Genomic DNA, 52,661 nt, shown 5'->3' with positions numbered 1-52,661 from the left:
GGTGGTAAGAGCCCATCTGTTTATGATGTAAGAGAAGCAACAGAACATGCAAGTGATTGGAAATTTGCGAATGATAATTACCATCAGTTTGAACAAGATCTAGATCACATCAAGGACTTAGGCATGAATATGTATCGGTTCCAGATTTCTTGGTCACGAGTGATTGAAAACGGTAACGGTGAAGTGAATGAAGAAGGCATTGCTTATTATGATCGATTCATTGATGGACTAATTGAAAGAGGCATCGAACCGATGATCTGTCTGTATCATTTTGACATGCCTTTGTATTTAGCAGAAGAGTATAATGGGTTAGTTTCAAAAGAAGTACTGAATGCCTTCGTCAGATACGGAAAAGAAATGGTCGATCGTTATGCGGATAAAGTGAAGTACTGGATCGTATTCAATGAGCAGAATCTCTATCATGTACCAGAAGCATTTAGAATCAGTGGATATTTACAGGGAGAAAAGACGGCAAACGAATTATATCAAATTTTACACAATGTCATGGTGGCTCATGCTGAAATTGCCAATTATCTTCACGAAACAACGGACGCTCAGATTGGTGGAATGTTAGCTTACAGTGAAGTTTATCCAGCTACTTGCAAACCTGGAGATATTCTAGCAGCTAGAAAATGGGATGAATTTGTAAACTATACGTTACTTGACGCTTATACAAAAGGAACGTATTCAAAAGAAATGATGCAGTTTGTGAAGAACAATGAAATTGATATGAACATATTATCTGGAGAATTAGAAACAATTCAAAATCAGAAGAATGATTTTATAAGTTTTAGTTATTATGCTTCGTCAACCATCAGTGCTGAAAAGATTCCAGCGGGAACCATTCCAAATGAGTATATGGATTACGGTAGATTAGACAATCCGCATTTAGATACTACGGAATGGAACTGGCAGATTGATCCACTTGGATTCCGAGATGTGTTAAACAAATTGTACCAGCGCTATCAGTTACCCGTCTTTCCAATTGAAAATGGTATTGGAGTGAAAGAAGAGTGGGATGGAACGAATCTAATAGAAGATGACTATCGCATCGATTATCATAAGAAACATTTATTAGCCATGTATGACGCTATGTACATCGACGGAGTAGAAGTAATGGGCTATCTTGGATGGGGCTTGATTGATATTTTGAGTTCACAAGGAGACATGCGTAAACGTTATGGAGTAGTGTATGTGAACCGTGATAACCATGATCTGAAAGACATGAAGAGAGTTCCGAAGAAAAGTTATGAATGGTTCAAAGAAGTCATTAAAACAGATGGGAAGTGTTTGACTGAAGGAGTTGACAGAACCTGACAGAAGAAGCATCAGAGTCAGGAAAACATGTTGTAAGCTGATTTATTATGTCAGCCTGCTTGTCTGTCGATCAGGAATACGAATAAAAGGAGACTGACACAATAAAAAGTATCAGTTCTAACTTTAATAAAGAATGGCCCAATTTTCTTCAAGAAAATTGGGCCATTCTTCTTTTTATGTCATCGATTCAGTGTTTTTTAAGATCTTTGTCATGAAAAGCAGACGAATTTCTTTAGTTGCCTTAGCGTTGCTTCTGACATACAGATCTGCTTTTAAAATTTTAGACTTAAGGTTCAATTAAGGTTCAAGTTTTATATTGTATCCATCGAGTAAGGAGGTAATAAATATGGCTAACTATCAAAGTGTTTTTGAACGAAAGGAAACAAAGTATTTAATTACGTATGATCAATGGAATAAATTGCTTATAGAGCTTAGACCGTATATGGAACTGGATCAATACGGCAAGCATTTGATTACAAATATTTACTATGATACCCCAAGTTGGTACTTGATACGCCACTCAATGAGTAAACCGCTCTACAAAGAAAAAGTTCGATTGCGTAGTTATGGTATTCCAACTAAAAAAGATTCAGTCTATGTGGAAATCAAGAAAAAATTTGATGGAATCGTCTATAAAAGAAGAACAAAGATGCAATTGAAAAATGCTGAAAGATTTTTAGCTCATCAAAATGAGCTGGAATCGATCAGCAATGATCAAAAGGTACATGAATTTGAGTCAGTTCTTTCTTTTTATCCAGACTTAAAACCAGCCATGTATTTGTCTTATAAAAGACTAGCTTATATTGGGAAATTGGATAACGATGTTCGGATTACATTTGATCAAGAAATTTTATACCGCACTCATGATCTTTCTTTGTCATCTGGATCTTATGGAGAGCCGATTTTACCGGAAAATCACTTATTGATGGAAATAAAAATTTGTGGGGCAATGCCTGTATGGCTTGCTCGTATCTTATCCGAGCAACAAATTTACCCAGCAAAATTTTCGAAATATGCAAATGGGTATAAAGATTATTTGAAAAAACAAGAAGAACCAATAATGGAAGCAAGAGAAAGAGAGGTTTATAGTGCATGAGTGAGTTGTTTAATAGTTTATATATGGAAAGTACATCTGCGTTTTCAATCACGAGTTTTCTACTTTGTACGGTGTCAAGTTTGGTTTTAGGAGGATTTATAGCATGGACCTATATGTATAGAAATCAATTTTCTAAAGGTTTCGTCATGACTCTATTTCTATTACCAGCTATGGTACAAATGGTGATCATGCTGGTCAATGGAAATGTTGGAGCCGGTGTTGCAGTAATGGGGGCATTTAGTTTAGTTCGTTTCCGTTCTGTACCAGGTTCAGCTAAGGAAATCAGCAGCATCTTTCTGGCAATGGCCGTTGGGCTGGCAACCGGAATGGGGTATATTGGATTTGCTGTAGTATTTGCTGTGATTATTTGTGGCGCAATGGTTGGATTAAATCTTTCCAGCTTTGGCGAAATGGGTGAACGGGTTCGGTTATTAAAAATAACAATTCCAGAAAATCTAGATTATAGTGCTGTTTTTGATGATATCTTCGAACAATTCTTGTCTAATTATCAGATGATAAGAGTGAAGACGACCAATATGGGAAGTTTGTTTCGGATTGAATATACGATTGAATTGAAAGATCAAAATCAGGAAAAACAATTTATCGACGCATTGCGTTGCAGAAATGGAAATTTAGAAATTATCTGTGGACGCTCGTTAACTGGAAAGGAAGAACTCTAATGAAAAAAAAGACGAAGATCACACCATTTTTATCACTAGCTGTTTTGGTGATGTTAGCCGGGTGCCAATCAACTGCTTCTGGCACTAGCCAAAGTGCAGATTCTGCTACAGCAACTGAGTCTGGCACTGTAAAAAGTACAGTAGATTATGATTTAGAATTTAGTTCCGATGATCTTGAAGTCGGATATGACGAGGCTGATTCCACGACTATCCAATTAGCCGATGACCAGAGTACTAGCAGCGGAGAAGGAGCAACGGTTGAGGGTAATGTTGTTACAATTACAACCGGTGGAACATATTTGATCAGCGGAACTCTTTCAGATGGGCAAATCAAAGTAACGGCCCCGGATACTGAAGAAGTTCATTTAATCTTTGACGGAGTAGATATTACCTCTTCAACAACGGCTCCTTTACTGATTGAAGAAGCTGATAAAGTCTTTGTGACATTGGCAGAAGGTTCAGAAAATACATTGACTGATAAAGCTGGAAGTACAGCAACAATTGGTACGGATGCTGATGCGACTAGTATTGACGGAACAATTTTTAGTAAAGCTGATTTGGCATTTAACGGTTCTGGTAGTTTAACGATACATGCAAATATGAATCACGGAATCGTATCGAAAGATGAATTAATTATCGTAAGTGGTACGTATAATATCACTGCAGCAGGCCAAGGACTTTCAGGGAAAGATGCAGTGAAAATCAAAGACGGAACGTTTACTCTTGAAACCGGAACGGATAGTATTCAGTCCGATAATGCAGATGAAGAAGGCAAAGGTTTTGTCTATATAGCTGGAGGTAACTTTACGATTGACACAGAGCAAGACGGTATTCAAGCTGAAACGCTGCTTCAAATTGATGGCGGAACATTTGATATTACAGCAGGTGGCGGGAGTGCCAATGCAGTAGCAAAAACACAAGAAGGGATGGATTTCTTTGCTCAAGCAGCAGAGGAAGAAGAAAATGCGGATAGCGATGAAATCAGTTCAACCAGCACCAAAGGATTGAAAGCAGCAGGCGAGTTGATTATTAATGATGGTACGGTTGCAATTGATGCGGCTGATGATACAGTGCACACTGATGGAAATCTGACACTTGCAGGAGGATCGCTCACATTAATTGCCGGAGACGATGGCTTACATGCTGATAATGATTTGCAATTAAGTGGTTCAAATGTTGCTATTACAGAAAGTTATGAAGGAATCGAAGGTAAGACAATCACAATCAGTAATGGAGAAATAAGCGTTGTAGCTAGTGATGACGGAGTTAATGTATCTGGTGGGACTTCAACAACAACTAAACAAACCGCCGAACCGGGTGAATCTGGCAGCAACAGTGAAAATACATTGGTCATTTCTGGTGGAACATTGATGGTAAATAGCAGTGGTGACGGGTTAGATTCAAATGGTACAATTGAAATTTCTGGTGGTGTGACGACTGTTAGCGGACCAGAAAATGATGGGAATGGAACAATCGATTCAAATGGAGAAGCTGTTATAACTGGTGGAACGTTAATGGCAGCTGGAAGTTCTGGAATGGCAGTAACTTTTGCAGACAGTTCTAGTCAAGCAAGTGTTTTTTATGGATTTGAAACGACTTATGAAGCAGGTAGCAAAATAGAATTAAACGATGCAGACGGTACAGTTCTCTTATCCTGGACAGCAGATAAAAGTTTTTCTTCTGTCCAATTCAGTTCAGCTGATTTGGCAATAGATGAAACATACACTTTATCTATTAAGGATGAAACGTTTGAAGTTCCAATTGAATCAGTATCAACGACAGTGGGAACAACGCCTGGGAAAATGGGAGGCGGTATGCAGCAACCTGGTGGCAAGAACATGCAACCAGATGGTGACATGCAAAAACCCAGTGAAGGAGATACAGGCAGTATACCAATCATACCTTAAACTAGTTAGTTAAGAAGCAAAATAAAATAGACAAGTCGGTAGGGAAATTCCTAAGGCTTGTCTATTTTTTTGTCTATAGGGTGTTTTGAATGCGCAACCACAATATATGGTGTTTCTTTTTTTTTGCTTAGCACATATGGTGTAAATTCAGGTTGATATAATTTTAATATCATAGTATTATAGCTAAGGAGCTAATCGATGGTTAAGCAATAAATAGTTACATAAAAGCTGCAATAAAAAATTAAGCAATACGTTTTCTAGAAACTACTAAGATAACAACTAGTAATGACATGGAAAAAGAGTAGCTGAATTACGCTACTCTTTTTCCATGCAATGAGGAGAGGGGCAGATGGCAATTTTAGTAATTGGTGGAATGATTGGAGCAGGAAAAACAAGTGTAGCTGAACTGTTAGGAAAATCTTTAAACAGTGAGGTATTCTATGAGAATGTAGATGACAATGAAATATTGCCTTTATTTTACACAGCAAGTGAAGAGGAACAGCATTTAAAACGATACCCGTTTTTATTGCAATTAGATTTTTTAAGTAGTCGTTTTAAAAGTATTAAAGAAGCTTTACACAACAAGAATAATGTGTTGGATCGCTCAATTTATGAAGATTGGTATTTTGCCAAAGTAAATACAGAGTTAGGACGTATCTCAGCTTCAGAGTTTAGTATTTATGAAAAATTATTAAACAACATGATGGAAGAATTACAAGAACTACCAAAAAAAGCACCTGATCTAATGGTTTATTTACAAGGGTCCTTCGAAACGATACTTTATCGAATCGGCTTGCGAGGAAGAGACTTTGAACAAGATCAAGGGTTAATGGACTATTACAAAGCTCTTTGGCAAGGTTATGATAACTGGGTCACTGATCACTATAAAGCATCTGATGTTTTAGTGATTAATATTGATAGAATTGACGTGGTCAATAATAGTGAAGATGCAGACTTTGTGGTGAAATTAGTAAAAGAAAAGTTAGCTGAAATGGAGAGTAGAATTAATGAATAAAGTAGTAACTGTTTTAGGTATTATAGTCATATTAGGAATATTATTTTTATTATCAGACAATAAAAAAGCAATCAATAAACGAACGGTTGGAGTTGCACTAGCCGCTCAGTTAGTGTTGGCGTTATTCTTAATTAAAGTTCCTGTAGGCAGCTGGATCATTGAACAACTTGCTGCAGGAGTAACAAAACTATTCAGTTTTGCGAATGAAGGACTAGCCTTTGTATTTGGCGATTTATTTGGAAAAGGCTATTTCTTTATTGATGTATTAGGTGTCATTATCTTTCTATCCGCTTTGACAGGGATTCTTGGCTACTTAGGTATAGTCGGTTGGGTCGTTAAAATCATTGGTGGAGCAGTTGGGAAATTATTAGGCACTGAAAAAGCAGAATCTTTTGTTGCTGTAGCGAATATGTTGTTGGGGCAGACAGAAGCACCTTTCTTAGTAGCCAAATATTTGCCTGATATGACAAAATCAGAATTAATGACAGTCTTAGTTGCAGGAATGGGATCTATGTCGGCTTCTATCTTAGTTGGATATAATTTATTAGGTATTCCAATGAAATGGTTATTGATTACAACGGCTTTAGTACCGTTTGGATCATTGCTAGTAGCTAAAATTTTAACACCTGAGACGGAAATCAGCAGAGTAACAGATGTAACGTTAGATCGTAAAGGCTCAAATACCTCTGTTTTTTCTGCCATGGCTGAAGGAATCAATAATGGGTTACAAATGGTATTAGGAATCGGAGCGAGTTTGATTGCAGGTATTTCTATTGTGGCCTTATTGAATAGTATTTTAGGACTAGTAGGAACCAGTTTTACAGGAGTTTTAGGCTACATTTTCATGCCAATTGGTTGGTTGATGGGGTTAAGCGGTACTGAGGCTAGGTTAGCTGGACAGCTGTTAGGGACCAAATTATCAATTAATGAATTTGTCGCTTATGCTGATTTTGCTCCTATGATGTCTGAATTATCAGAAAGAGCTGTAGCAATGATATCTGTGGCCATTGGTAGTTTTGGAGCATTCTCTAGTATTGCAATCTGTGTAACAGGATTATCCGTGTTCGCACCAACTAGAAAAAATGATTTATCTAAACTAGCCTTAAGAGGAATGTTTGGTGGATTTGTTGTTCCTATATTGTCTGCTATGTTTATCGGATTGTATTTATAAAAAAACAATTAACTATAAAATCATTAATGACTAAAAAAGATGTGCCCTATAACTTCCTGGGGCACATCTTTTTTTCTATTGATCTGTTTGAGAAGTTAAAATACGTGGACCATCTTTTGTAATGACCAATGTATGTTCGAACTGGCAACTTAAACCACCGTCTTTTGTTCGAGCAGTCCATCCATTAGCATCCATTTTTGATTTCCATGATCCAGTGTTTACCATGGGCTCAACAGTGATAACCATGCCTTCTTTTAAGCGTAGTCCTTTACCTGGTTGTCCATAGGCAGGAACGTCAGGAGATTCATGTAATGTTGGTCCAACGCCATGGCCTAAAAAGTCTCGAACGACTGATAAATTTTCGCTTTCAACGTAACTTTGAATCGCGTGACCAATATCGCCTATCCGGTTTCCAACTTTTGCCTGTTCAATACCTTTATACATAGCTTTTAGAGTAACTTCCATTAAATGATCTTTCTCAGGATTTGATTCTCCAACTACGTAACTCCAACAAGAATCTGATAAAGCACCTTTCAAATTAATGACAGTATCAACTTTGATCAAATCTCCATTTTTGAGGACTTCTTTTCTTGGAAAACCATGGCAAATCTCATCATTTATACTAATACATGTTGCATATTCGTATCCTTCAAATCCAATTTGTTCAGGTGTTGCATCATTATCCAAGATGAATTTATGAGCGAATTCTTCAATATCCCAGCTCGTTATGCCAGGTTTGATAAAATCGCGTAAAGCGATATGCATGTTCGCTAATACTGTTCCAGATTCATCCATAGCATCAATTTCGCGTTGTGATTTTAATGTAATCAAGTAAGTTCCTCTTTTCTGTATAATTAAATCGATACTTAATAATATAGTTTTTCTAGTGAAATATAAAGATAGAACTAATAACACTTTTAGTAGCTTAGATAGATGGATTACAGTCATTGCCATAGTGATTGTATTTTATTCAAAGTAATGACTAATTTTCATCCATTTTGTCATAAATTTCATAAGCAAAGTATCCAAATAACAAGCCTACTGCAGATCCCAAACTTATCGTAGATAGTAAGGGAATTGAGAAAATTATGCTAATAAGTATAGCAACAATACAACCAAGTATCATTCCAAACGGTATTAAACTATCTAATAAACTTTGAGCACTTTTTGATTTTTTCTTACCTAGCGTACCTCTAGTATGTTTGGATTTCATTCTCATAACTACAAAGACTGCGATTCCACCCACTATTAAAATAGGCAGCAAGATGCGTGCAATTTCTAAAGCCGAGTCCATATTGGGAATCTCCTCTCTGTTTCTTTCTTTTTAGTGTAACACATACATAAAATTAGATGAAATCATGTATTATAAAATAAAAAAATTGGATATAAGTCTTAACCTTGTAAAATAATGTGTATCTGATACATTAGAAATAAGGTTAAAAGAGTGCTTTGAAAAAGGAGTTTTTTTGTAATGAGTGTTACGCTTATTTTACTGGTAATAGGTATTGTTTTTCTAGGTTCATTAATGCGTGCAGTATTTGGTTTTGGGGACTCCATTATTGGTATGCCCTTATTAGCTTTGCTACCAATTAGTTTGTCTACCTCTATTTCGTTAATTGGTTTAGTCGGTTTCACTGTGGCGGTGTTAACGGTTCTCTCAGGTTGGAAAAATATTGATCGACCTGTCTTAAAAGTACTTTCTATCTCAACGTTGTTGGGAATTCCTGTTGGTTTAGCATTGGTTAAGTTTGCGCCTAACGCAGTAATTACTTATGGATTAGGAATTTTTCTAGTAGTTTATGGCATTTATTCATTAATTAAACCAAAATTATTTCAATCAAAATCACGTCTGTGGTTGAATAAACCTATTTGGTCTATCCCGTTTGGTTTTGCTGCTGGGATGGTTGGAAGTGCTTATAATATGAACGGTGTACCAATTGTTGTTTATGGTACATTGCGTGATTGGAAACCAGAAATATTTAGAAAGACACTACAAGCTCATTTTTTGGTGTCTAGTTCATTAATTATTATTGGCCAGTTTATGGGAGGGTTTTGGTCTAAAGAACTATTTGTATTATATGGATTTTCTCTTCCGGCAATTGGAATAGCCATGTTAGTAGGAACATTTATCCATGGGCGAATCCCAAGTTATAAATTTGAACGCTATGTCTTTGTCGTTGTTATACTCTTAGGTATTATGTTATTGGTCAACCCTAATTAAACATTAGCTATCGAAATCAACTTATTTTATTAACAAAAAAAGCTAGCGTATATTTAGTAGACATTAAGTTTTGTAAAATGAATAACTAAAAGCAACCGTATAATTTAATTATTAAGCAAAATCATAAGTTCGACCTTCAAACTGCATATAATCTAAATTTTTCAGCTCAAAGGTACGATTACCTATTGTTATAGGTTCATTTGAATCGTCCTCAAATAAGCTATCTAATAAGTGAAATGCCTGTATTATCTCTGATTTTGAGGCAGAAAATTCAATATCTGGTTTTCCATAATACTTTACGATAACTGGCCACAAATAATCTTGAGTATCTTCGTTATATTCTGGAAAGTCATTAATTGGTGGAGCAGGTAATTTTTCATTATCCATATAGATTTACCTCCTTTGCTAGTATGGTTGATTAAGTAATATTTTAGCATGTACTTCAATAAAAAATTTGATAATCGTTAATCAGATGAAAAGTGTATGATACGAGTTATCGTGTGTAAGTTTATAAACTGAAAAGAATAGACAATTTTTGGAAGTATTATCAAAAAAAAGCTTTATTTGAGATTATAGGTTCAAAATACTAGCTTAATTCGAGTTTAATGACTGCTGAAAAAGATCTCCCCAATCACAAATAGCCGTTACAACTGGTTCTAGGCTTAAACCAATATCGGTTAATACATAATCAACTTTTGGAGGGACTACCGGATAAATGGTTCGGTGAATGATGTTATCTTCTTCCAGTTCTCTTAATTGCCGAATCAATGTTCTTTGGTTGATATCTGGAAACTGTCTCTGAAACTCACTCAGACGTAAGGGAGATTTATGCAGTAATGCCCAGATAATCGCAATTTTCCAGCGCCCACCAATAACGGAGAGAGCTAAATCTTTACTTGTATAAAATTCTTTATCTTTATACGTGATCAACATAATCAACTTCTTTCTCAATAATTAGTTTGAAAATTCATAGTGACAAAAATATCAGTATTAACTTCTTGATCATTGTACAATACAATGGGTATACTAGAAAGAATAGTTTTAAAAGAAAGAAGGAAAAGTATGAAAAGTAAAGCAGCAGTCGCATTTGGCCCGAATGAGCCACTTAAAATCGTTGAAATTGATGTAGAAGAACCCAAAGAAAATGAAGTATTAGTAAAAATATTATACACTTCTGTCTGTCATACAGATGCATTTACGTTATCAGGAGAAGATCCAGAAGGAATTTTCCCAGCTGTTTTAGGACATGAAGGAGCGGGCGTAGTTGTATCCGTGGGTAAAGGAGTAACTTCTGTAAAATCAGGGGATCATGTCATTCCTTTATATACACCAGAATGTGGGAAATGTGAGTTCTGTCTTTCTGGTAAAACCAATTTATGTAGTGCGGTTCGTGAGACTCAAGGAAAAGGTTTAATGCCTGACGGAACGACTAGATTTTCATATAATGGAGAACCTATCTACCATTACATGGGAACGAGCACCTTTAGTGAATATACGGTAGTCAATGAAATCAATTTAGTAAAAGTGGATGAAGATGCACCTTTAGACAAAGTTTGTTTGTTTGGTTGTGGGGTCACTACTGGTCTTGGAGCTGTTAAGCATACGGCAAAAGTCGAAGAAGATGCTGTCACAGCAGTATTTGGATTAGGAGCAATTGGCTTAGCAGTTATTCAAGGACTAAAAAAAGCAAATGCAAAACGTATTATTGCTGTCGATTTAAATCCTGATAAATGGGAATTAGCTAAAAAAATGGGAGCAACTGATTTTGTTAATCCCGCTGATTATGATCGACCAATCCAAGAAGTTATTGTAGAAATGACAAATGGTGGCGTAGATTACAGTTTTGAATGTATTGGTAACGTAGAAGTAATGAAATCAGCACTTGAAGCCTGTCACAAAGGATGGGGTGAAAGTATTATTATTGGTGTTGCTGGTGCTGGTAAAGAAATTCACACACGTCCGTTCCAATTAGTAACGGGTCGTGTATGGCGCGGATCAGCATTTGGCGGAGTAAAAGGACGCACGGAGTTGCCAGGAATGGTTCAAGATTTTATGGATGGTGAAATTGATTTAGATTCGTTTATTACGCATCACTTAGCATTCAAAGATATTAACGAAGCGTTTGATTTATTGCACAAAGGTGAATCAATTCGCACTATTTTAACGTATGAGGAGTGATTAAATGGTTGTCGAACAACTTGAAATGCATCTCTCTTTTCAAGGAGAGCAACGCAAATACCGTCATTTTTCCAAAGTGTTAAATTGTGAAATGATGTTTAGCCTTTACTTGCCGCCCTTATTTGAAGAAAAGGAACTATCCCTAATCTGGTGGTTATCAGGATTGACTTGTACAGATGATAATTTTAGTCAAAAAAGCGGCTTTCAAAAAGCTGCTGCAGATCAGACAGTAGCCGTGATCATTCCAGATACCTCTCCAAGAGGAGATAAGGTACCGGATGATGAAGGATGGGATTTAGGGAAAGGCGCAAGCTTCTACCTAAATGCAACACAAGATCCTTGGGCTAAAAATTATCAAATGTACACGTATTTAACAGAAGAATTGCCCCAAATAGTTTATAGTCTGATTCCACATTTTTCGGGAAAAGAAAGTATCATGGGACATTCAATGGGAGGACATGGAGCAATCATGATGGGTTTGAAAGAAACGGATCGCTTTGCTTCCATTTCAGCCTTTGCCCCAATTTTGAATCCTACTCAAGTACCCTGGGGTAAAAAAGCATTCACAGCTTATTTAGGTTCAGATGAATCTTCATGGCAAGAATGGGATTCAACAAGTTTGATTGAGCAAATAGATAAAGTTCCTCCTATCTTAATCACGCAAGGTACAGCTGATAATTTTTACGATGTGCAATTGCAAGAAAAAGAATTTTTAAATGCTATAGGAAATAAGCCGGTAGTTTATAAATTGGAAAATGGCTACGATCATAGTTACTTTACCATCGCAACATTTATAGAAGAACACATCCAATTTCATGTGAATGAATTGAAAAAATAATAAATGGTTTCAAAGATTGCTATTAATGATGAATCTAACATGAAATAACAGCAAACACCTTCGAGTTGGTATAGTCAAAATACTACTAAATCGAAGGTGTTTTTTGAATGCAAAAAAGTACGCAGTAGTAAATTTAATTAGACTAATTCGGTTCTTTATACCCAAATTGTTCTCAATATAAATTTTTATTTACTCCTCTATATGTTAATATAATTTGATGTGAGTTTTTTTAAAAGTATTTGAAAAGGAAGGTATTCATGCAAAAGTATAAAAATGAATGGTTTGGTAATATCAAAGGAGATATTCTAGCGGGAATTGTCGTTTGTTTAGCTTTATTCCCCGAAGTCATCGGCTTCATGCTGGTTGCTGGTGTGGAACCCATTGTTGGAGTCTATGCCACATTCTTCATTACGGCTACTGCCGCATTCTTTGGAGGACGAACAGGGCTGATTTCAGCAGCTGCAGGATCAGTTGCATTAGTTTTGGCAAATTTAGTTGCTGAGTACGGTGTAGAGTATCTTTTTGCTGCGACTATTTTAGCCGGAATCATACAAGTTGTGCTAGGTTTATTTAAAATAGGGAAATTAATGCGCTATATTCCCAAGCCTGTTATGCTTGGATTTGTGAACGGTTTAGGAATCATGATGTTCTTGTCTCAATTGGATCATTTCAAAGGCGGACCCATCTTACTAGTACTTGGGATTATTGGAATTGCTATTATCTTTTTGGCTCCCAAGCTAACGAAAAAAATTCCTGCACCCATTATATCAATTATAGTGGTTACGGCTCTTGTATTAGGGTTTGATCTTAATGCACAATTGTTAGGTGATTTAGGGACTATTTCAAGTGACTTGCCTAAGTTTGGTATTCCGAGTGTGCCAATGAATTTAGAAACAGTGAAAATTATTTTACCAACTTCACTTTCTGTAGCCATAGTCGGTTTAGTAGAATCCTTATTGACAGCACAATTAGTGGATGAATTAACAAACGAACCAAGTGATAAAAATCGTGAGTCTATGAGTCAAGGAATTGGAAATATGTTGTCTGGTTTCTTTGGTGGTATTGCGGGGTGTGGGATGATCGGTCAAACTATCATCAACCTTAATTATGGCGGAATCGGTCGTTTAGCGACTTTCTTGTCTGGTTTCTTCATGTTAATGTCTGTAGTATTATTTAATAAAGTAGTGGTGCAAATTCCTATAATTGCTTTGGCGGCGGTAATGGTAGTCGTTGCTTATGAAACTATTGACTGGAGATCCGTTAAACGATTAAATGTAATGCCCAAAAATGAAAGTTTTGTTATGATTTTAACCGTTGGAATTGTTTTAGTTACACATAATTTAGCCTATGGTGTAGTTGCCGGGACTCTAGTAAGTGCTATTTTTGCAGCATTTACAATGACACATTTCCAGGTAGAAAAAGGCACAGCACAAGATGAGTATCACTACAAGGCACATGGACATCTTTACTTCGCCTCTGCTGAAAAGTTTTTAGATTTTTTTGTACATGACTTTGACCATGAAGGAGAATTAATTATCGATGTCAGTGCGATGACTTTATGGGATTCAACGGCTGTTGAAGCTGTTGATAAATTAATCAGAAAAAATAAAGACTCTAATGTGACTTTTATCAATGCTAATAAACAAAGCAAAGAATTATTTAAGAAAAATACTACGCATAATAATGAATAAAATTAGAAATGAGGCCTCTATAAGGGGTCTTTTTTATATGCTGTTAATTAATCTGAAATTATATTTGTGGAGTAATGAAATTTATACGTAAAGTTTGTGTCATCATTGCTAAAGAATATAAATGTTCTTTTATCTCAACTAAATTAATAGGTTGACTTTAAATCAAATTCACCGTATATTCAATTAAAGATAAAATGAATCTACAATTAAAAGGAAGATTACTATGAAATATTCAAAAGCTACAAACTATGCTTTGCATTCTATGGTCCATTTAGCAATGGAATCTAATAATGAAGCAGTAAGGGTAGAAGATCTAGCTAAACACCAAAGAATATCGCCCACTTATTTATCAAAAATACTAACAAAATTAGCAAAAGCTGGACTGATTACATCAACTCCTGGAGTGAAAGGCGGATATCGTTTATTACTTTCGCCAGAAAAGTGCACATTTCTTGATATCATTCAAGCGATAGAAGGACAAGAATCATTACTAAACTGTACGATGTCTCATGACGGCAAGTGGAATAGAGATTGCTTGATTGAACGTGCAGTAGCAGATGCAGAAGATAAGATGAAAGATGAACTTGCACATAAGACGATTGCTGGTATTTTAAATCAAATGCACGAAAGAAATTAGTAGTTAGCTAATTTTTATTTCAATTACAGATATTAAAGGTCTTTAATAGAGTTTATAGGAGGAGAAAAAATGATTGATGTTGTTGTAATCGGTGGAGGTCCTGCGGGAATGAGTGCTGCTTTAGTAGCCGGAAGAGGTAGAAAGCAAGTGCTACTTATTGATGAAGAAAAGCCAAGAAATGCTGTGACGCATGAATCTCATGCATTCTTAACTAGAGACGGTATCAAGCCGGAAGTTTTCAGAGAAAAGGGTAGAAGAGATTTACTTAAATATCCAACAATTTCTATAAAAAAAAGCAAAATTCTATCCATTGAAAAAGCGTTGGAAGACTCATTTGAATTAACTGCCGAGTCAGGTGAAGTAATCAATGCCAAAAGTGTCGTCTTAGCTACAGGAGTAACAGAGACGCTTCCAAATGTAAAAGGAATTGAAAACTATTATGGAAGCAGTATTTTCTCTTGTCCTTTCTGCGATGGATGGGAGATGAAAGATAGACCCCTGGTACTCATAGCAGAATCAGTTCAGGCTTTACATGTTATTAAATTGTTGAAAAATTGGACGGATGATTTGATTGTAGCAACTAACGGAAATGGAATCTTTGACGCTGACCAGAAGAGACTTTTGGAAGCAAATAATATTCGTCTGATAGAAGAACGGATTGTTGAATTAAAAGGCATAGACGGAGAACTTCAGAGTATCGTCTTCGAAAATGGAGAAGACATCAAAAGATCAGGTGGGTTCTGTACTACAGTACTGGATAATAAACTGCCATTTATTGAACAATTAGGTATAGAAGTCAACGAAGCAGGATTTATTATCACTGATGCCATGGGACATACGAATATAAAGGGGATTTATGCTGCAGGAGAAATAACAGGACCCTCTCAATTGATTGTTTCTGCCAGTCAAGGTCATATGGTGGGTATAGGAATTATCGCCGATTCTAGTGAAGAATCTTTTCAGAATATATAAATAGATTCATAAAAAAAGAACGGAGTGAAAATAATGGGACATATAGATCAATTTAATCAATCGGCAGCAAAGTATGATACACCAAAGAATAAATATATGGCTAAACGTGCTGCTGATGCTATACGTAATTTGTTAGATGAAAGTCATAAAAAGACAGCTATCGATTTTGGTTGCGGTACAGGGCTTGTAGGACTAGACTTGCTAGAAGATTTTGAATCTATGCTATTTGTAGATGCATCTACAAAAATGATTGAACAGGTAGAGCAAAAATTAGCAGATAGAGGTACAAAAAAAGCGACAGTACTATGCCTGGATATTGAAAAAGACGCTCAGCTTCCCTACAAAGTGGATACAATCATACTATCTCTCGTATTGCATCATATTCCAGATCGTCACCATCTATTATCAAAACTTTATGATACCTTAAATGAAGGTGGACAAGTGCTAATTATTGAAATGGAAAAACAAGAAAAAGGTTCAAACCACCATGAACATGGAATGGACAGGTCAGCATTAGCAACTAATTTATCGAAAATAGGCTATCAAAATATCTATTCAGATGTTTTCTATGATGCAAAAAATGAAAGCAATGGGCAAGAAGCATCAAGATTTGTCTTAAGTGCCAGAAAAATTAAACTCAGAGAGAAACAAGACTCCTAAGAATTGCTTATTTTAGGAGCTTTTTTATCAAAAATGAGAAAGTGATCTGTTATGTAATGGAATACGTAACTAGGACGTGTTTGAAAACTACTAAGACTCATTGCGTCTGCTCAAATAGAAGCTGACTTCAATTTGGTCGAATGAGGACTTATTGTGCATATTCAAATAGAAATTGGTTTTGAGTTAATCGAATAAAGACTCATTGCTTCTACTCAAACAGATAACGATTTTGATTCGGCCTATCTCAGCTATTTTTTCTCGTGATAAACTAGTTTTAATACACACCCTAAATGGATCTATTCATCATAAGCATAAGGTGGATAGCGCTTTCTTTTGTGATATACTAAGAATAAATAGGTAGAGAAGATAAAGGAGTGTTTAAAATGAGCGATCGGGACAAGTTAAATAAACACAACCAGCAGAATAATATTTCAAATTCTTTATATGCTAGAGTAAATGTTGGTCAAAATGCTGATAAAAACTCATTAGATGGTGCTGAGCCGTCACACACTGGTGGGAGTATGAATAATGACGATGAAAGAGTTAGCGATAATAGCACATTTACGCATACATTATTATTTTATATGATTGGATTTGTAGCATCTTCTATTGTGGGTTTTGGTCTTTTTAAGTTGTTTCAAGATTATTTTTATGGTGAAGGATTGAATCAAGCATTTCCGTCATTGGCATTATTTATAGGATCACTCATCATCGGGTTCTTTATTTCAGATTTTATTCTTAAAAAGGTAAAGCTGTGAGGAAAGATAGTCGTCTTATAAATAATCAATTAGTCGTTCAAATTTGGGAATAGGCGGAAGATACAGGATGAAAAAAAGTTCTTTACTAGTTTATCTACTGGTATTGCTTATATTAGTCGGTTGTTCAACGATGTCTGAAGAAAAAGCAGAAAAATTGATTGTGGAAGAATACAGCAATCATTTGGGTAAGGCTACTATTATTTCTACAGTAGAAAAAGATAATGAGTACTATATAGAATGGGAAAATGAAGAAGATAAATATAGTGGAACAAGTAAAGTTTCATTTGATGGAGAAATAACGATGATTGAAGCGGAAATTGAATAACGAGAGATAGTAGAATTTGTTCACCATTAGAAATGGAAAATAAACCTATTTTTACTCATGTTAGTAAGTCTCCTAAAGATGACTTTTTTATTTGGAAGCGCTACAATAAATGTGAAGTTCAGAATGCTATTTCATGAAACTGTTAGGAAAATTGTTAGGAGGAGGGGAAAAATGGAATATAAAGATAATGGTAAAAAGCCGTACATGGTTAATATTCAAGATGCGACTGCTCAAAATGATAATTTTCGTATCGCAATTTGGACAGGTGAAAAATTACAATTGACGGTGATGTCCATCGAACCAAACGATGAAGCGGGATTGGAAGTTCATGAAGGAATCGATCAGTTCATTCGAATTGAAGAGGGACAAGGCATCTGTAAAATGGGCTCAACCAAAGATAATCTAGATTTCGAGAGAGCTGTCACTAAAGGAGATGCTGTACTGGTACCAATGAATATGTGGCACAATATCATTAATACGGGCGGACAAGCTTTGAAATTGTATACAATCTATTCTGGACAAGAACACGAAGAAGGGACAATTCACCTTTCTCGTGAAGATGCTCCAAAAAAATAAAGAAATAAGCTAAATATGTTCGTTATAATTTAATACTAAAAAAGGATACACCTCTTTTAAACAATCAAAGGTGTATCCTTTTTAGCTGCTATAAACTATTTTTGCTATGGTCTGGGGCACGCTCCCAAACGATATAGGATGAAGTGGCGTTTGATGTAATAGTAATTTTGGTGCCATCCATAACAATCTTGCGGTCTTGCATTTTACCAAGTCGATTAGGAATCATACTCACTTCCATATGATGATAAAGTGTTTGATTCTCTTCATCAACTTCATATTGCCCCGAGTAAGCATGATAGCCATGTGCAGCTTTTGCCATTTCTTGAAGGGTTCCGTTGTGCAATCCTTCAAGCGTATACTCAGGTCGTTCTTGTGCCATCAATTGAGCGGACATATAGCCATCTTGTGTGTACATAAGAAATCCAGTAGCGTCTTTTCCTAAAGGGTAATAACGCTTTCCATCTGTATTTATGCGGGTATATTCAAGCAGTTTCCATGTTCCAATGACTTGTTCACGAAATGTCTTTTCCATCAAATACCTCCTTTTATGGATTATCTAATAGGATTAGCTGTGATTAGTAAGCTGTTTGATACCATTTAGCAGCAGCATCAACTTCACTATAGGTTAATTGATGTTGGTTGCTTTCCCAATGAATGTCAACTTTAGCATGGGCTTTTTCCAATAAGTCATATAACTCTTCCGATTCTTTTGAAGGGCAGATTGGATCATTTGTTCCTGCACTAATAAAGATAGGCGTATCCGTTAAATCGGGTAAAGCAATTCCTCTTCTAGGCACCATTGGATGGTGTAAAATGGCTCCAGATAAGGCGTTTTCGTAATGGAATAGCAGACTAGCTGCTATGTTTGCTCCATTTGAATATCCTAAAGCTAAGATATTTGTACGGTTAAATTCATATTGTTCAGCAGCTTCATCAAGAAATTCGTTTAATTCCTTAGTACGAAAAATTAAATCTTCTTCATCGAAGATTCCTTCAGCTAATCGGCGGAAAAAGCGGGACATGCCATTTTCTAGTATGTTTCCTCGAACGCTTAATACATTGGCACTTGGATCTATTTCTGCCGCAAGAGGGAGAAGATCACGTTCAGTGCCACCCGTTCCATGCAACAAAAGCAAAGTGGGTTTTGTTTGGTCGCTCCCTTTAATAAACAAATGCTTCATACTTTTTAGTCCTCCTTTATGACTTTCTAACTATTCAGGATATTTAAGCTAAATACTCTTTTTCGAATACTTTAGTACTGCGCACAGTATCAATTGGACGTACCAATGATTCAATTCGGGCACGATCATTTCTAAATGCGGGTGGCAAAGCTAACGTTTCTCCTAAATGGTCAATCGATTCCTCATCATCGATAAAACCAGGTTCGTCGGTAGCTAACTCAAACAAAATACCAGGATAGATATTTGTATAGGTTGATTCAAAGTAGAAACGATCTACGTATCCTGAGTTCGGTAAACCAAAGCTTTGCATGCGCTCAGTCCAAGAGTCCAGATTTTCACGATCTTTCGAACGGAAAGCTACATGATGTACACTCCCGTAACCTTGTCTTCCCCGTGGCAAAATTGTATTCGATTCAACGATAATCTGTGCGCCATTCCCGCCAAATTCGCCAACTTCAAATTGATGGTATTGTCCATCGACTGCAAGTTCTTTGAAGAAAAGAACCTTTTCAAGAACTTCTTTCATATAATCGAAGTTTGAGACTCTAAAAAAGATAGGGCCTAAACCTGTAATGGCAAATTCATCAGGAACGGGTCCTTTATGCCAAGGGTTACCAGAAGCCACTCCAGTATCCGTTTCATCTGAGATCAATTGATATTGCTGCTCATCAAAATCTTCAAATTGAAGTGTTTTAACGCCAAATAATTCTTTAATTTCACCATGGTTAACAGCATATTTAGCAAATCGTTTAACCCAATAATCTAATGCTGCATCATTTGGTACACGGAAAGAAGTTCTTGAAATCTCATCTGTTCCTTTTGTGCCTTTTGGGATATTTGGGAAATCAAAGAAAGTCATATCCGTTCCTGGACTGCCGCTTTCATCTGCAAAAAACAAGTGATACGTTTGAATGTCATCTTGGTTGATCGTTTTTTTGACTAAGCGAATACCTAAGATGTTTGTATAAAAATCGTATATTTTTTCTGCACTACTTGTTATAGCTGTAACATGGTGGATTCCTTCAAATGCTTTCATTTATTATTCCTCCAATTTGTTTTTTTTAGTGATAGGATTAATCCAATTCTTTTACTTCAATCGGAATAAGTGCGTTTGTTAGTTGATCTCGTGCACTTTCATATTGAATCGGTAATTTTAATTCTTGTCCCAAAGTTTCGTAAGATTCATCATGTGCAAATCCAGGAGTATCGGTTGCAATTTCAAATAAAATGTCGCCATATTCTCTAAAATAAATAGCGTTAAAATAGTTGCGATCTTTTATTTCGGTTACGCCATAGCCATTTTTATGGACATGAGCTTGCCACTCTACATGATCGGCTTCATCTTTTGCACGCCATGCAATATGGTGAACAGTTCCGACGCCTAAACTTCCAAGCGCTACTGTACTTTGTTTGACATCAATAATATTCCCGATATCCCCATAAGCTTGTAATCGAACGAGACCATCTTCCTCAGCAACTTTTTCTAATCCCATAGTTTCTTGTAGCGTTTCAATTGTTGAAGCAGGATCAGTTGAATACAATACAGCACCACCAAAACCTTTTATGGCTACTTCAGGGTTTACTTCTCCAAAAGACCAATTATTTAGTTGACCTGCTGCACGTTCGACCAATTCCAGTTGCAACCCATGGTAATCTTCAAATTGTAAATAAGTTTCATCAAAACGAGTTGTTTTTTCGAATGGAATTGCAAATTTTGCTAATCTGTTTTCCCAATAAGATAAAGTTCCAACTGGAATAGCATAAGTTGTTACACCAACTTGTCCGCCGCCAATTTTTCCTTGTGCAGCTCCAGCCCACGGGAAGAATGTAATAATAGTACCCGGTTTTCCGCCGTCATCGCCAAAGTATAAATGATACGTACCGGGGTCATCAAAATTAACGGTTTGTTTAATTAAACGCAACCCTAAAATTCCGGCATAAAAATCAATATTTTCTTGAGGATGGCCTACGATTGCTGTTATATGGTGAATTCCTGCTGTTTTTTTCATGTGAATCGCTCCTTTGTTAATAATTATATAGTTAATGCATAAAAAATACGTTGTTTTTAAATTACGAATTAATATATTACTGATTCGAGATAATTGTAATACGTTTAATTTGTTTTGTCAAATCAATAAGATTTCTAAAAAAAATTCTCGCTATCGTTTATTTATAGCCTACTATAGAAGAAAAAATACAAAACAAAGAATGATTTTGCTTACTTTTAGTAAAAATAATTAATTAAGAATAAATAGACTTGAAATAAAATATAAACTATGGCATACTTATAGATGTACTTACGAAATGTAAGTGTTAATTGGTGGGTGACCTTCAATTAAACAATCAGTAATGGAGGAAACGCATTGGCTAACAAATCGGTATTTACTCGAATGAGCGAAGCTTTATTCGGAAAGAAAAAACAAACAAATAAAATAGAAGAAAAGGGGAACAAAATTATGAAAATCGGTATTATCTCAGGAAGCGTACGTGAAGGAAGAAACTCAGCAGCAGTAACAGAATGGATCCACGAATTTGCATTAAACAGAAATGATGAAGGTGTCGAATATGAAATGGTTGCTTTAGCAGATTACGACTTACCATTATTGGGAGCAAAACTTCCTGAAGACCGCCAAGCAACAGCTGGCGCAGCTATTCAAGCATGGTCTGAAAAAATGGCTTCATTTGATGGATATGTGTTCATCACTCCTGAATACAATCATGCAGTAGGTGGAGCATTGAAAAATGCTACAGATTTCTTGAAACCAGAAGTTGCTAATAAAGCAGCTGCTTTAGTTGGATACGGCAGCCTAGGTGGCGCACGTGCTCACGAAAATATGCGTATTGTTTTAGCAGAATTAAGTGTTGCTACTGTTCGCACAACAACAAACTTCTCATTAATAGCAGATTTTGAAAATATGAGTGTTTTCAAACCAAATGACTACAATAAAGTTAATGCACAAGGCATGTTTGATGACTTATTATTATGGACTAAAGCTCTTAACACAATTAGATAAGACTAAAAAATGAATCCTATTCTATACCCATTTCGGGAATAGAATGGGATTTTTTTGCTTTTCAAAAAAAACTAAGTAACCCTAAACAACTTTTTCTAGAGCGATACTTGTTTTATTTAGTAACTTAGTTGAAAAATAGATTGTTCTTTTCAAGTAAGATTAATATACTTGAATTATTAGAAAAAAATAGTTTGAATTTAATTATTATGTAATCGTTTCTTGCTTTAAATGGATTGGAAATAAATAAAATAGGTACTATTTTTAAGGAGTTAAAGAATGCTAATTGAAAAGTTGGAAGAGAAAAATTACAGTAACATTGAGTTTCTTTTAAAAGAGATGTTAGTAAATATAGGCAATACTAACCCTTATATTAGAGACAAATTGATCTATAATGCTTTTTTAGAAATCATTACCAATAATTACTTAACGAATGTTCAATTAAAAAATTTATTTGAACAATTAGTTACTAATCAATATTTCTTATATAAAATAGGTTCTAAGAATAATGATACCGTTTATGTACGATCCTTTTCGGCACTAACACTAGGTATACTGATTAATAAAGATAAAAAAAAGTCTTTTCTAGAAAAAAATCATATTTCTTTTTGTTTAGATAAAACATGCTTTTTTCTTTTAAACGAACAAGATAGAAGAGGGTTTACTAATGAAAAGGGTTGGGCGCATTCCATTGCTCATTGTGCTGATCTATTAGATGAAATTGTTACTCATCCATTATTTGAACAAAATCTATATGAGAAAACTTTACAGTCTATATTATTTTGTGTGAATGATTCTTTTCTTTATGAAGATGATGAAATAGAAAGACTTTCCACTCCTAGTGCTGCATTGATAAACCGGTATGGATTATCTCAAGAATACCTTAATACATTAGATCGACTGATTAGTAACTTTTTATTAAAAAAAAGCTATAGTCATTTAGATACCCGAATAATGAGCAATGTGCGCAATTACGTAAGAGCTATTTATTTTAAAGTCGATTTAGAAGAAAATAAACTCATGCTGTTTAATCTTTTAAAGGAAATTACTACATAATAAAATACTTGAGAGGTATTAGAAAATAATGCCTCTAAAAAAGAGAGGACGCAAAATAGATGAGAAAAAAATTCGAAGTTACATACAAAGGGCAACAAATTACAGTAGAAAATGGTTGGTTTTCAGGTGAGAAACTTTATATAGATAATCAATTACAAGACGAAAATATAGGTTTAGGATTTAGAGCAAGACTACGAGGTGAATTAACTGGAAAGGAAGAAGTAAAAGTCTCAATTGGTGGTAACTTTAAAATCAATTGTAGAATATTTGTAGACAATCAATTGATTTATCCTATTTAATAGGCATTTCTTATATCTGCTTAAAGAGATATTAATTATGTAGAATTTAAAAATCATTGCTCAAAAAGTGGTTAATTACTTTAAACAGCATATAAATTATTTGATAGAATCAAAGTTTAGGAGGAACAGAATTGGGAGCTATTTATTTTGTTAGGCATGCTGAGTCAGATTTTAGAGTTCATGATGATTTTTCAAGACCACTAACCGAAGATGGTGTGAAAAATAGTTTATTGGTTACTAATTATTTAAAAGATAAAGATATTAATTACATTTATTCTAGTCCATACATAAGAGCTGTTGATACAATTAAAAGTTTAGCTGACGAACTTAATATTAGTATTGAATGCATTGATTCTTTTAAAGAACGTCGTATTTCTAATTGGATTGATGACTTTGATACCTTTAGTAAAAGACAATGGAAGGATTTTGACTATAAACTAGCTGATGGAGAATCTTTAAAAGAAGTTCAATTCAGAAATGTAACTGCGTTAATGGAACTAGTACAGTTACATCCTGAAACAAATTGTGTCATTGGTAGTCATGGAACGGCTCTAAGCACTATTATTAATTATTTTAATCCTTATTTTGGATTCGAGGACTTTTCGAAAATGAGAGAGCTAATGCCTTGGATTGTGAAATTTACATTCGATCATGAGAACTTTATAAATATGGAGTCCATAGATGTGTTTAAAAATAATGAAATTACCCCTATCCATTTGGGAAAAAAATGTTAATAAACAGATAATTAAGGGAGTGCTAGATGGACTATATACGCTGGATTAGAAGTTATGTTGGCAATCAAGAGATTATCTTGAATTTTTCAGGTGGAATCGTGACCAATCAGAATAATCAAATTCTATTGCAGTTACGAAGCGACAAAAAATTGTGGGGTTTACCGGGAGGAGCTATTGAGAAAGGTGAATCTGTTGAACGTGCAGCAATCAGAGAAGTTTTAGAAGAGACGGGATTACAAGTCAAAGTTACCGCGCTATTAGGTATTTATTCTAATTACTTCGATACTTATCCAAATGGAGACAAAGCTCAAACAATTACAACCATGTTTATTTTTGAAACTATTGAAGGAAGCCTAACTACCTATAATGCTGAAACATTAGACTTAAAATTCTATACTAGAGATAACTTGCCAGAAATTGCTAATCAACAGCATGAAGATGCAATAAAAGATTATTTTTCAGGAGAATTAGGATTTTATCGATAGTTTAATGCGCACTATTTTAGGTTGTATTCAAGAGAAGATTTTTAGAAATATATATTATGCAATAACTATGAGTATTTTAACAAAGATAATTTCATAAAAACTGTTGATTTGGAGTGGATTTAAGTATGTTTAGACACGTAATTTGGGATTTTGATGGAACGCTGTTTGATACTTATCCAGTAATGGCAAAAGTTTTTAAAGACTTACTGGAAAAAGAGAATATAGAAGAACCAATAGAAGAAATAATAAAAAAAATGCAAGTATCAATGGCATTTACTCTAAATTACTATAAAAAGAAATATAACATAAGTAGTGATTTTATAAAGGATTACCAAATTCAACGAAAGAGTAAAGAACTTTCGTTAGCCAGACCTTTCGCTGAAATTGAAAATATTTGCAACTATATCCATTCAACTAATAGAAAAAATTATTTATATACTCATAGAGGAGATTCGTCGGTAACCTTGTTAAAGAGCTATGGGTTGTATGATTATTTTTCTGACTTCATTACATTAGAGAATGGTTTTGAAAGAAAACCAAGTCCAGATGCGCTTAATTATCTGATAGATAAGCACTCAATCCAGCGCGAAGAAGCAATTATGATTGGAGATCGAGAGGTAGATTTGGTAGCTGCAAAAAATGCAGGAATCAGTGCTTGTTACTTTAATGAAAATAGTGAAGGAAACGATAATTCTGATTATATAATTGATAACTTTAAACAATTGTATGCTATTTTGTAAAAGAGATTTGGTTAATGTTTGTATAAAAGGCAAGTAGTATTGAAGCCGAAAAGTGACTGGATACCGTATGAACGATAGGAATGAAATTTCTTCTAAAATAAAAAAGCGTACTTACTTGTTAGAAATTAATCTAAAAGTAAATACGCTTTTTAGGTAGCTCTTTGCTGTGCTTTAAAATAAAGTTTCTGATTCTTTGATTTGTTTCTCTAGTTCTTGTCTATTTAGTTTAAGTTTACCTTGAAAGTCAATGATTGATCTACCAAGTGTTTCTAGCATATCAATATTGCGGCCAATTTTTGCTTTTGTATCCCAATCTGAAAAGAGATTATCAAAGAAAATATCGAAAGTTTTACCCATACCGCTAAATTTTTCATAGCTAAGATAAGTATCTAAAGAAAGGTCTTTTAGTTCTTTAGTGTAACTTTCTAATAGTTGTTCTAAGCGACTCATTTTAGTTTCAGCTTTATTAATTTTATCGTACTTCATCATATCAAATATAAGACTGCTGTCTGTAAACATATCCCAAGTTGAAAAAGAATCAGCAGAATCTAAATCCTTTAGCGCATCGTCAATTCCTTCCAATACTCTTTCTCCAGCAGCTGATGCTTCATCTAATTCAATTAATTCTTGATTTAATTGAGCCCGTTTTATTTCTTCGTCAGTAATCTTTTCGCGAAAATTAGGGTCTTGACGGTATAAAAAGTCTTTTAGTTGTTTAATTTGAGCGGTACTTTGTTCAACAGCGGCTTGAATAGCAGCTAAATCTTCTCTAGCTTCAAGCAATAAGGGCAAAGATAAATCTAATTCCATTTTAGCAGTAAGTTTTTCCTGCATTTCTTTGTCCAATTTTTTATCATAGTTTCCAACCAACCGTTTTAAAAAGGTAGATAAGGATTCTGCTTGCAACTTTTCAACATCTTCACTTTCTTTATCAAAAATTTCCTTTGCTAGTTCGTAGCGTTCGTTATTTTCTTCGTAGCGTATATTGGCAGAGGTTTCTTTTTTTAATAGAGTCTTTAATTTTGCTTGTAAAGCTTCGTATTCTTCCATTAATTAACCTGCTTTCTATGTATGTTTTTTTGAACTAATCACGTATTTGTTAAATCTATTATGTCTTAAAAAATGAGGAACCTCAATAGACAAAAGTGAGTTTATTATCTTTAAGTTATCTTTTTTTAAATCATAGGAATTAATGCGTATTACTGGAAAACGTTTTCCATGAACCGTTATACTTCTTATGTGTTAACCAATCTATTAAATCTTTTAGGAGGAATAGTATATGGTACAAGAAACGTATTTAATTACGGGTGCAGGTACAGGATTTGGAAAAGGGATTGCATTAGGTCTAGCGGAACAGGGGAAAAAAGTTATCGCTGGGGTTGAAACGATGTCGGAAGTGTCTGCTCTTATAAAAGAAGCAAAAGAAAACAACATTGAGATACAAGTTGAAAAATTAGACGTAACTGATCCTGCAGATAGAGAAAGAGCATGGAGCTGGGATATTGACGTATTATTGAATAATGCCGGAGTTTCAGAAGGTGGATCGTTGACAGATATACCAGAAAAACAATTGCGTAATCAATTTGAAGTAAATGTATTTGGACCAATCTTATTGACTCAAAAAATTGCCAAAGCAATGGTTAAGAAACAAAGGGGAAAAATCGTGTTTATGTCTTCTGTTTCTGGCTTGATGGCAGATCCATTTTCAGGACCTTATGGCGGATCAAAATTCACATTAGAAGCATTTGCTGAGTCTTTGAGTAAAGAACTTCAGGAGTTTAATGTACAAGTCGCAACTATTAACCCTGGACCTTACTTGACGGGCTTTAATGACCGCGAGTTCGAAGCTTGGAGAATTTGGAGAGATAATCCAGAAGAGCGTCTTTTCGACTATACACAACTAGCATTCCCGTATGAACAATTTGATCCGGAAGGGCTTATTAAAGAAGCTATTAAAGTAATGACTGGTGAAACGAATGAATATCGGAATGTCATTCCTAAGGCAATGGAGTCAATCGTTAAAAAAAGACAAAAAGAATTGTGGAATAAAAAGATCGATGAGAATCTAGGAGAACGACATGAAATGGTTCAGAAATCAATTGATATTGAACCAGCAACAACTCCAACAAAGGGCATTGTGAATAAAATAAAAGATAAACTATAGGAAGCAAAAAAAAGAATTGTCTTTGAGAGATAATTCTTTTTTTGTTGCTATAGTTGCCATTAAAGAAACCGTATCCAATTAAAATAAATTTATACGTACATAATAACAAAAAATGTTTACATGTACGTATAAGTGAGTTATACTATTTTTATGAAAGCGCTATTAAAATAAAAAACGAGGAGAATTAAGATGATATGATAAGCAATAAGAGTTGACTTGTTATATTTTTTAATGAATACGTTATAAAAATGACATCTAAAATAGAAGAGGTGGTAAATGGAGAAAAGCACTCTTTAAAGTAACTAATTTAGTAATGGCTTGAACTGATTAAATAGAATAAATGTTAAACAAAAAATTAGTGAGGAGAAATTAAAAATGACTATAAAAAATTTCAAAAAATTAGTTTTAACTTTCATCGGATTAATGTCAGTCGTACTATTAGCAGCATGTGGAGGTACTGAAGAAAAGGAATCAAAAGCATACATAGGTATTTCCATGCCTACACAGTCAGCAGAACGATGGATTGATGATGGAAATAACATGGTTACAGAATTAGAAGACTTAGGATATAAAACAGACTTGCAATATGCTGAAGACGTTGTAGGTAATCAAGTATCTCAAATTGAAAATATGATTACAAAAGGTGTAGATGTTCTTGTAATCGCTTCCGTTGATGGATCAGCATTAACAGATGTATTGCAAAAAGCTAAAGCTGAAGGTATTGAAGTTGTTGCTTATGATAGATTACTTATGAACAGTGAAAATGTAGATTACTACGCAACATTCGATAACTTTGGTGTTGGTGTGTTAGGTGCATCTTATATTGAAGATGCGTTAGGATTAAAAGATGGAAAAGGTCCTTTTAATATTGAATTATTTGGTGGATCACCAGATGATAATAATGCTGTCATTAACTTTGATGGAGTAATGTCTGTCTTTAAACCATACCTTGAAAATGGACAATTAGTTGTTCCAAGTGGACAAACTAAATTTAATCAAATTGCAACATTACGTTGGGACGGTGCAACTGCACAAGCACGTATGGATAATCTTTTAAGTGCTAATTATACTGATGCAACAATCGATGCCGTACTATCACCATATGATCCAATTAGTTTAGGAATTATTTCATCATTAAAAGGTGTAGGTTATGGTACAGATAGCAAACCATTACCTGTTATTACAGGACAAGATGCAAACTTACCAGCAATCAAATCAATGGTAGCCGGTGAACAAACTCAAACTATTTTTAAAGATACTAGAACACTAGCTTCTGTAACAATCGATATGATTGAATCTATTGTCAATGATAAAGAAGTAGAAGTTAATGATACAGAAACTTATGACAATGGAGTAAAAGTAGTACCTACTTTTACTGTAGAACCTGTTTCAGTAGATGTTAATAATTATAAAGAAGCTTTAATTGATAGTAAATATTACACAGAAGATGAAATTGGTAAATAATAACTAACTAATAACTAACATGTTATTCTGGATCTTAAACAAAATTCGATGAATAAGATCCAGAATAAGATTAGGAGTGATTAAGTGTCTGATATAGTATTAGAAATGAAAAATATTACAAAAGATTTTTCAGGAGTAAAAGCGTTAGATAATGTGAACCTTAAAGTGAAAAAAGGAGAAATCCATGCTTTGTGTGGAGAAAATGGAGCAGGAAAATCAACACTTATGAAGGTTTTAAGTGGTGTGTATCCATTTGGAGATTACTCGGGAGATATCATTTATAATGGTGAAGTTAGTCAATTTAAATCGATATCTGACAGTGAGCAAAAAGGAATTGTAATTATTCATCAAGAATTAGCACTTATTCCCTATTTGTCAGTAAAAGAAAATATTTTTTTGGGAAACGAACAATCAAAAAGAGGCATTATTGATTGGAATTTAACTGAAAAGAAAGCTAAAAATCTATTGAATACAGTTGGTTTATCTATCTCACCAAATGCTTTAGTCACTCAATTAGGAGTCGGACAACAACAGTTAGTCGAAATAGCAAAGGCTTTTTCTAAGAATGTTCAATTACTAATATTGGATGAACCGACAGCAGCTCTAAACGAAGATGATAGTGAAAACCTACTAGAACTTATCAAAGAATTTAAGAAGCAAGGAATAACATCTATTATTATCTCTCACAAATTAAATGAAATAACAGCTATTGCGGATAATGTAACTATTATTCGAGATGGAAAAGCAATTGAAACATTGTCAAATGATCAAATTGAAGAAAATCGTATTATCAAAGGGATGGTTGGGAGAGATTTAACCAACAGGTATCCTGATAGAAAACCTAATATAGGAGAAAAAATATTTGAAGTGAAGAATTGGAATGTCTATCATCCTCTCGATACGACGCGAAAGGTGAACAATGATCTTGAGTTCTACATTAATGCTGGTGAAATAGTAGGTATAGCTGGACTAATGGGAGCAGGCAGAACAGAATTTGCTATGAGTTTGTTTGGCAAGTCTTATGGAACCAACATCAGTGGAGAAATTATAAAAGACGGTAAAAATATTAAAGTGAATAATGTGTCTGATGCGATTAAAAATCGTATCGCTTATCTTTCAGAAGATAGAAAACATTATGGTTTGAACTTATTACAAGATATTAAAGAAAATATTACAATAGCAAGCTTAGCTAAAATTTCGACCAAAGGTGTTATAGATAAAGAAAAAGAAATTATTGAGGCTGAGAAATATCGAGATAATATGCGAATAAAAACAAAGGACGTTTATCAAAATGTAGGAAGTTTAAGTGGAGGAAATCAACAAAAAGTCGTCTTAGGCAAGTGGTTAATGTCTGAACCAGATATTCTCTTTCTTGATGAGCCTACTCGCGGTATCGATGTAGGAGCAAAATTTGAAATCTATTCTATTATTGAACAGATGGCAAGTGAAGGAAAAGCTATTTGTATAATTTCGTCAGAATTACCTGAAATATTAGGTATGTGTGACAGAATTTACACAATGAATGCAGGCCGTTTTACAGGTAATATTCCTAAAGAAGGAACTTCACAAGAAGATTTAATGAAATTGATGACTGCTGAGGAGGCAAAGATTTAAATGGAACAAGCAAAAGGAAAAAAAACAGAATTAATCGAAAATAATAGAGAGAAAAAAACAACCAAAGATTTAGCATTGGATATACTTAGTAAATATAGTATGATTTTTATTTTAATAGCTATCTTAATAGCTTTTCAACTTTTGACAGATGGAATTCTCTGGAAACCTTTAAATATTACTAACTTGATTCTACAAAATAGTCATGTGCTAGTTTTGGCTATAGGTATGTTGTTGGTTATCTTGCTAGGAGACGTTGATTTATCGGTAGGTTCAGTAGTAGCTTTTGTTGGAGCAGCCTCTGCCGTTATGATGGTTCAATGGCAATGGAATCCGATGATCGCTATTGTAGCTTCGTTATTAATTGGTGGATTAATTGGAGCTTGGAATGGTTTTTGGGTTTCATATATTGGTATTCCTGCGTTTATTGTCACATTAGCTGGGCTACTCTCCTTCAGAGGTTTAACTCAGGTTATTCTTGGAGGAACAACACTGGCACCTTTTCCAACAGTTTTCACAAAATTAAGTTCAGGCTACATACCTGATTTTATCAGTAATGGCGAATTGCATATGACTTCAATCTTAATAGGATTGATTTTATCATTGATTACAGTATGGAATATGTGGAAAGCTCGCAAAAGAAAGAAAGATAATCTTTTTGAAGTTGAATCTACAGTATGGTTTATGATTAAAGTGGGCATTATGTTTGCTTCAATCATGTTATTAACTTTTGTATTAGCATCTTATCAAGGTTATCCCGTTATTTTAATTCTGTTAGCTATCTTAATCATGGTTTACGGATTTATAACAACAAAATCAACACTTGGAAGACAAATATATGCTATAGGTGGAAATCGAAAAGCAGCTGAATTATCTGGTGTAAAAACAAAGAAACTTACTTTTTGGATTTTTGTGAATATGGGAGTTTTATCTGCATTGGCTGGATTAATAGTAGCTTCAAGACTGAATGCAGCTACTCCAAATGCTGGTAATGGATTCGAATTAGATGCTATTGCAGCAGTATATATAGGTGGGGCATCAGCTTCAGGTGGTATTGGTACAATTCTAGGAGCGGTTATCGGTGGATTGATAATGGGTATTCTGAATAACGGAATGTCTATTATGGGAGTAGGAATCGATTGGCAACAAGCTATAAAAGGTTTGATACTATTACTTGCTGTTGCATTTGATGTCTATAGTAGAAAAAGAAAAGCAGTATAAAACACAATATTTTAGGAGTTGATAACTTTTGGAAAGTAAAACAATCCTTCTTGTATGTACAGCAGGAATTACTACAGGATTACTTGTAAAGAATATTCAAAAGCTTATAGAAGAAGAGGAAAAGGATTATCATATCTATTCAGCACCTGCGATCATTGTAGAAAGCATTATAAAAGAACAAAAAATTGATGCTCTATTAATGGGTCCTCAATCACAATATGAGATCTCTAGATTAGAAGAGTTGCTTAACTATAAAAAAGTACCTTATAGATTAATTGACAATGAGGATTATGAGATATTGAATGCTCAAGCGATCTACAATAAGTTGAAAACAATGTTATAAATAAAGCTATTAAAAAATATAAAAGGTCACATTGATAATAGTTAAATGAATTTTTCCAATTGACTAAAGCAGTTATGACAACAGTTAAAAAGTTGACATGACTGCTTTATTTTATTTTAATCATCCTAATACTTTGAAATAGGTTAAAAGTATTAGGATGAAATTTAAAAGTACAAAAGTTATTTAAATTGATTTGATTAGTTAATTATTTATGTGTGTATATAATGGTGTTAAGCTGTAAATTCAGTGAAATAAACTTGTATATTATTGCAACTACATATGAGTTCCTGTAAAGTATATGTACGTACAAGTTTGGAGAGGAGTGAGCTTATGGGGAAAGAACCAAAGTATATAGTGATTAAAAATAAGTTGAAAGAACTCATTTTAAATGGAGAATACACTATAGATAGCAAAATACCTTCGGAAGCAGAATTAAAAGATAAATTTGATGTCAGCAGACATACTATACGGCAATCTATCTCGGAATTAGTAAATGATGGCTATTTGAAAAGGGAACAAGGTTCAGGAACTTATGTAAGCAATCAATACCAACTAGGAGCGAAAGATACATCGCAAAAGACAATAGGTGTTATTACTACGTACTTATCTGATTATATTTTTCCATCAATTATTAGAGGGATAGAAGATGAACTAAGTAAAAAAGGATATGCCTTGTTATTGTCTAGTACTCAAAATAACGTGGATAATGAAAAAAAGAGTCTTGAAATGATGCTTGAAAAAAATATCGATGGCCTAATTGTTGAACCTACAAAAAGTGCTGAACTAAACCCTAATCTAAACTATTATTTACGAATGCAAGAGAGAGGAATTCCTTATGTCTTCATTAATGCTTCTTATGAAGAGCTTGATGCACCTTCAATAAGGATGGATGACAAGCTAGCAAGTGAGAAATTAACCTCGCATTTATTAGAACTTGGACATACACAAATTTGTGTTATAACAAAAACAGATGATTTACAGGGGAAAAATAGAATGAAAGGATTTATTAAGGCTTATAGCAAAGTTAATAAGGCATTTGATGGTAATTTACTGGTTACGTTTGATACGGAAAATATAAAAGAATTACCGAAAAATATTGATCGAATCTTACAACTTGAAAATCCTCCAACTGCTTTTGTTTGCTATAACGATCAGATAGCTATGAAAGTTATTAAGTGTATTTCTAAAAGTGGGAAAAAAATACCTCAAGATATTTCAGTAGTTAGTCATGATAATTCATTTATGAGCACAGCAACTGATACGAAATTGACGTCTATTAATCACCCTAAAGAACAATTAGGCAGAGATGCAGCAAGTTGGATTATACAAGCGATTGAAAAAAGTTCTTTTAAACAACAATCTATTATATATGAACCAGAATTAATAGAACGTTCTTCAACGGTGGAAAAGAATTAAATAAATAAAAATAGGTATCTGTTTTGGAAAAAAATAACCTTAATGTACGTACAAATGATTTGAAACTTATTGACGTGTACGTACATTAAGGTTATAATTCTTGTATAGAAATGTTAGCGCTTTCTGATTAGATGTTTAAGTAAACTAACCGAGGAGTGAACACGAAAATGAAAAGCAGTTACGAGAAGATTAAAAAGGATATCTTGAATAATCAAACTTCTCTTGGTATTGAGTTTGGATCAACTAGAATTAAAGCAGTATTGATTGATTCAAATCATCTTCCTATCGCATCAGGAAGTTACGAATGGGAAAATCGCTTGGAAGAAGGAATATGGACATATTCGCTTGAAGACGTTTGGAAGGGTTTACAATACAGCTATCAAATGCTTGCTAATGATATTCAAGAACAATACGATGTAGTTTTAACAACTATAGGTTCTATTGGTTTTAGTGCTATGATGCATGGTTATCTGGCATTTGATAGACAAGAAGAGTTATTAGTTCCATTCCGAACTTGGCGAAATGCGATGACTGAACAAGCTGAAAAAGAATTGACTGAACATTTTAACTATCCAATCCCACAACGTTGGAGTATCGCTCATTTGTATCAAGCGATATTAAATAAAGAAGAACATGTAAATGAGATTGATTACTTAACAACTCTTGCCGGATACATTCACTGGAAATTAACTGGTGAAAAAATCCTTGGAGTTGGGGACGCATCAGGAATGTTTCCAATTGATACGAAAACTAAAAACTATCACCAGAAAGCAATGGAGCAATTTAGTGATTTGATTAAAGAACAAGAATACGATTGGAACCTTAAAGATATCTTGCCAGCTATTCTAGTTGCAGGTGATAATGCTGGAATCTTGACAAATGAAGGCGCAAAATTATTAGACCCTTCAGGAAATCTAAAAGCGGGTATTCCTCTTTGTCCACCAGAAGGAGATGCTGGTACAGGTATGACAGCAACTAATAGTGTAGCTGAACGTACAGGAAATGTTTCAGCTGGAACTTCTGCATTCGCAATGATTGTTTTAGAAAAAGAACTACAGAATGTTCATCCTGAAATTGATTTAGTTATGACTCCTTCAGGAAGTTTGGTAGGTATGGTTCATACTAATAATTGTTCGTCAGATGTAAATGCGTGGGTAAATATTTTTGCCGAATTCGCTGTAGCAGCTGGAATGAAGTTGGAAAAAAATGAATTATATAGTCTTTTATTTAACGAAGCGTTAAAGGGCGACCCAGAAGGTGGAGGGTTACTGTCATATGGATATTATTCTGGTGAAAATATTACACGCATGAGTGAAGGTAGACCTTTATTTGTTCGTCAACCCGATAGTCAATTTACACTTGCTAACTTTATGCGTGTGCATTTATTTACAGCGTTTGGTGCTATGAAAATCGGAATGGATATTTTGACGAAAGAAGAACAAATTACTATCGATAAAATTGTTGGACATGGTGGTATTTTTAAAACTGAAAAGGTAGGCCAACAAATTATGGCATCAGTGATGAATGCACCAGTGACAGTCATGGAGACTGCTGGAGAAGGTGGAGCTTGGGGAATTGCTCTTTTGGCTGCTTATCTACGCGAAAAGAACACTAATGATTCTTTGGATGAATTCCTAGACACTAAAGTATTTAAAGATGAAAAAGGGACAACCATTGTACCTCTTAAAGAAGACGTTGCTGGATTCGAAGTGTTTGTTGATCGTTATCAAAAAGGCTTACCAATTGAACAAGCAGCAGTTGATTATCTACGTTAAGTAAATAGAGTATATTAAATCATTAAAGTAAAAGAATGGAATAAATAAGAGGAGGGTAAAAATGCTCGATGCATTAAAAGAAGAAGTCTATAAAGCTAATATGCTATTGCCAAAATATCAACTTATTACATTTACTTGGGGAAACGTCAGTGGTATCGATCGTGAGAAAGGGCTCGTTGTGATTAAACCAAGTGGAGTTGACTATGACTACTTAAAACCAGAAGATATGGTAGTAGTGGACTTGGAAGGTCAAGTGGTTGAGGGTGAACTGAACCCGTCGAGTGATACTGCTACACATATTGAATTGTATAAGGCGTTCCCTAATATAAAAGGCGTCGTGCATACTCATTCGCCATGGGCCGTTTCATTTGCACAAGCTGGTCGTTCTATTCCCATAGCAGGAACAACACAAGGAGATTACTTTTATGGAGACATTCCAGTAACACGGGAAATGAAAGAAAGTGAAATCGTAACTGAGTATGAAAAACAGACTGGAACGGTTATTATTGAAACGTTTAATAAAAAAGGAATTTCACCTGATGAAGTTCCAGGAGTATTGGTTAATGACCATGGACCATTCACATGGGGAACATCTGCTGAGAATGCTGTTCATAATGCAGTAGTGCTAGAGCAAGTTGCTGAGATGACCTATCATTCTTTACAATTAAATGCATTTGATATTCGAATGGACCAAGTATTGCTAGATAAACACTTTAAAAGAAAACACGGAAAAAATGCTTATTATGGGCAAATTAAAAAATAAGGGAGCTAATTAAAATGTTGCAAACAAATGCTAAAGAATTCTGGTTCGTTGTTGGAAGTCAAAACTTATACGGAGAAGAAACATTAAATCAAGTTAAAGAGCACGCTGTTAAGATGGTTGATGGTCTAAATAAAAGTGGTGTTTTATCTTACTCATTAGTATTTAAAGACTTGGTCACTACTTCAGATGAAATCAAAACAGTTATGAAAGAAGTCAATTACCAAGATAATGTTGCGGGAGTAATTACGTGGATGCATACATTCTCTCCAGCAAAAATGTGGATTGCGGGTACAAAATTATTGCAAAAACCATTATTACATCTAGCTACACAATTTAATGAAAAAATTCCTTGGGACACAATTGATATGGATTTTATGAATTTAAATCAATCGGCTCATGGAGATCGGGAATATGGTTTTATTAACGCACGTTTAAAGAAAAACAATAAAATTGTTGTAGGCTATTGGGGAAATAAATCCGTTCAACAAGATATTGCCTTGTGGATGGATTCAGCTATTGGATTTATCGAAAGTCAAAACATTAAAGTTGCACGTTTTGGTGATAATATGCGACATGTTGCAGTAACTGAAGGAGATAAAGTAGAAGCAGCTATCCAGTTCGGTTGGACGGTAGACTACTATGGTATTGGTGATTTAGTAGCAGAAATGGCGAAAGTGACAGAAGAAGAGATTCAAGCTACTTATGAAGATTGTCAAGATTTATATGAATTTGAATTGGGCAATAATGAACTAGCGTATTATGAATCACATGTAAAAGAGCAAATTAAAATTGAAATTGGTTTACGAAGATTCCTTGAAGCCGGTGGATATACTGCATTTACAACGAATTTTGAAGATCTACACGGCATGAAACAACTACCTGGTATGGCTGTCCAACGTTTAAACGCTGAAGGGTATGGTTTTGCTGGAGAAGGTGACTGGAAGACTGCTGCATTAGATCGTTTAATGAAAATTATGGCTAAGAATAAGCAAACAGGTTTTATGGAAGATTACACATATGATTTAACCGAAGGCAATGAAACAATATTACAATCACATATGCTTGAGGTAGATCCTACACTAGCAAGTAATAAACCAAAAGTGGTTGTGCAACCACTTGGTATTGGTGATAAAGAAGACCCAGCTCGTTTAGTTTTTGATGGAGCTGCTGGAAGTGGAGTAGTCGTTTCAATGTTGGATTTGGGAACTCATTATCGATTATTGATAAATGCTGTAGAAGCTGAAGTGCCTACTCAAGAAGCGCCTAATTTGCCAGTAGCGCGAGTGTTATGGAAGCCTAAACCAAACTTTAAAGATGGGGTAACAAGATGGATTCAATCTGGTGGTGGACACCATACAGTAGTTTCATTGGTGTTAACAGTAGAACAAATCCAAGATTGGGCAAAATTAGTTAACTTAGAAACCATAGTGATTGATTAAAAGAAATTAAATTTAAATAAAAGCGACTATACACTTGAAATTAGATATAAAAGTATAGACTTAGTCAGTTTAACTAGCAAAAAAAAAAAACAGAATTTCCTCAGTAGGCAGTTCTGTTTTTTTTGCTTTATGGTTGATTCATTGAAACAACCATCTCTAGAGCTTCTAATGGGACTCTTGTAGTATTCAGCTGGTAAACGATGTTACGGTCTTGCCAACGAATATCTACATCCACTTCTTCTCCGCCTTGATGGTAGTGTATATAAACGATACCTTTGTCATTTGGAGCTGGAAGATACTGTTCTTCTAAATAGTCTACTATTTTTTTGGCTATTCCTGGGTTATTCATTTGATCTTCACTGACTGAACGGATAGAAAAGACCCAGTTTCCTTCTTCCCAACTAAAATAGTGAGTCCCTGCAGCGCCCTCACTGTATCCAGTAATATCGTGTCCTAAATCGGATCCTCTTTCTTCGTGTGGTTCTACTACTTTTCCGTTTGAAAAAGTAGCCATTTCATCACTTGCCGAAGCGGTGTTCTCATAAACCGTTCCAGTAACTTCAGCTAATTCTCCTTGATTATCCAAATAACTAACACTATAGTTATCTTTTTCATTAGTTAATATATCGGACGTAATTGAAGAGGAATCTGTGGTTGGGAAAGCAGTAGGCAATAAGATAAGGTCAGGATTCATTTTCAATTCAGAAACCACATCAATTTGTTTGTCTGAGGGTGTTTTTTGATCTGTTTGATTAGTTGAACTGCTGCTCATTTCAGTAGAAGTCGAACTGCTCTCATTGCCAGTAGCATCAATATCTTCTGATTTGATAATTGAAGATGTGCTAGTTTTAGTATCCTCAATTGACGAACATCCTACTAATACTGCTCCGCATAATCCCAGCATTAAGAGCTGAGAAACTGTCTTTCTTTTCATAAAAAGGCCTCCTTTAGTTAGTTTAAGGATAGCGCTTTCTTTTTTTGAGGTAAACTAAATAGACTTATGAACATAACAAGTTGAACTGGCTAGGAATGAAGCTTGTAGGCGAAAAAGGTTGAATGTCTTTAGAAGGATGAATAAGAAAGGTTCGATATTGGCAAGGCTAATATTGGGATTCTATTAAGTACGGAATTCTTCGTGAAGAATGGAATGAGCTAAATTAAGTTAGAATTTAGTTCTTCATATGTAGAAATGAGACCAAAAGAAATCTAAAAAAAAACACGCACTTGTGGACTAAATAGTCCACAAGTGCGTGTTTTTTTTCTTGTAATACCTTGTAACTTAACTCATTATTAGGGTTGCTTGATAGATTCTGCTAATGCTGTGTTACTTAGAGTTTCATTCGAATCTGAATTATTTTTTCCATCAGAGTTGACATCTTCTTTCAATTTCGCGATTTTTAGTTGAACTTGTTCCATCGCTTTAGCATCAAGTTTATAGAACTTCATGAATACTAATGAGATTGAGATGGCAATGAAAGGAAGTACGGCAAATAAGAGAATGGCAACCATGCGTAAATCAGGATTTAAAGCTGTTTCTTGTGAAGGATACACTTCACTGAATCCTATTCCAGCTAAGACCCAACCAATAACCATTGGCGCTAGAGAAGAGGCTATAGAATCTGTTAGTGAGAAAATTGTACCAATAACACCAGCGACGTAGCGGCTGGATTCACTTGTTTCGTAGTCGCTAATGTCTGCGCCCATTGTAAGAACTAGAGAAGCAGGTGAGCGAGAGAATCCACGAGCAAGTGTGTAGATAGCAATGAATAGTATCGCTTTTATTGTTAAAGCACCAAAATTAACATCACCTGGTTGCATAGTGGAAATCATGAAACCCAATGCTACTAAGAAAACAGCAGCTAATGTTAAGTATAAGACGTACGCACCACGCAAACCTTTTTTACGGGCTAAAGCAACAGCACCAAATGTGATTAATAGATCGGGAATGACTGTAATTAATGAAATTTGTCCAGATAGTTTGAAGTTTCCAAGTAAAATTCCGAATAAGATAACCATTGCAACTTGATCACTCATTAATTGAACCACGAATTTAACAAAAGCTGCGGCCATCGCAAGCACTTGTAATGGACGATTTCCTTTTAAAATATGACCATAGTCTTTTATCGTCGTTTTTTTAGTTTTTTCACCTAACCCAAAATATTCTTTTCTATCCTTACCTGCGATACCAATAGCAGCTAAGATACATAGCACAAATGATAGTATGACAATTGTAATAGCTAATTCTTGGAAGAATCCAAGAGTGAAGCTGTTACCGTATTTAGGTGATAGGTAATTTGAAACGAAAAATTGACCGCCTGTAAATGCAAATATAGTGAAAATACCATCTGCAATGTTAAACATTGGGCGTTGTTTAGGATCATTTGTTAATACAGATTGACCGGCTTTTGTAACAGAAGCTTGTAGAGAATAACCAATTTTATGAACGAGTAAGGCGATAATCAAAACAATTAAACGGGTTGATTCGGGTAATAAATGTGTTGTAAACAGAACGGCAAATGACAAAATTGTAATAAGGTTACCTATTATCATCAATGGACGGTATTTACCAAACTTTGACTCGGTCTTGTCAATGAACATTCCTAAAGCAGGATCGATAAAACCATCAAAAATACGAACATATCCTAATAATTGACTAATGAAGAGAGCGGATAATCCTACTAAACCGGTAGAATAATAAGTTACAAACCCAAATGCAAATAGGTAAATATTTGTTGAAGCGTTATTTAGAGAAAAGAGAACAATTTGCCACCATTTGGCTGTATGATATTGGTTCTTAGTTGGTAAAGCATTTGTTTCTGACATAATGATACCTCCATTTATAATAATATAAGTTATTCACAAGATAAAACTAAGTTCAATCAAAAAAAACAAAAGTGGTAATGATAGCGATTTCATTGATGTTTATGATTTTAATTTACCTAAAGTAGTACGACTAGTTTGGTTCCGTTCACCTCAGCTTAAAATTTCTATAAAAAAAAGTTTACGGAAGCGCTTTCCGCTTTTCCGTAAACTAAGTATAGTCTCTTTTTATTTACTAGACATTAACTAGATATACAATTATTTGAACTATATTTGCATTTTTAAATTTGCATAATTAGCAGGTGCTTCACCGGTTAATTTTTTGAAAACCTTACTAAAGTAGGAACTGCTGTTATAGCCTAGACGCTCGGAGACTTCTCCAACACTCATTTCTTTTCCTTGTAACAATAATTTAGCAGCTTCGATTTTTTGCTGATTGACGTATTCACTGATAGTATAGTTGGTCTCTTTTTTAAATTTTCGAGCCAAATGGGAATCGTTGACATGGAATGTTTCAGATAAAATAGTAACAGTTACTTCTTCCGAAATATGATTACCAATATAGTTAACGACTTCTTTAACCAGATTAGAATAATGGATTGTTGAAAAGTTTTCCACTAAGTCACAAAATTCATCAAACATCTTTGGACTAACAACATATTCGAGATATTCTGGTGTCGGAGCTTGCTCGATTTGAAGTGCATATTTTTCAGATATCAAATGCAAATTAATCGCAGGAACTCCGCCTAGGGCAGCTCCAATTCTACACAACGTATTTCGAATAATCATTCCATTCTTGCGTGTACGCAAAATATCTTCATGAATAATCGGGTTAGCATAGTAATAAGGATGGGTTATTTCTGAAGCTACATAATTTTTTGCTGTATTCAATAGTTCTTTATTACCAGTTTTAATAGCTTGAATTAACATTGAATCTCGTTCCATTGATTTTTCTATATACTCCATAGAATTGCCTTTATTTTGAATAGTGACCTCTGATAAAATATGATAAAGACTCGTTTCGCTAATGTTTTCATTCAAAATATCGTGTTCCATTTCTATCACCTCAAGATGATTTATTCCAATTGTACTATAACGAAAATATCGATTAAAGACCAATTTGTGAGGTTCATTCTTTTAGAATGCTAAATATAATTAGTAAGACGTTGGTAAATAAAATCAATATCAAAGTAGTCATCGAATCCATTTTTTTTAACTGAAAAAGCCGTGAGAAAAGTGTCTTTGTACAGTGCAACTAATAAGGCTATTAAAGTACACAATATGAAATGAAAAAACAAAGAATATCCTATTGAAAAACTTAGGTTATTAGAGATGAAATTCAGATTTCAAAAGGGAGTATTTGTTCATATCACGTGATTCACCATACATAATGATGTCTCCTTTATCTGCTCCAACTAAAGAAAACCCACTCTTTAAGGCTACAGCATTACTGCCTATATTTTTGATGTCTGCAACAATAGAAAGTTTATTTAATTCCATTTCTTCGAAAGCTATTTGGCATACTTTTTTTACACATTTAGTTATTATTCCTTTTTTAGTTTGAGAAGAATGAATCCAATAACCTATTTCTGCCTTCTTATTACGAGCATCAATATAATGTAAATCAATAGAACCAACTAATTTATCTTCATAGGAAATTAAAAATAGCCTATCTGTTCCTTTTATTTGACCGGATAATTTCATATTTATGTACTTAATCTCATCAGTTGGATCTTTGGTTACGTCGACAAAGTCAAGGAATTGTCTGATATGCTTTCTATCACTATCTACCAAATCAAAAAGTGTTGATGCCAAAGCTACAGTAGGTTGTACAAGTGCTAATTTTGAATCTATTGGCAAATGAAAATAATGATTCATATAAAATTCTCCTTTATTGAATAAATTGTCTACTTAAATAATTGCAAACTCCCCTTACTTATTTCTCAGTTTCCATGTTCATTCTCCTTAGTATTACTTTAGAGTGATGCTTATTTAAACTATATATTTTGCACACTAATTAGTCAAATAACCTTAGAGGACGAGTTACTAATGCATTTTTTTATAATAACTTAAATTTATCTTAAATAGATATTTATTTATTGATAAACAATAAATATTAAGTTAAAATCCAAACTATAATAAACAAGGGAGGTTGTTTTATGAAACATGGACCAACATTATTTTTAAAGTTAGCCGTTCTTTTTATTGGTCTTCCAGTTATTTCATTGTGTGTGTTTGGATTGATTTGGTTAATGAGCAATCCGGCAAATCCAGATTATGATCAATTACTCTATCCTATTATAGCGGGTATGTATCTATCTGCTATACCGTTTTTCATTGCGTTATATCAAGCATTTAAACTGTTAAGCTATATTGACAATAATCAAGCGTTCTCAGGTTTTTCGGTTAAAGCGTTAAAGAAAATCAAGGTTTGTGCATTGGTAATCAGTTGAGTGTATGTAAGCATATTGCCATTTGTTTTTGGTTTAGCACAAATGGATGATGCCCCAGGACTTATCTTAGTCGGAATGGTTCCAATTTTTGCATCATTGGTTATCGCAATCTTTGCTGCAGTTCTTCAAAGACTTTTACAAGATGCTATTGAGATAAAAAAAGAAAATAATTTAATAGTCTGATTTGAGGTGAAGAATATGGCCATTATAATTAATATAGATGTAATGTTGGCAAAACGAAAAATGAGCGTAACTGAACTTTCAAATAAAGTTGGCATCACGATGGCGAATCTTTCAATATTGAAAAATGGAAAAGCAAAGGCAATTCGCTTTTCTACTTTAGAGGCGATTTGCAAAGCCTTAGACTGTCAACCTGGAGATATTTTAGAATACAAGAAATAATAGGGAACAATAAAAAAAATAGAGGCATAAACAAGTAGAGCTCTGCATCAATTGATGAAGAGCTCTATTTGTTTATGTGCATAATGGGTTTTTGTAAGGTAAACTAGAGGTATCAAACTTTAGGAAGTGAAAAGATGTTCAACTTATTTATTTTAATGCTTGAACGTGGCGGATTGATTATTATTTTGGCATATATTTTAATGAATATTCCTTATTTTAAAAATCTTTTAGGAAATCGAAGAAGAGCAAGTACGATGGTTCAGCTGATTGTAGTATTCGGAATATTTGCTATTATTTCTAATTTTACCGGTATAGAAATTGACGGAAATCAAATTATGATCGATCAACCATTTACTGACTTAGCCACCCATTCTTCGCTGGCTAATACACGTGTATTGACGATTGGTGTTTCAGGATTGATAGGAGGACCGATCATAGGTGTGAGTGTAGGAATCATTTCGGGAGCTATCCGCTATCTTCAAGGCGGAATGGACGCTTATATTTACGTGATTTCATCTATATTAGTTGGATTATTTTCCGGGTTATATGGGTTGAAGTCTATTCGGGAAAATACTTATCCAAAAGTTGGAGAGGGACTCGTCTTTGGTGCAGCAATGGAAGCTGTCCAAATGGTGTGTATTATTTTATTAAGTACAAACTTCCAAGAAGCTGTAAATTTAGTCAAATTTATTGGGTTGCCCATGATTTTGACGAACAGTATTGGAACAGGGATTTTCTTGTCGATCATTGACTCAACATTGCGGCAGGAAGAACAGACAAGAGCCGTCCAAACCCATGATGTTTTCCAATTGACCAATGAAACGATGCCTTATTTTCGTTCGGGCATGAATGAAGAATCCTGTACGCAAGCAGCAAAAATCATTCAGAAGCTGATCAAAGTTTCAGCTGTAAGCATCACCAACAAAGATAGCATTTTAGCACATGTTGGTGCAGCCAGTGATCATCATTTTCCGTCAAAAAAAATAGTGACCAACTTATCTAAAGAAGTTTTGCGAACGGGAGAGATCAAAGAAGCACATTCTCATGGAGAAATCGGGTGTGATCACCCTGGCTGCCCATTAGAAGCTGCAATCGTTATTCCTTTAAAGTCAAAGGAAAAAACGATTGGAACGTTAAAGTTGTATTTCACTGACGCCTCAAAGTTGACCTTTGTTGAAAGACAATTAGCGGAAGGCTTGGCTACTATATTTTCCAGTCAAATTGAACTTGGCGAAATGGAATTGCAAAGTCAACTATTGCAAGATGCAGAAATCAAATCGTTGCAAGCTCAAGTAAACCCACATTTCTTCTTTAATACCATCAATACCATTTCTGCATTGATTCGAGTGGATAGTGAGAAAGCTCGCGAAATGTTGCTGCAGTTGAGTACCTTTTTCCGATCTAATCTGCAAGGTGCCAGAACGAATGTGATTCCTTTAGAAAAAGAACTGCTTCAAGTAGAAGCTTATATGAAGTTGGAACAAGCGCGCTTTCCAGATCGCTATCAGGTCGAAATGAACATAGAAAATGGGTTGAAGAATATTTTATTGCCTCCATTTGTGATTCAAATATTGGTAGAAAATGCCTTTAAACATGCATTTAAAAACCGGAAAGTGGATAATCTAGTCCAAGTAACGGTCAATAAGATGGATCAGGACATTCTCGTAAGTGTACAAGACAATGGTTATGGGATAGAAGAGGATAGGCTTGGAAAATTAGGCAAAGAAAGTGTTACTTCTGAAAAAGGAACCGGATCAGCTTTAGAAAATTTAAATAAGCGCCTGATCAGTTTATTTGGGGATAAAGCTCAATTGAACTTTAAATCTTCAGAACAAGGAACCGTTGTTTTTTGCAAGATACCTTACCAAGGAATGGAGGGATAAAAATGTATACCTTAATAGTGGATGATGAACCATTAGCTAGAAATGAACTGGCGTATTTATTGGAACGTTGTGAAGGAATTACAGCTATCGTTGAAGCCGAATCTATTGAAGAAGCTTTGGAAAAAATGCTGCAGCATGAAATAGATTTGATTTTCTTAGATATTCATTTGACCAGTGAAAGCGGACTGACGTTAGCGAATAAAATCAACCAGTTAAAGAATCCGCCAATGATTATTTTTGCGACCGCTTATGATGAATATGCCATAAAAGCATTTGAATTAAATGCAACGGATTACGTTTTAAAACCGTTTGAATTGCCTCGAATTCAAGATGCTGTCCAAAAAGCGTACACTAGATATCAAAAAGAACGGGTACAATTGCAAGCGGAGGACAAACAAGAATACTTAAAGACGATCCCTATTCAAATGGACGAGCGTATCTACATTGTTAAAATCGAAGACATTATTGCTATCGCTGTGGAAAACGGCATTACAACTATCTATACTGATGAGAAAGAATACACTGCGACTGAACCTTTAAACGCCTATGAAGAAAAAGTGAAAGGGCATGCTTTTTTGCGAGTACACCGCTCTTATTTGCTTAACATGAAAGAGATCCTAGAAATACAGCCGTGGTTTAACCATACGTTTCTCGTTACGATGAGCAATCAAGTGAAAATCCCGGTAAGTAGACATTATATGAAACAATTTAAAGAAGAAGTAGGATTGTAATGGCTCATTGATTAAATGAATTTGAGAACTGCTGGCGGGCACTTTAGCTAGCAGTTTTGCTATGTCAGCTTGATTTGGATCCTAAACCTCATTTTTTATAGTACAGTAGGGCTATAAAAAAATTGGCAACGCCAATTTTTTGCTTAATACTATAAGGAGGTAGGAAAAATGATTACGTTGTTGGGTGGTATCGCGTTATTAATTTTAGGTTATTTTATTTATGGAAAGTATATTGAAAAGAATTTTGGTATTGATCCGGATCGTACAACGCCTGCAGAAGCATTGAGAGACGGCTACGATTTTGTCCCAATGTCTAAATCTAAAAATGCTATTATTCAATTATTAAATATTGCAGGAACAGGCCCTATTTTCGGACCAATAATGGGAGCGCTTTACGGACCAGTTGCTTACATTTGGATTATCGTAGGTTGTATTCTAGGAGGAGCAGTGCACGATTATATGCTAGGTATGATTTCTTTACGAAATGATGGTGCCCACTTGCCAGAATTAGCTAGCAAATACTTAGGGAAACCGGTAAAACATGTGGTGAATATTTTTTCTATGCTGCTTCTGATGTTAGTTGGTACAGTTTTCGTTACTTCACCAGCTAATTTGATTGAAAGTATTACACCTGACTGGTTAACATTAGGTGTAATCATTGGATTAATCTTTATGTATTATCTCATTTCAACCATTTTGCCAATCGATAAAGCAATGGGGGCTGTTTATCCTTATTTTGGAGCTATTTTAATTATCAGCACGCTAGCTATTGGATTGAGCTTGATTTTTGGTGGACACAGCATACCAAACTTAACACCAGGGACGATGCAAAACTTCAATCCAGAAGGGACACCTATTTTTCCTGCGCTATTCTTTACCATTTCTTGTGGAGCTTTATCTGGTTTTCATGCTACACAAGCGCCAATGGTTTCTAGAACGTCTAAAAATGAAAAAGAAGGACGCTTTACTTTTTATGGCATGATGATTGCTGAAGGTGTGATTGCAATGATTTGGGCTGCGGCATCTATGTCTTTATTTAATGGACAAACACTCAGTCAAATGATCAATAATGGGACGCCATCACTTGTAGTGAACCAAGTATCTTACATGTTGTTGGGTAGTGTCTTTGGGACAGTTGCGATTATTGGTGTAATTGTATTGCCAATCTCTTCAGGTCTTTCTGCTTTTAGAAGTTTACGTACGATAGCTGCAGATTACTTGCATATTAAACAAGATACACTGAAAAAAGTATTGATGGTAACCATTCCTCTATACATTATTTCTTTAATCTTAACGCAAGTTGATTTTAATATTTTATGGAGATATTTCAACTGGGCAAATCAAGTTACGGCAGTAATTTCTCTATTAGTCTCTACACGTTATTTATATTTAAAAAATAAAAACTATTTCGTGACTCTTCTTCCCGGAATATTCATGCTATATGCTTGTGTGGTCTATATATTTAGTGAACCAATTGGCTTAGGTATGGGATTGAGTAGGCTAACGTATATTTTAAGTTTAATTTTAACAATTGGTATTATGATTCTTTATTGGGAAACCGGTAAAAAGCAAAAAAGAAGTTTAGATCCATCAGACGAATTGTTAAATGATCAATTGCCAATTGGTACATTTTCATCAAATAATTAGTAAAATGTTTTAAACAAGAAAGAGCAAATTCTTCAATTTTTAAATTTTGCTCTTTCTTTCTTTCTTTTTGTGTGATGAGGTGACTAATATTTGAGAGTACTTTTAAAATTTGATAAAATGTTTTTTTATGCAAGAAAATGTTCAGATAGATTTTTTTATTAGTGATTAGGTAATTAAATGGTTTGTTTTGTTATTCGTTGAGCAATTAGATGGGTATTAAGTTGGAAAATTAAATTTGTATTTGAAATCAATTGGTATTTTAAGCATAGTCATCTTTCAAACGAGTCTTTATATACGTTGTTTGTAATAGGAAAGATGATTGTTTAGATAAGTATACCAATCAATTACGCGAAAAAAACAGATGAGTAAAAAATTAGAATATGATATTTATATTGAAACGAAAGATAGATTGTGATAAATTTAACTAGTAGTAAATATTAGTGAATAGTTTAACAAATATAAAAAAGGGTTAATTATTCATTTAATAAAACAAGAGAGGTTGAGTTTAATGGGAGATACAGTAAAATATACGAGTAAAGATTATTTAAACAAGGTTTTAGGAGGAACGGCATCGGGTATTGTTATCGGATTGATTGCTAATGCGATACTAGGGTCGATATTTAAAGCTCTTATTCCTTATGGATCTATATTTGCACTGCTATCAAGTGTGGTTATGGTTATGCAATTTATTACACCCGCTATTATTGGTGTGCTTGTAGCTTTACAGTTTAAAATGAACGGAATGGAAAGTGTCGTTATTGGAGCAGCAACATTCTTAGGATCTGGTGCTTATAAAGTTACCGAAACGGGTGTTCAATTAGTTGGCATCGGAGATTTAATAAATGTTATGCTTGTTTCTGCTATTGCCGTTTTTGTTACCCGTTTATTGCAAGGCAAATTAGGCTCATTGACATTGATCTTGATGCCAATTATTGTTGGTGCTGGGGTAGGAACAATTGGTTTGATTATGTTACCATATGTTGGAATGATTACTTCTACAATAGGGAATTTAATCAATAGCTTCACGACTCTTCAACCATTAGTGATGGCTATTTTGATTTCGGTGGCTTTCTCAGTATTAATTATTTCACCGATCTCAACAGTAGCGATTGGAATTGCTATTGGCGTATCTGGTTTAGGAGCTGGTGCTGCAGCAGTAGGAGTGACAGCATGTACAGCTATTCTTGTTATCGGCTCTATCCGAATTAATCAAACAGGAACCACTTTGGCCATCTTACTTGGTGCTATGAAGATGATGATTCCTAACTTAATTAAGTACCCAAAAATCATGATTCCTGTTGTGCTGAATGCCATTGTTTCAGGTATAGGGGTTTATGTTCTTACGATTCATGGAACTCCGCAAACAGCTGGTTTTGGAATCGTGGGACTAGTTGGACCTATTCAAGCTTTCAATATGGGAACTGGGTTGTTAAATGTTTTATTAGCCTATTTTGTAATTCCTTTCGTTGGAGGATATATTATTGACTTGGTATGTAGCAAGTTCTTACATGTTTATGAGGATGAAATCTTTAAATTTATCCCTGCATCAAACTAATACAAAAGATACGTTAAATTAAATTGGAGGAATTTTATAATGAAAATAGCAATTGCAGGTTCAGGAGCTTTAGGATGTGGATTTGGTTACATGATGCAAAAAGGTGGAAATGATGTTACATTATTAGATTTTTGGGACGAACATATCAATACCATTAAAGAAAATGGATTGTCAGTTACAGTAAATGGCAAAGAAGATACTATCAATATTTCAATTGGCAAACCGGAAGAGATCAAGGATACATTTGATACTATTTTTATCTTTACTAAATCAATGGGTTTGAGACATATGTTGGAAGAAATCAAACACACGTTAACAGAAGACACAAAAGTGGTGTGCTTATTAAATGGATTAGGACATGCGAATACCATCTCTGAATATATTCCTAAAAAGAATATCATCATGGGAACAACAGTGTGGACAGGTGGTCTAGACGCACCTGGGAAAACGCATTTTATGGGAGAAGGTCCTGTTGAAGTTCAAAATAGTGATGAGAACGAAGAAGAAGGTACACGTCAAGTTGTTCAAATGATGGCAGATTGTGGACTAAACGGAGTGTATAGTTCAAATGTCCATTTTACAACTTGGAGAAAAGCATGTGTTAATGGAACAATGAATGCCCTTTGTTCTTTATTGGACTGCAATATCAAAGAATTGTTTGATGTGGCTCAAATTGACGAATTAAATCAAGGAATTGTTAGTGAATTTTCTCGAGTAGCAGAAACGGAAGGTGTAACATTAGATGTTGAAGAAACGATTAATTACTTGAAAGGAATTGCCGAAAAAGTTGGTGGACATTATCCATCAATGCATCAAGATTTAAAGAATAAACGCCCAACTGAAATCGACTTTTTGAATGGCATGGTAGCAAAAGAATCTGAACGTAGAGGTTTTGAAGCACCATATAGCAAACAAATCACGCAGTTAATCCATGCAAAAGAAGATATCCTAGGAATTAAACGTTAAAAACGACTTTAAAAAAAGGTTCAAAGTAAAAAACTTTGAATCTTTTTTTGTTGATCAAATTATTAAATGTTTTTCTTAATTTTGAATAAATACGAAAGATTGCGTATAATCAATTGGGAATGAATGGAAACGCTTTTTTTAATAGAAGGAGGAAGAAGATGGATAGTTTAGTATTTCATGACATGAAGTTAACTTGGATGGATGGTGGAATCACTTCTATGGATGGAGGAGCAATGTTTGGGGTAGTGCCTAAACCATTATGGTCACGTAAATATCCGGTCAATGAAAAAAATCAAATCGAGTTACCAACGGATTCGATTCTGATCCAATATCAAAATAAGAATTATTTGATTGATGCTGGAGTAGGGCAAGGGAAATTATCAGATAAGCAACGACGCAATTATGGAGTTGTGGAAGAGACAAAGATAAAGGAAAGTCTAGCAGAACTTGGATTGACCGTGAATGACATTGATGTATTATTAATGACACATTTACATTTTGACCATGCCGGCGGATTAACACATTGGGAAAATGAGAAGCTCGTTTCTACTTTTCCAAGTGCAGCTATTTACGTTAACGAGATTGAATGGGATGAAATGAGAAATCCAAATATTCGTTCCAAAAGCACGTATTGGAAAGAAAATTGGGAGCCAGTTCAGGATCAAATCATTACGTATCAGGAATCGCTTGAAGTAGTGCCTGGAATTGATATGATCCACACTGGAGGACACAGTGTAGGGCATGCATTAATCAAACTAACACAAAATGGTGAAACGTTAGTGCATATGGCCGACATCATGCCAACACATGCACATCAAAATCCTTTATGGGTCTTGGCTTACGATGATTATCCAATGACGTCTATATTCAGTAAAGAAAAATGGATGAAAGAAGCTTATAAAAACCAGTATAAATTCATTTTTTACCACGATGCGTATTATCGTATGATTGAATGGGATGAGACTGGAAAAAATGTAGTAGATTCATTGAAGCGAAGTAAACAAGCATATATTACCTTTAACTAAAACAAACAACACTATTTAAAAGCTGATTTTAAGAATCTGTTTTTAGATAGTGTTTTTATTTTTGTCATTTATTTTGAAAAAAGCAATAAACTATAGGTTTGTAGAATGACGTTAAGTTCTTCTTATACCTTCTATAATTTATGGTAAGTAGACTAAAATTTATAAATGGCTTAAATTAAGCATTGTAAGCGGTTGATAAAACAAAACCTATTAAAAATTAAAAATAATTAAGGGGCGATTAAAATGATGAACACAAAGACAATGGAAAGACCAGTTGATTTAGCTACTTTTTATCCATCAGATCTTTATGAGTATTCAAGTGCATTAACAGATGGAGAATTAACAGTTTTAAAAGAGTTGCGTGAGGCTCTTGAAATAAATTTACGTCCTGTACTAAGTGAGTATTGGGAAAAAGCCGAATTTCCTTTTGAAGCTTTTGAGAAAATCGGAAAAGTAAGAATGATGGATAATCCATTGTTATTTGAAGGTCGTGAAAATACACGTAAACCAAGCGAATTATACAACGTTTTTAGATATTTTGAGTTAGCTAAACTAGATGCTTCTATCGCAACCTTCTACACGGTTCATGGCGGATTATTCTACGCAACGTTGTTACAAGGCGGAAATGAAGAACAAATCGAACGTTGGGCTGATAAAACAGCTTCGTATGAAATTCAAGGGTGTTTTGCTTTGACCGAACCCGAACACGGTTCAGATATTGCTGGCGGACTAGCAACTACTGCACGTAAAGAAGGCGATACTTGGATCATCAATGGAGAAAAACGTTGGATCGGTGGAGCTGGATCAGCAGATGAAATGGCTGTATTTGCTCGTGATGAAGCGGATGGAAAAGTTAAAGCCTTTATGGTTCCTGGTAAAGCTGAAGGGGTACATGTTCAAAAAATCGAAGGAAAAATTTCACTTCGTATGACACAAAATGGGCATATCACGTTTACGGATGTGAAAGTTGGAGAAGATCGCAGATTGCAAAACGTGAATTCATTTAAAGATGTAGCAGGTATTCTACGGATTACGCGTGCAGATATCTCTCATTTGGCGACAGGATTAACAGCAGGTGCGTTTGAAGCTGCTTTACGTTACGTCAAACAACGCGAACAATTTGGTAAGAATTTAGGTTCATTCCAATTGGTTCAAGAAAAACTGTCTATCATGCAAGCAAACGTAACGGCTAATTTAAGTTTCTCTGTACGTTTAGCTCAAATGCAGGAAGAAGGCAATTACCGCGAAGTGAATTCTTCAATGGCAAAAATGCATAATGCTTTACGCATGCGTGAGACTGTTGCATTAGCTCGCGAAGTAGTCGGTGGAAATGGAATTACACTGGAAACGGATGTTGCTCGATTCTTTGCAGATGCAGAAGCTATCTACTCTTACGAAGGAACACATGAAATCAATGCTTTAATTGTTGGAAGAT

At 34.6% G+C, this 52,661-nt stretch carries 52 protein-coding genes and 1 pseudogene (1 of these 53 only partly in view); 40 read left to right on the top strand and 13 right to left on the bottom strand.

Annotation, left to right across the window (positions count from 1 at the left end):
• The 6 genes from CAT7_RS03460 to CAT7_RS03435 form a co-directional block, all read left to right on the top strand.
• The coding region (locus CAT7_RS03460; RefSeq protein ID WP_007722012.1) for a glycoside hydrolase family 1 protein at window positions 1–1,317 on the top strand (1,317 nt) is incomplete at its 5' end.
• Window positions 1,318–1,663: 346 nt separating this feature from the next.
• Window positions 1,664–2,413, top strand: a complete 750-nt coding sequence (locus CAT7_RS03455) for a polyphosphate polymerase domain-containing protein (protein ID WP_007722010.1) — start codon at window positions 1,664–1,666, stop codon at window positions 2,411–2,413.
• A complete protein-coding gene (locus tag CAT7_RS03450; protein WP_007722009.1) occupies window positions 2,410–3,093 on the top strand; it encodes a DUF4956 domain-containing protein in 684 nt (227 codons plus the stop codon). The genes CAT7_RS03455 and CAT7_RS03450 overlap by 4 nt, the downstream gene beginning before the upstream one ends.
• Complete coding sequence (locus tag CAT7_RS03445; RefSeq protein ID WP_007722008.1) at window positions 3,093–5,000, top strand: carbohydrate-binding domain-containing protein; 1,908 nt, start codon at window positions 3,093–3,095, stop codon at window positions 4,998–5,000. The genes CAT7_RS03450 and CAT7_RS03445 overlap by 1 nt, the downstream gene beginning before the upstream one ends.
• Window positions 5,001–5,349: 349 nt before the next feature.
• Window positions 5,350–6,015 (top strand): deoxynucleoside kinase, encoded by a 666-nt coding sequence (locus CAT7_RS03440; RefSeq protein ID WP_007722006.1) that lies wholly within the window; start codon window positions 5,350–5,352, stop codon window positions 6,013–6,015.
• The gene (locus CAT7_RS03435; RefSeq protein WP_007722003.1) at window positions 6,008–7,186 is read left to right on the top strand and encodes a NupC/NupG family nucleoside CNT transporter; all 1,179 of its coding nucleotides are present in this window, start codon (window positions 6,008–6,010) and stop codon (window positions 7,184–7,186) included. The genes CAT7_RS03440 and CAT7_RS03435 overlap by 8 nt, the downstream gene beginning before the upstream one ends.
• A 75-nt stretch (window positions 7,187–7,261) precedes the next feature.
• Here the strand turns inward: CAT7_RS03435 and map are convergent, their stop codons facing one another.
• Both map and CAT7_RS03425 read right to left on the bottom strand, forming a co-directional pair.
• The gene (gene map / locus CAT7_RS03430; protein ID WP_007722001.1) at window positions 7,262–8,017 is read right to left on the bottom strand and encodes a type I methionyl aminopeptidase; all 756 of its coding nucleotides are present in this window, start codon (window positions 8,015–8,017) and stop codon (window positions 7,262–7,264) included.
• Window positions 8,018–8,168: 151 nt separating this feature from the next.
• Complete coding sequence (locus CAT7_RS03425) at window positions 8,169–8,480, bottom strand: hypothetical protein (RefSeq protein ID WP_007721999.1); 312 nt, start codon at window positions 8,478–8,480, stop codon at window positions 8,169–8,171.
• Window positions 8,481–8,657: 177 nt separating this feature from the next.
• On the opposite strand from CAT7_RS03425, the gene CAT7_RS03420 reads away from it, so the two are divergent.
• Entirely contained in the window at window positions 8,658–9,407 is a 750-nt protein-coding gene (locus CAT7_RS03420; RefSeq protein ID WP_007721997.1) for a sulfite exporter TauE/SafE family protein, read from the top strand.
• A 111-nt stretch (window positions 9,408–9,518) separates the two neighbouring features.
• Here CAT7_RS03420 and CAT7_RS03415 read toward each other — a convergent pair whose 3' ends face one another.
• Window positions 9,519–9,794 (bottom strand): hypothetical protein, encoded by a 276-nt coding sequence (locus tag CAT7_RS03415; protein ID WP_007721996.1) that lies wholly within the window; start codon window positions 9,792–9,794, stop codon window positions 9,519–9,521.
• 204 nt (window positions 9,795–9,998) lie between these two features.
• The gene (locus CAT7_RS03410) at window positions 9,999–10,340 is read right to left on the bottom strand and encodes a winged helix-turn-helix transcriptional regulator (RefSeq protein WP_007721994.1); all 342 of its coding nucleotides are present in this window, start codon (window positions 10,338–10,340) and stop codon (window positions 9,999–10,001) included.
• A gap of 129 nt (window positions 10,341–10,469) precedes the next feature.
• Between CAT7_RS03410 and CAT7_RS03405 the strand changes: the two genes are divergently transcribed.
• The 9 genes from CAT7_RS03405 (at window position 10,470) to CAT7_RS03365 (ending at window position 18,042) form a co-directional block, all read left to right on the top strand.
• On the top strand, window positions 10,470–11,585 hold the full coding sequence (locus CAT7_RS03405) for an S-(hydroxymethyl)glutathione dehydrogenase/class III alcohol dehydrogenase (RefSeq protein WP_007721992.1): 1,116 nt from the start codon (window positions 10,470–10,472) through the stop codon (window positions 11,583–11,585).
• A gap of 4 nt (window positions 11,586–11,589) precedes the next feature.
• A complete protein-coding gene (fghA, locus tag CAT7_RS03400) occupies window positions 11,590–12,423 on the top strand; it encodes an S-formylglutathione hydrolase (RefSeq protein WP_007721989.1) in 834 nt (277 codons plus the stop codon).
• 257 nt (window positions 12,424–12,680) lie between these two features.
• Window positions 12,681–14,114, top strand: coding sequence for a SulP family inorganic anion transporter (locus tag CAT7_RS03395; RefSeq protein WP_007721987.1), 1,434 nt, complete (start codon window positions 12,681–12,683; stop codon window positions 14,112–14,114).
• Window positions 14,115–14,337: 223 nt separating this feature from the next.
• Window positions 14,338–14,751, top strand: coding sequence for an RrF2 family transcriptional regulator (locus CAT7_RS03390; protein ID WP_007721985.1), 414 nt, complete (start codon window positions 14,338–14,340; stop codon window positions 14,749–14,751).
• Window positions 14,752–14,820: 69 nt separating this feature from the next.
• Window positions 14,821–15,723 (top strand): NAD(P)/FAD-dependent oxidoreductase, encoded by a 903-nt coding sequence (locus CAT7_RS03385; RefSeq protein WP_007721983.1) that lies wholly within the window; start codon window positions 14,821–14,823, stop codon window positions 15,721–15,723.
• Window positions 15,724–15,756: 33 nt separating this feature from the next.
• Window positions 15,757–16,383, top strand: coding sequence for a class I SAM-dependent methyltransferase (locus CAT7_RS03380; RefSeq protein WP_007721982.1), 627 nt, complete (start codon window positions 15,757–15,759; stop codon window positions 16,381–16,383).
• 383 nt (window positions 16,384–16,766) lie between these two features.
• On the top strand, window positions 16,767–17,141 hold the full coding sequence (locus CAT7_RS03375) for a hypothetical protein (RefSeq protein ID WP_007721980.1): 375 nt from the start codon (window positions 16,767–16,769) through the stop codon (window positions 17,139–17,141).
• 67 nt (window positions 17,142–17,208) lie between these two features.
• Entirely contained in the window at window positions 17,209–17,466 is a 258-nt protein-coding gene (locus CAT7_RS03370) for a hypothetical protein (RefSeq protein ID WP_007721978.1), read from the top strand.
• Between the two features lie 171 nt (window positions 17,467–17,637).
• Window positions 17,638–18,042 carry a cupin domain-containing protein gene (locus CAT7_RS03365; protein ID WP_007721977.1) on the top strand — a complete coding sequence of 135 codons (405 nt, stop codon included), beginning with the start codon at window positions 17,638–17,640 and terminating at the stop codon, window positions 18,040–18,042.
• Window positions 18,043–18,130: 88 nt separating this feature from the next.
• On the opposite strand, the gene CAT7_RS03360 is transcribed toward CAT7_RS03365, so the two are convergent.
• Genes CAT7_RS03360 through CAT7_RS03345 form a run of 4 tightly spaced genes read right to left on the bottom strand, consistent with a single transcriptional unit; the run spans window position 18,131 to window position 21,232 of the window.
• Window positions 18,131–18,574 carry a lipocalin-like domain-containing protein gene (locus CAT7_RS03360; RefSeq protein ID WP_007721975.1) on the bottom strand — a complete coding sequence of 148 codons (444 nt, stop codon included), beginning with the start codon at window positions 18,572–18,574 and terminating at the stop codon, window positions 18,131–18,133.
• Between the two features lie 43 nt (window positions 18,575–18,617).
• Window positions 18,618–19,223, bottom strand: a complete 606-nt coding sequence (locus tag CAT7_RS03355; protein WP_007721974.1) for an alpha/beta hydrolase — start codon at window positions 19,221–19,223, stop codon at window positions 18,618–18,620.
• Between the two features lie 43 nt (window positions 19,224–19,266).
• The gene (locus CAT7_RS03350) at window positions 19,267–20,259 is read right to left on the bottom strand and encodes a ring-cleaving dioxygenase (protein ID WP_007721973.1); all 993 of its coding nucleotides are present in this window, start codon (window positions 20,257–20,259) and stop codon (window positions 19,267–19,269) included.
• Window positions 20,260–20,296: 37 nt separating this feature from the next.
• A complete protein-coding gene (locus CAT7_RS03345; RefSeq protein ID WP_007721972.1) occupies window positions 20,297–21,232 on the bottom strand; it encodes a ring-cleaving dioxygenase in 936 nt (311 codons plus the stop codon).
• Window positions 21,233–21,586: 354 nt separating this feature from the next.
• Here CAT7_RS03345 and CAT7_RS03340 point away from each other — a divergent pair, with 354 nt between their 5' ends.
• The 6 genes from CAT7_RS03340 (at window position 21,587) to CAT7_RS03315 (ending at window position 25,548) form a co-directional block, all read left to right on the top strand.
• Window positions 21,587–22,237, top strand: coding sequence for an NADPH-dependent FMN reductase (locus tag CAT7_RS03340; RefSeq protein WP_007721971.1), 651 nt, complete (start codon window positions 21,587–21,589; stop codon window positions 22,235–22,237).
• Between the two features lie 276 nt (window positions 22,238–22,513).
• Window positions 22,514–23,290, top strand: coding sequence for a DUF2785 domain-containing protein (locus tag CAT7_RS03335; protein ID WP_007721970.1), 777 nt, complete (start codon window positions 22,514–22,516; stop codon window positions 23,288–23,290).
• A 59-nt stretch (window positions 23,291–23,349) separates the two neighbouring features.
• Entirely contained in the window at window positions 23,350–23,589 is a 240-nt protein-coding gene (locus CAT7_RS03330) for a hypothetical protein (protein WP_007721969.1), read from the top strand.
• A 131-nt stretch (window positions 23,590–23,720) separates the two neighbouring features.
• The gene (locus CAT7_RS03325; protein WP_007721968.1) at window positions 23,721–24,323 is read left to right on the top strand and encodes a histidine phosphatase family protein; all 603 of its coding nucleotides are present in this window, start codon (window positions 23,721–23,723) and stop codon (window positions 24,321–24,323) included.
• A gap of 26 nt (window positions 24,324–24,349) precedes the next feature.
• Window positions 24,350–24,808, top strand: coding sequence for an NUDIX hydrolase (locus CAT7_RS03320; protein WP_007721967.1), 459 nt, complete (start codon window positions 24,350–24,352; stop codon window positions 24,806–24,808).
• A 125-nt stretch (window positions 24,809–24,933) separates the two neighbouring features.
• Window positions 24,934–25,548 (top strand): HAD-IA family hydrolase, encoded by a 615-nt coding sequence (locus CAT7_RS03315; RefSeq protein ID WP_007721966.1) that lies wholly within the window; start codon window positions 24,934–24,936, stop codon window positions 25,546–25,548.
• 171 nt (window positions 25,549–25,719) lie between these two features.
• On the opposite strand, the gene CAT7_RS03310 is transcribed toward CAT7_RS03315, so the two are convergent.
• The gene (locus tag CAT7_RS03310; protein ID WP_007721965.1) at window positions 25,720–26,598 is read right to left on the bottom strand and encodes a coiled-coil domain-containing protein; all 879 of its coding nucleotides are present in this window, start codon (window positions 26,596–26,598) and stop codon (window positions 25,720–25,722) included.
• A 229-nt stretch (window positions 26,599–26,827) separates the two neighbouring features.
• On the opposite strand from CAT7_RS03310, the gene CAT7_RS03305 reads away from it, so the two are divergent.
• From CAT7_RS03305 to araA, 9 genes are all read left to right on the top strand, one after another.
• Window positions 26,828–27,712, top strand: coding sequence for an SDR family oxidoreductase (locus CAT7_RS03305; protein ID WP_007721963.1), 885 nt, complete (start codon window positions 26,828–26,830; stop codon window positions 27,710–27,712).
• 381 nt (window positions 27,713–28,093) lie between these two features.
• Window positions 28,094–29,176 carry a multiple monosaccharide ABC transporter substrate-binding protein gene (gene chvE, locus CAT7_RS03300; RefSeq protein ID WP_442852115.1) on the top strand — a complete coding sequence of 361 codons (1,083 nt, stop codon included), beginning with the start codon at window positions 28,094–28,096 and terminating at the stop codon, window positions 29,174–29,176.
• Between the two features lie 84 nt (window positions 29,177–29,260).
• Window positions 29,261–30,790, top strand: coding sequence for a multiple monosaccharide ABC transporter ATP-binding protein (gene mmsA / locus CAT7_RS03295; RefSeq protein WP_007721960.1), 1,530 nt, complete (start codon window positions 29,261–29,263; stop codon window positions 30,788–30,790).
• The gene (mmsB, locus tag CAT7_RS03290) at window positions 30,791–32,008 is read left to right on the top strand and encodes a multiple monosaccharide ABC transporter permease (protein WP_007721959.1); all 1,218 of its coding nucleotides are present in this window, start codon (window positions 30,791–30,793) and stop codon (window positions 32,006–32,008) included.
• A 28-nt stretch (window positions 32,009–32,036) separates the two neighbouring features.
• Window positions 32,037–32,351 (top strand): PTS sugar transporter subunit IIB, encoded by a 315-nt coding sequence (locus CAT7_RS03285; RefSeq protein ID WP_007721958.1) that lies wholly within the window; start codon window positions 32,037–32,039, stop codon window positions 32,349–32,351.
• 330 nt (window positions 32,352–32,681) lie between these two features.
• Window positions 32,682–33,767, top strand: coding sequence for a GntR family transcriptional regulator (locus tag CAT7_RS03280; protein ID WP_007721957.1), 1,086 nt, complete (start codon window positions 32,682–32,684; stop codon window positions 33,765–33,767).
• 167 nt (window positions 33,768–33,934) lie between these two features.
• On the top strand, window positions 33,935–35,542 hold the full coding sequence (locus tag CAT7_RS03275; RefSeq protein ID WP_007721956.1) for a xylulokinase: 1,608 nt from the start codon (window positions 33,935–33,937) through the stop codon (window positions 35,540–35,542).
• Window positions 35,543–35,603: 61 nt separating this feature from the next.
• Window positions 35,604–36,305 (top strand): L-ribulose-5-phosphate 4-epimerase, encoded by a 702-nt coding sequence (locus tag CAT7_RS03270; protein WP_007721955.1) that lies wholly within the window; start codon window positions 35,604–35,606, stop codon window positions 36,303–36,305.
• Between the two features lie 14 nt (window positions 36,306–36,319).
• Window positions 36,320–37,744, top strand: a complete 1,425-nt coding sequence (araA, locus tag CAT7_RS03265; protein ID WP_007721954.1) for an L-arabinose isomerase — start codon at window positions 36,320–36,322, stop codon at window positions 37,742–37,744.
• A 127-nt stretch (window positions 37,745–37,871) separates the two neighbouring features.
• Here araA and CAT7_RS03260 read toward each other — a convergent pair whose 3' ends face one another.
• The 4 genes from CAT7_RS03260 to CAT7_RS03245 all read right to left on the bottom strand — a co-directional run bounded on the left by CAT7_RS03260 (window position 37,872) and on the right by CAT7_RS03245 (window position 42,442).
• A complete protein-coding gene (locus CAT7_RS03260) occupies window positions 37,872–38,678 on the bottom strand; it encodes a hypothetical protein (protein ID WP_007721952.1) in 807 nt (268 codons plus the stop codon).
• A 356-nt stretch (window positions 38,679–39,034) separates the two neighbouring features.
• Window positions 39,035–40,567: an MFS transporter gene (locus tag CAT7_RS03255; protein ID WP_007721950.1), complete on the bottom strand. Its 1,533-nt coding sequence runs from the start codon at window positions 40,565–40,567 to the stop codon at window positions 39,035–39,037.
• A 264-nt stretch (window positions 40,568–40,831) separates the two neighbouring features.
• Complete coding sequence (locus tag CAT7_RS03250) at window positions 40,832–41,620, bottom strand: helix-turn-helix domain-containing protein (RefSeq protein ID WP_007721948.1); 789 nt, start codon at window positions 41,618–41,620, stop codon at window positions 40,832–40,834.
• Between the two features lie 270 nt (window positions 41,621–41,890).
• Complete coding sequence (locus tag CAT7_RS03245) at window positions 41,891–42,442, bottom strand: GNAT family N-acetyltransferase (protein WP_007721946.1); 552 nt, start codon at window positions 42,440–42,442, stop codon at window positions 41,891–41,893.
• A gap of 281 nt (window positions 42,443–42,723) precedes the next feature.
• Between CAT7_RS03245 and CAT7_RS12505 the strand changes: the two are divergent.
• The 9 genes and pseudogenes from CAT7_RS12505 to fadE form a co-directional block, all read left to right on the top strand.
• A pseudogene (locus CAT7_RS12505) lies at window positions 42,724–43,200 on the top strand (DUF2975 domain-containing protein).
• Window positions 43,201–43,215: 15 nt separating this feature from the next.
• Window positions 43,216–43,419: a helix-turn-helix domain-containing protein gene (locus CAT7_RS03235; protein ID WP_007721940.1), complete on the top strand. Its 204-nt coding sequence runs from the start codon at window positions 43,216–43,218 to the stop codon at window positions 43,417–43,419.
• 134 nt (window positions 43,420–43,553) lie between these two features.
• Complete coding sequence (locus tag CAT7_RS03230) at window positions 43,554–45,302, top strand: sensor histidine kinase (protein WP_007721938.1); 1,749 nt, start codon at window positions 43,554–43,556, stop codon at window positions 45,300–45,302.
• A gap of 2 nt (window positions 45,303–45,304) precedes the next feature.
• Entirely contained in the window at window positions 45,305–46,033 is a 729-nt protein-coding gene (locus tag CAT7_RS03225; RefSeq protein ID WP_007721936.1) for a LytTR family transcriptional regulator DNA-binding domain-containing protein, read from the top strand.
• A gap of 168 nt (window positions 46,034–46,201) precedes the next feature.
• Window positions 46,202–47,680 carry a carbon starvation CstA family protein gene (locus CAT7_RS03220; protein WP_007721935.1) on the top strand — a complete coding sequence of 493 codons (1,479 nt, stop codon included), beginning with the start codon at window positions 46,202–46,204 and terminating at the stop codon, window positions 47,678–47,680.
• 508 nt (window positions 47,681–48,188) lie between these two features.
• Window positions 48,189–49,235: a PTS transporter subunit IIC gene (locus tag CAT7_RS03215; protein ID WP_007721933.1), complete on the top strand. Its 1,047-nt coding sequence runs from the start codon at window positions 48,189–48,191 to the stop codon at window positions 49,233–49,235.
• A 39-nt stretch (window positions 49,236–49,274) separates the two neighbouring features.
• Window positions 49,275–50,201: a 2-dehydropantoate 2-reductase gene (locus CAT7_RS03210; protein ID WP_007721931.1), complete on the top strand. Its 927-nt coding sequence runs from the start codon at window positions 49,275–49,277 to the stop codon at window positions 50,199–50,201.
• A gap of 158 nt (window positions 50,202–50,359) precedes the next feature.
• Window positions 50,360–51,226 carry a YtnP family quorum-quenching lactonase gene (locus CAT7_RS03205; protein ID WP_007721929.1) on the top strand — a complete coding sequence of 289 codons (867 nt, stop codon included), beginning with the start codon at window positions 50,360–50,362 and terminating at the stop codon, window positions 51,224–51,226.
• A gap of 243 nt (window positions 51,227–51,469) precedes the next feature.
• Window positions 51,470–52,661: the 5' portion of an acyl-CoA dehydrogenase FadE gene (gene fadE, locus CAT7_RS03200; RefSeq protein ID WP_007721927.1), read on the top strand. The gene runs 29 nt beyond the window's last position; only the first 1,192 of its 1,221 coding nucleotides appear in the window; the start codon lies at window positions 51,470–51,472; the stop codon falls past the right edge of the window.

Origin of the sequence: Carnobacterium sp. AT7 (assembly GCF_000171855.1) — a bacterium.
GTDB lineage: Bacteria > Bacillota > Bacilli > Lactobacillales > Carnobacteriaceae > Carnobacterium_B > Carnobacterium_B jeotgali.
This window is presented reverse-complemented; position numbering and strand designations above follow the sequence as displayed.

Coding starts and splice junctions, on each gene's coding strand:
- CAT7_RS03455 (WP_007722010.1), top strand. CDS start 1,664: ATGGCTAACTATCAAAGTGTTTTTGAACGAAAGGAAACAAAGTATTTA.
- CAT7_RS03450 (WP_007722009.1), top strand. CDS start 2,410: ATGAGTGAGTTGTTTAATAGTTTATATATGGAAAGTACATCTGCGTTT.
- CAT7_RS03445 (WP_007722008.1), top strand. CDS start 3,093: ATGAAAAAAAAGACGAAGATCACACCATTTTTATCACTAGCTGTTTTG.
- CAT7_RS03440 (WP_007722006.1), top strand. CDS start 5,350: ATGGCAATTTTAGTAATTGGTGGAATGATTGGAGCAGGAAAAACAAGT.
- CAT7_RS03435 (WP_007722003.1), top strand. CDS start 6,008: ATGAATAAAGTAGTAACTGTTTTAGGTATTATAGTCATATTAGGAATA.
- CAT7_RS03425 (WP_007721999.1), bottom strand. CDS start 8,480: ATGGACTCGGCTTTAGAAATTGCACGCATCTTGCTGCCTATTTTAATA.
- CAT7_RS03420 (WP_007721997.1), top strand. CDS start 8,658: ATGAGTGTTACGCTTATTTTACTGGTAATAGGTATTGTTTTTCTAGGT.
- CAT7_RS03415 (WP_007721996.1), bottom strand. CDS start 9,794: ATGGATAATGAAAAATTACCTGCTCCACCAATTAATGACTTTCCAGAA.
- CAT7_RS03410 (WP_007721994.1), bottom strand. CDS start 10,340: ATGTTGATCACGTATAAAGATAAAGAATTTTATACAAGTAAAGATTTA.
- CAT7_RS03405 (WP_007721992.1), top strand. CDS start 10,470: ATGAAAAGTAAAGCAGCAGTCGCATTTGGCCCGAATGAGCCACTTAAA.
- fghA (WP_007721989.1), top strand. CDS start 11,590: ATGGTTGTCGAACAACTTGAAATGCATCTCTCTTTTCAAGGAGAGCAA.
- CAT7_RS03395 (WP_007721987.1), top strand. CDS start 12,681: ATGCAAAAGTATAAAAATGAATGGTTTGGTAATATCAAAGGAGATATT.
- CAT7_RS03390 (WP_007721985.1), top strand. CDS start 14,338: ATGAAATATTCAAAAGCTACAAACTATGCTTTGCATTCTATGGTCCAT.
- CAT7_RS03385 (WP_007721983.1), top strand. CDS start 14,821: ATGATTGATGTTGTTGTAATCGGTGGAGGTCCTGCGGGAATGAGTGCT.
- CAT7_RS03380 (WP_007721982.1), top strand. CDS start 15,757: ATGGGACATATAGATCAATTTAATCAATCGGCAGCAAAGTATGATACA.
- CAT7_RS03375 (WP_007721980.1), top strand. CDS start 16,767: ATGAGCGATCGGGACAAGTTAAATAAACACAACCAGCAGAATAATATT.
- CAT7_RS03370 (WP_007721978.1), top strand. CDS start 17,209: ATGAAAAAAAGTTCTTTACTAGTTTATCTACTGGTATTGCTTATATTA.
- CAT7_RS03365 (WP_007721977.1), top strand. CDS start 17,638: ATGGAATATAAAGATAATGGTAAAAAGCCGTACATGGTTAATATTCAA.
- CAT7_RS03360 (WP_007721975.1), bottom strand. CDS start 18,574: ATGGAAAAGACATTTCGTGAACAAGTCATTGGAACATGGAAACTGCTT.
- CAT7_RS03355 (WP_007721974.1), bottom strand. CDS start 19,223: ATGAAGCATTTGTTTATTAAAGGGAGCGACCAAACAAAACCCACTTTG.
- CAT7_RS03350 (WP_007721973.1), bottom strand. CDS start 20,259: ATGAAAGCATTTGAAGGAATCCACCATGTTACAGCTATAACAAGTAGT.
- CAT7_RS03345 (WP_007721972.1), bottom strand. CDS start 21,232: ATGAAAAAAACAGCAGGAATTCACCATATAACAGCAATCGTAGGCCAT.
- CAT7_RS03335 (WP_007721970.1), top strand. CDS start 22,514: ATGCTAATTGAAAAGTTGGAAGAGAAAAATTACAGTAACATTGAGTTT.
- CAT7_RS03330 (WP_007721969.1), top strand. CDS start 23,350: ATGAGAAAAAAATTCGAAGTTACATACAAAGGGCAACAAATTACAGTA.
- CAT7_RS03320 (WP_007721967.1), top strand. CDS start 24,350: ATGGACTATATACGCTGGATTAGAAGTTATGTTGGCAATCAAGAGATT.
- CAT7_RS03315 (WP_007721966.1), top strand. CDS start 24,934: ATGTTTAGACACGTAATTTGGGATTTTGATGGAACGCTGTTTGATACT.
- CAT7_RS03310 (WP_007721965.1), bottom strand. CDS start 26,598: ATGGAAGAATACGAAGCTTTACAAGCAAAATTAAAGACTCTATTAAAA.
- CAT7_RS03305 (WP_007721963.1), top strand. CDS start 26,828: ATGGTACAAGAAACGTATTTAATTACGGGTGCAGGTACAGGATTTGGA.
- mmsB (WP_007721959.1), top strand. CDS start 30,791: ATGGAACAAGCAAAAGGAAAAAAAACAGAATTAATCGAAAATAATAGA.
- CAT7_RS03280 (WP_007721957.1), top strand. CDS start 32,682: ATGGGGAAAGAACCAAAGTATATAGTGATTAAAAATAAGTTGAAAGAA.
- CAT7_RS03275 (WP_007721956.1), top strand. CDS start 33,935: ATGAAAAGCAGTTACGAGAAGATTAAAAAGGATATCTTGAATAATCAA.
- CAT7_RS03270 (WP_007721955.1), top strand. CDS start 35,604: ATGCTCGATGCATTAAAAGAAGAAGTCTATAAAGCTAATATGCTATTG.
- araA (WP_007721954.1), top strand. CDS start 36,320: ATGTTGCAAACAAATGCTAAAGAATTCTGGTTCGTTGTTGGAAGTCAA.
- CAT7_RS03260 (WP_007721952.1), bottom strand. CDS start 38,678: ATGAAAAGAAAGACAGTTTCTCAGCTCTTAATGCTGGGATTATGCGGA.
- CAT7_RS03255 (WP_007721950.1), bottom strand. CDS start 40,567: ATGTCAGAAACAAATGCTTTACCAACTAAGAACCAATATCATACAGCC.
- CAT7_RS03250 (WP_007721948.1), bottom strand. CDS start 41,620: ATGGAACACGATATTTTGAATGAAAACATTAGCGAAACGAGTCTTTAT.
- CAT7_RS03245 (WP_007721946.1), bottom strand. CDS start 42,442: ATGAATCATTATTTTCATTTGCCAATAGATTCAAAATTAGCACTTGTA.
- CAT7_RS03235 (WP_007721940.1), top strand. CDS start 43,216: ATGGCCATTATAATTAATATAGATGTAATGTTGGCAAAACGAAAAATG.
- CAT7_RS03230 (WP_007721938.1), top strand. CDS start 43,554: ATGTTCAACTTATTTATTTTAATGCTTGAACGTGGCGGATTGATTATT.
- CAT7_RS03225 (WP_007721936.1), top strand. CDS start 45,305: ATGTATACCTTAATAGTGGATGATGAACCATTAGCTAGAAATGAACTG.
- CAT7_RS03220 (WP_007721935.1), top strand. CDS start 46,202: ATGATTACGTTGTTGGGTGGTATCGCGTTATTAATTTTAGGTTATTTT.
- CAT7_RS03215 (WP_007721933.1), top strand. CDS start 48,189: ATGGGAGATACAGTAAAATATACGAGTAAAGATTATTTAAACAAGGTT.
- CAT7_RS03210 (WP_007721931.1), top strand. CDS start 49,275: ATGAAAATAGCAATTGCAGGTTCAGGAGCTTTAGGATGTGGATTTGGT.
- CAT7_RS03205 (WP_007721929.1), top strand. CDS start 50,360: ATGGATAGTTTAGTATTTCATGACATGAAGTTAACTTGGATGGATGGT.